This is a genomic window from Streptomyces sp. NPDC007856, assembly GCF_042868225.1.
GTDB lineage: Bacteria > Actinomycetota > Actinomycetes > Streptomycetales > Streptomycetaceae > Streptomyces.
Genome location: NZ_JBIAEC010000006.1, coordinates 381752 through 438688 on the forward strand (window position 1 = coordinate 381752; position 56937 = coordinate 438688).

Sequence of the window (56937 nt, forward strand, 5' to 3'; positions counted from 1 at the left end):
CTCCGGGCTGCTGTGGTTCGGGTTCTACATGGTCGTCCTGAACTGGGGCGAGCAGCAGGTGGACGCCGGTACCGCCGCCCTCGTCGTGAACGTCGGCCCGCTGCTGATCGCCCTGCTCGGCGCGCGGCTGCTCGGTGATCCGATGCCGCCCCGGCTGCTGGCCGGGATGGCCGTGTCGTTCGCGGGCGCGGTGACCGTGGGGCTGTCGATGTCGGGCGGCGGCCGCAACTCCGTGCTCGGCGTGGTGCTGTGCCTGCTCGCCGCCGTCGCGTACGCCTCCGGTGTCGTCGCGCAGAAGCCGGCCCTGGGGCAGGCGAGTGCCCTGCAGGTGACGACGTTCGGGTGTCTGGTCGGGGCGGTGGCGTGTCTGCCGTTCGCCGGGCAGCTGGCGCACGAGATGGCCCATGCGCCCGCGTCGGCGACCCTGAACATGGTCTACCTGGGCGTGTTCCCGACCGCCCTGGCCTTCACCACCTGGGCCTACGCCCTGGCCCGCACGACCGCCAGCCGGATGGGCGTGACGACGTACGCCGTGCCCGCGCTGGTGGTGCTGATGTCGTGGCTGGTGCTCGGCGAGGTGCCGGGCGTGCTCACGCTGGGCGGCGGTGTGCTGTGTCTCGCGGGTGTGGCGGTGTCGCGGTCCCGCGCCCGTGGTGGCCGGACGGTGCGGGTCGCGGCCGGTGAGAAGCCGCGACCCGAGAAGGTCACCTGAACCTCAGAACACCACCAGCGCCCGGCCGCCCTTGCCCGCGAGCATGTTCTCGAAGGCGGCCGGGATGCCCTCCAGGGCGATCCGTTCCGTCACCAGCGCCGAGAGGTCCAGGCGGCCTTCGCGTACACGCTCGGCGAGCACCGGCACGTCGCGGGCGGGATCGGTGTTGCCGTAGACGCAGCCGGACAGGGTGCGGCCCCAGTGGAAGAGCTCCAGGGCGTTGAAGGTGACCTCCTGGTCCTTGCCGCCGATGCCGACGACCGTCGTACGGCCGCCCCGGCGGGTGGAGTCCCAGGCCGCGCGGATCGACACCGCGCGGCCCACGCACTCGACGGCGACGTCCACGCCCTGCTTGCCGGTGAGGGCGCGGATCTCACGCGGTGTGTTCTCGGAGGCGAGGACGTAGTCGGTGGCGCCGGCGGCGCGGGCCAGCTCCTCCTTCGCCGGGGAGACGTCCACGGCGATGATCCTGGACGCGCCCGCGATGCGCGCCGACTGAAGGGTGGCCAGGCCGACCCCGCCCGCGCCGAACACGGCCACCGTCTCGCCCGGGCGGACCTTCGCCGAGTGGTGGACGGCGCCGTAGCCGGTGAGGACGGCGCAGCCGAGGAGGGCCGCGTCCACCAGCGGCACGCCCGCCGGGAGGGGCAGTACGCAGGACGCGGCGACGACCGTCTCCTCGGCGAACGCGGCCACGTTGAGGCCGGGATGCAGGTCGGTGCCGTCGGTGGTGCGGGCATAGACGTCGGCGGCGCCGTTCAGGGCGTTGGCGCACAGCCAGACCTCGCCGAGCGCGCAGGCCTGGCAACTGCCGCAGGACGGGGCCCAGTTGAGGACGACGGGGTCGCCCTCGACGACATGGGTGACGTCCTCGCCCACGGCCACGACCGTGCCGGCGCCCTCGTGGCCGAGGACGGCCGGGACCGGGACGCGCATGGTGCCGTTGGACAGGGACAGGTCGGAGTGGCAGACACCGGCGGCGGCAAGGCGGACCCTGACCCGTCCGGGGCCCGGGTCGGGCAGCTCGATGCCGGTGATCTCCAGGGGTGCGCCGATGGCGGGCAGGACGGCGGCTCGTACGGCCATGGCTCGGGTACTTCCTTAGAACTGGAGGGACTTGGTCTGGAGGTACTCGGTGAGTCCGTGCGCGCCGAGTTCGCGGCCGACTCCGGACTGCTTGTAGCCGCCGAAGGGGGCCACGGGGTTGAACCGGCCACCGTTGATGTCCACCTGGCCGGTGTCCATGCGCCGGGCGAAGGCCACCGCCTCGGCCTCGTCGCCCGCCCAGACGGCGCCGGCGAGGCCGTAGACCGTGCCGTTGGCGATGCGCAGGGCGTCCTCCTCGTCGTCGTACCGCAGAATCGACAGGACCGGGCCGAAGATCTCCTCCTGGGCGATGGTCATCTCCGGGGTCACGTCCGCGAAGACCGTGGGGCTGATGAAGTAGCCCTTCTCCTGCGGAAATTCGGGGCCGCCGGCGACCAGGCGGGCGCCCTCGGTGATGCCCTTCTCGATGTAGCCGCGCACCCTCGCCCGCTGCTTGGCGTTGACGACCGGGCCGATGCGGTCGCCGTACTTGGCGGCGGCCGCGGCGGCCAGTTCGACGGCCTCGTCGTACTGGTCGCGGTGGACCAGCATGCGGGTCCAGGCGCTGCAGGTCTGCCCGGAGTTGGACATCACGTTGGCGACGCCGACGTTCACCGCCTTGGCGAGGTCGGCGCTCGGCAGGATGACGTTGGCGGACTTGCCGCCGAGTTCGAGGGCCACCTGTTTGACGGCCGCGCCCGCCACCGCGCCGATCTGCCTGCCGACCGCCGTGGAGCCGGTGAAGGAGACCAGATCCACGCCCGGGTGCTCGGCGAGCGCCTGGCCGGCGACCGGGCCGAGGCCGGTGACCAGATTGAACACACCGGCCGGCACGCCCGCCTCGTGCACCGCCTCGGTGAACAGCTGGGCGGTGAGCGGGGTGTCCTCGGCGGGCTTGAGGACCACCGTGCAGCCCGCGGCGAGCGCCGGGGCGGCCTTGGCGACGATCTGGTGCAGCGGGTAGTTCCAGGGGGTGATCGCGGCGACCACGCCGACCGGCTCGTGCAGGACCGTGGAGTTGCCGACCTTCTCCTCGAAGGAGTGGGTCGCGGCCAGCTCGGCGTAGGAGCCGGCGACGGCGATCGGCACGGCCGCGTGCACGGCCTGGGAGAACTGCAGCGGGGCGCCCAGTTCGGCGGTGACGGTCTCGGCGATCTCGTCCTTGCGGGCCACGAGGACGTCACGGAGGGCGGCGAGGCGCGCGGCGCGCTCGGCCGGCGGCGTAGCGGCCCAGGCGGGCAGGGCGGCGCGGGCCGCGCGTACGGCGGTGTCGACGTCCAGGGCGCCGCCCGCCGGGACCCTGGCGATGACCTGCTCGTCGGCCGGGTTCACGACCTCGATCACATCCGTGCTCTCGGCGGGGCGCCAGGCGCCGTCGATGTACAGGCCGTCGTGTGCCTTCATGCTGCTTCCTCCCGGCGGGTCTGCGTCGTCCGGCACACAAACTAGCGACGTTAGTTTTTTGGCGCCAGCGGTTGCCGGACGTACCCGGACATCATCGCCGGGGCGGCCGGTGCCCACGCGTGCAGGTGGGGCAGCTCACTCGTCCAGGTCGGGCAGCCGGTCGGGGGACGGGCAGATGCGGTCGCCCTGCTGGTCGAAGACGAAGAGATGTGCGAGGTCGACGAGGAGCGGGACCTGCATGCCGTGGTGCAGCCGGAGGTCCGGGGTGGTGCGCACCACCAGGTCGCCGGGGAGCCGGCCCTCCGGGGGCGCGGGCTCGGGCCCGCCCTCTCCCCCGGGTTCGAGCACGACCACCGGCCCGGCGCGCCGCGCTCCGGCCCGTTCCCGCAGCCGGTCCAGTGCGGAGGGGCCTTCCCTGTGCCGCCGTCGCGTCGGCCGGGCGGCGGGGCGCGGGGCCTCCAGTTCGGGTACGACGGCGGGCCGGGAACCGGTGTCGAAGTGGACCAGGATCTCGTGCCCCTGGAACTCCACGTGCTCCACGAGCCCGGTGATCGCCACCTCCCCGGGCCGGGCGGAGCTGTGCTTGGCGATGCGCACCGCCTCCGACCGCAGTCCCACGATCACCTCCCGGCCCTGCTGCACGCGCAGCAACTGGTGGTCCAGGCAGAGCGGTTCGGGCAGCCGCAGGGCCTGTTTGCCCAGGCTGATGGTCATGGCGCCGTCCAGCGGGGCGCGGACCAGGCCGCGCAGCAGGTTGATGCGCGGGGTGCCGATGAAGGCGGCGGTGAAGACGTTGCGGGGCAGGGCGTAGACCTGGCGCGGGGTGCCGACCTGCTGGAGCACGCCGCCGCGCAGTACGGCGACCCGGTCGCCGAGGGACATCGCCTCGGCCTGGTCGTGGGTGACGTACACCGTGGTGACGCCCAGCTCTCGGGTGAGCTGGGATATCTCGGCGCGCAGGTGGTTGCGCAGCTTGGCGTCGAGGTTGGACAGCGGCTCGTCCATCAGGAAGGCGGAAGGGTGGCGCGAGATGGCCCGGCCCATGGCGACCCGCTGCCGCTCGCCGCCGGAGAGCTGGCTCGGGAAGCGGTCGAGCAGTTCCTCGATGCCCAGCATGCGGGCGGTGGCCGAGACGCGGGGAGCGGGATCCGCGCCGGGGTCCTCGATGCGCAGCGGGAAACCGATGTTGTCACGGCTGGTCATGTTCGGATACAGGGCGAAGTTCTGGAAGACCATGGCCATGCCCCGCTCGGAGGGCTGCCAGTGGTTGGCGTACTCGCCGTCGAGCAGCAGCTCGCCCTCGTCGATGTCCTCCAGTCCGGCGATCATCCGCAGCACGGTGGACTTGCCGCAGCCGGACGGGCCGAGCAGGACCAGGAACTCGCCGGGGGCGATGTCCAGCGAGAGCCCGTCGACCACGCGTGGGCCGCGTGCGTAGGACTTGCTCACGTCGTGCAGTTCGATGGCGCGTGTCATGCCTGCCGCCCCCGGGGGCTGTCCGGAGCGCCGCTGCTCCGTGGTCCGAAGACCCCGCGCGGGTCGAACGGGGCCTGTGGGTCACGGAAGTTAACGGAATGTGCCCGGCCGGGGGAAGACATCGCGCGGCCCTGCGTGTCACTTGGTCGCGGTCAGGTGGGCGAGGACCACCACGTTGCTGGTGTAGCCCGTCCGCCGGGTGTAGAGGCCGCCGCAGGTGAGCACGCGCAGTTCGGGGCGCCGGGTCCGGCCGTAGACCTCCTGGTCCGGAAACTCCGCCTTGTCGAAGACCTTCACCTGGTCGACGCTGTAGACGGCGGTACGGCCGTCGGCGCGCCTGACCTCGATGGGTTGGCCGGGTTTGACGAAGGCGAGGGCGGCGAAGACGGCGGGCCCGGTCCTGGTGTCGCGGTGGCCGACGGCGATCGCGGTGCCGGACTCGCCCGGTGTGGGGCCGCCCTCGTACCAGCCGACCAGCTTGGGCCGGTCGACCGGCGGCGTCGCCAACTGCCGCTCCCCGTCCAGCCGGACGGCCGCGACCTGGGCGTCGATCCCCAGCGAGGGGATGCGGAAGGACGTCGGCCGGGACCGGGGCAGCGGACGGGGCGGGGGCGTGGGGCGCCCGTCGGCGCTTGAGACGCCCGGCCCGGCGACCGCCACCCCGTCCGGGTCGCCGGCCTGGCCGGCCCCGCCGTGTCCCCCGCACCGGCTCCCGGTCGTCACCAGGACGGTCACCAGCAGGGCCGTCCTGGTGAGGCGGTAGGCGCGGGTCCGGTACCACGGCCTGCGTCTGCGCCTACGCGGCGCCATGGGGCCGCCGGCGGTTCCGCCGGACGTACACGGCACCGCCGACCGCGGTCAGGCCCACGACGCCCGCGGCGGCCACCGGTGAGTACGCCGCGGCGGTGTCGATCAGGCCGCCGCCGCCCGCGTGCACGCCGCCCCTCGGGTCGTAGTGGTCACCACGCCCCCATGTTGCGTCGTCCCGGTGGTCGTCGGAGATCTGACCGCCCGGTTCGTGTTTCTCCTCGTGTCTCCTGCCATGGCAGCTGACCCGGAAGATCTTCTGCTTGGTGGCGCCGGACACGACCCAGGTGAGCGTGTACTGCCCGTCGGCGAGCCCGATCGTGTCCGTGTGACCGGCGCCGCCGCCGAGTTGGATGGTGCCGGTGGTCGTGGCCGCCGTGGGCAACGGGGGCTGCGCCGTGATGGTGTAGGGGATGGTGGGCAGAGCGTCGAAGTTGATGGCGTCCAGGTAGAACTTGCACACCACCGGGGCGTCCGTCGTGTTGTCGGGGCCCGCCGGGCCCACGGGATGGATCCTGATGTCGCCGTTCTCGCCGGCCTGGGCCGCCGCGGTCGGTGCCACCACCCACGACACAACCGCCGCGGCGAGGGCGGTGAGGACAACAGTGGCGCCCGCACGGGAACCGAAGGCACGTGGTGAGGTCAGGGTGGGCATGCACATTCCTCCGCGTCAGACGATTTTCATACAATCCCTCTTTCATCTGGACTGTGCTTTATGTGTCGCATATCTGACGAACCGACACCCGGCGCGTCGTCAGAGATCGCTCGTGCGGCGCAATGCCGAGCGCGGTGGCCTGCGACGCGCGGTCCGCCCCTCGCCCTCCGTCTCCTCCGGCTTCTCCGGCTTCTCCGGCGACCGCAGCGCCACCCCTGCGGACAGCAGCAGCAACGCCCCCAGCAGCACGAACGGCGCCGCGACCCCCGCCAGGCCCGCGACCAGGCCCGCCGCGGCCGGCGCGGCCACCTGGCCGAGCCGGTTGCCGGTCAGGCGCAGTGCGAGCGCCGTGGAGCGGGCCTCCGCCGGCGCCGCCTGCACCACCGTCGTCATCGACAGCGGCTGGCCCACCCCCAGACAGAAGCCCAAGAGCGTGAGCATCAGACCGAGCACCCACACCGGCACCGGCACCGCGACTCCCGCGCACAGCACCGCCGCCAGGAAGCAGGTCAGGGTGAGCAGCGCGGGGCGGCCCAGCAGCCGGAGCAGCGGGGTGAGCACCAGGCGGCAGGCGATCGTGGCGCCCGCGCGCAGGCTGAGCAGGACGCCGACCGCCGAAGGGGCGATGGCCCGGTGCTCGCCGACCACCGGGAGATACGCGGTGAGGATGTCCGTCGCGGACAGGACGGAGAGGCTGATCAGCATGCCCGCGGGTACTCCACGGGCGCGCAGGATGCGGCCCACCGGCACGCGGTCTCCCTGCCGCGCACCGGACTTGACGGCCGTACGGTCCTCGATGCGCCACAGCGAGGTGAAGGCGACGGCCGCGCCCGCGCCCGCCACGACCAGGGCGAGCGCGCTGCTGTGCGCCATGGCGGGGCCGCCGATCATGGCGCCGGCGGCGACGGGGCCGATGAGCTGGCCGAGGGAGGCGCCGATGGTGAAGTGCCCGAAGTTGCGGTCCCGTTCGGGCGGCGCGGACTGGCGGGCGACGAGCGACTGGGCGCCGATGACGAAGCAGAGGTGGCCGAGGCCCATCACCCCGCTCCACAGAGCCATCGCCCAGAGGGAGCCGGCCAGTCCGCTCAGCGCGCAGCCGCCGGAGATCAGGACCACGCCCGCCGGCAGCAGGGGTGCGCAGCGGCCGTGGTCGGTGCGCCGGCCGAGCGGTACGGCGGCGAAGAGGGGCAACAGGGCGTAGACGCCCGCGATGACGCCGACCGCCCGCTCGTCGGCGCCCAGCGCGAGGGCCCGGTAGGAGACGGCGGGCCGGGCCATCGACACCGCCCCCTGCGCGAAGCCGAAGGCGAGGACGAGGCGGAGCAGCCAGCCGCGGTTCCCACGGGGCGCCATGGAAAGTCCCTTTCCGGAGAGTCAGATGATGCCGAAGAGGATTCCTGCCCCGAGCACCACCAGACGATCGCGAACATGAGCATCGCCGCGGTGGGGGCGAGGCCGGTGACGCCGTCGATGACGTAGTCGCCCAGCTTGGCACCCTTGCCCACGAACACGCAGAAGAGCGCGGGTGTGAGCACGAGCGCCGCGATCGAGGCGACATCTTCTTCAGCATGATCAGGACCAGGAAGGTCGTGATCATGGCGAAGCCGAGGATGGTGAGCATATGAGTGGATACCTAACGTTCGCCCTTGAACATCCCACCTGGGGGTCGGCGGTGCGATGACGTTAGGTCCCGTCGGTCGGCGTCAACAAGATGTTGACGTGTGGGCAATAAGCGCGAAAGTCCAGGTCACAGGCTTGCGGTGAGCTGGACGGGGACGCCGTTGAGGACCGCGTTGCCGGAGAGCGGGTCGAGCAGGCTGCCGTCGAGGAGCTGGTTGACGTTGACTCCGGGGGTGGTGGTGGCGTGGCCGAGGCGGGTGCCGGGGCGGTCGTGGCCCCAGCCGTGCGGCAGGCTCACCACCCCGGGCCGTACGGCGTCGGTGACCTCGGCCGGCGCCACCACCTCTCCCCCGGCGCCCTTCACGCGTACGTCCGCCCCGTCCCGGACGCCGAGGCGGGCCGCGTCCTCGGGGTGAATGTGCAGGGTGCAGCGGTTGGAGCCGCCGGTGAGGGCGGGCACGTTGTGCATCCAGCTGTTGTTGGAGCGAAGGTGGCGGCGGCCGACGAGGACGAGGCCCTCGGGGCGCTCGCGCAGGGCCTGACGCAGCCGCGGCAGGTCGGCGGCGATCGGCTCGGGCAGCAACTCCACCTTGCCGCTGCGGGTCTTCAGCGGCTGCGGCAGGCGCGGGCGCAGTGGGCCGAGGTCGATGCCGTGCGGGTGGGCGAGCAGCCTGTCCAGGGTCAGCCCGTCGGGCCGTACGCCGAAGCCGTCGCCGTACGGGCCGAGGCGGAGCATCAGGTCCAGCCGGCGCTCGGGGCCGGTCTCGCCGGTGAGTTCGGCGGCGAGCTCCTTGGGGTCGCGGCCGTACACCGGCGAGTGCTTCTCCTGTACGGCCTTGCCGAGGGTCTGGTCGACGACCATGGCGTCGACGGCGGCCGGGTCGGCACCGTGCATGCCGGTGGCCGCGAGGATCAGCCGGGCGAGGATCTCGCTCTCGGCCATACGGCCGGGCTCCAGCGGGACGGCGGGGCGGCTGTAGCGGACCTGGTTGCGCACGGCGAGGGTGTTGAAGGCGAAGTCGTGGTGCGGGCTCTGGGAGGGCGGGGGCGGGGGCAGCACGACGTCGGCGTGGCGGGAGGTCTCGTTCAGGTACGGGTCGACGCTGACCATGAAGTCCAGGGAGTCCAGGGCCTTGTCGAGGCGGTCGCCGTCGGGCGCGGACAGCACCGGGTTGGCGGCCACGACGATCAGGGCGCGGATCGGTTCGCCCTCGTCGGTGCCGGTGTCGATCTCCTCGGCGAGCGCGGAGAGCGGCAACTCGCCCTTGGCCTCGGCGAGTTTGCGCACCCGGGAGTGCCAGCGGCCGAGCGCGAAGCCGCGGCCGGGGCCCGCCGGGCGGGGCGTCCTGTCCGTGGCGGCCTGCGGGAAGAGGGCGCCGCCGGGCCGGTCCAGGTTGCCGGTGAGGATGTTGAGGACGTCCACCAGCCAGCTGGCCAGGGTGCCGTGCGGGACGGTGCAGCTGCCGATGCGGGCGTAGACGGCGGCGGTGGGGGCGGCGGCGAGTTCGCGGGCGAGGGTGCGGATGGTCCGCGCGTCGACGTCACAGGCCTCCGCCACAGCTTCGGGGGTGAAGTCCTTTACTGCTTCCCGGAGTTCGTCGAGGCCCTGGACGTGCGGGGCGAGGTCGGCGAGGTCGACCAGGTCCTCCGCGAAGAGGGTCTGCGCCATCGCCGCGAGCAGCAGGGCGTCGGTGCCGGGGCGGACCGCCAGGTGCCGGTCGGCGAGCTTCGCGGTGCGGGTGCGGCGCGGGTCCACCACGGTGAGGTGTCCGCCGCGGGCCCTGAGCGCCTTGAGCTTGCCGGGGAAGTCGGGGGCGGTGCACAGACTCCCGTTGGACTCCAGTGGGTTGGCGCCGATGAGCAGCAGATGGTCGGTGTGGTCCAGATCCGGTACGGGGATGGCGTTCGCGTCGCCGAAGAGCAGCCCGCTGGAGACGTGCTTGGGCATCTGGTCGACCGTGGAGGCGGTGAACAGGCTGCGGGTGCGCAGGCCGGCGAGAAGGACCTGCGGGTAGAGGGCGCCGGCCACGGTGTGCACGTTGGGGTTGCCCAGGACCACGGCGACGGAGTCCGGGCCGCGGCCCTCCACGACCGGCCGGAGCCCGGCGGCGACCGCGTCGAAGGCCTCCTCCCAGGTGGCCTCGCGCAGTTCGCCGTCCTTGCGCACGAGCGGGGTGCGCAGCCGGTCGGGGTCGGAGTCGACGGCCCCGAAGGACGCACCCTTGGGGCAGATGAACCCGTTGCTGAAGACGTCCTCGCGGTCACCGCGGGCGCCGGTGACACGGGTGCCCTCGATGGTGAGGGTCAGCCCGCAGGTGGCCTCGCACAGGGGGCAGATTCGCAGGGCGGTGCGGGGCACGGGTCCTCCCGGGGGTCGGCGGCGGTGCCTGGTGAGCGCGGCACGGCCCGGAGCGAGCATACCGACCGGTACGCATGGAGGGGAGGTCTCTTCCCGTGAACGATGGCGGGGAACGTCAGTCGAGTACGCGCGCCAGATACGCCCGCAGCAGCTCCCGGGTCTCCGTGATGATCGCCTCGTCGCCGTCCGGGTCGGTCCGGAAGGCCAGCTGGACGAGGGCGTCCGCGCTCTCCACGGCGACCAGGAAGACCCGGCGCAGGTCGTCGTCGGGGGTGCGGCCCAGGTAGCCGGAGAGCAGGTCGGTGAGGCGGTCGGCGACGCGGGTGTTGGGCTCGGAGTGCCGGGCGCCGACGGGTATCTGGTTGCCGAAGTCGACCAGGGAGAAGCCGGGCGCGGTGCGCTTCATGGCCAGGTACTCGTCGAGGACCGCGTCCATCGCGACCCGCCAGTCTCCCCGATGCCCGGCTGCGCTCGCGCGGGAGGCACCCCCACCGCCCGCCTTCCTCAGCCGCTCGGTGACCCGCTCGGTGTACCGCTCCAGGTTGCGCTGGGCGAGGGCGTCGGCCATCTGCCGCTTGTTGCCGAAGAACCGGTAGACCGAGCCGATGGGCACACCGGCGCGCAGGGCGACCGCGCGGGTGCTCAGGGCGTCGTAGCCGACCTCGTCGAGGAGTTCGGCGCAGGCGTCGAGGATCCTGGTCAGCCGTTCGGCACTGCGCCGCTGGACCGGCGCGCGGCGGAGCGATGTCGCGTGGGGCACGGACTTCATGATGCCTCTCCGCCGGGGCCGGGTGAACCTTGCCCTCCAGTACGGAGAAGAGTGGCCGGTGCACTCAGTTCCCGGCGGCCGGGGTCGCCGTGCCGGTCGAGGGCCGGGCCGGCGCCGTCTCCGCCTCCGACACCGTAATGTCGGCGGTGCTCTGGACCGGCTTGCCGTGCACGGCCCACACGGTGCCGTCGTCGGCGTACAGCCGGGCGGTGACGTGGTGGGTGCCGTGCGGGACGAGACCGTCGGGCAGGTGGTACTCGTGGGAGCCCAGCCGGGTGATCCGGTGGCCGTCGACGAAGAGGTACACGAGCCCGCGCCCGGGGACCGCCGTGGTGCCGGCGCCGGGTGCGGAGCAGCGGAAGTGGTGGAACGTCAGCCGGACGTCCCAGCCGCCGACGGAGTCCGGGGTGACCTCGACACCGACCTGCGGCGCGTTCTTCTTGGCGACCTCGCGCAGATGCCGGCCGGTGGAGTCGGTGTCGTCCAGGACCTTGCCGACCGGCGAGGGCGAGACCGTGCCGCCGTGGGGGTGCCCGGTCGTGCAGGCCGCCGTGCCGAGCGGCAGCAGGACGGCCGCCGCGAGCGCGGCGAGCGTCCTGCGGGTCCACGACGTCCTCGGCATGCCCCGGAGAGTAGAGCAGGCCTCCGGTCTCCCGAATCCGCCTCAAGTCTGGTTCTGCCCGCTCCGCGAGGTCCCCCTGGGGGAGTAGGCGCGGCCGGGTCCGGACGCACTCGCGGTCGGCGTCGGGGCGGAGTCACTGCGGGTGCCATTCGAAGAGCAGGATGCTCGCGTCGTCCCGCAGTCGGTTGCGCTGGTGGTCGAGGAGGGCGTGGATGAGCAATCGCAGCACCTCTGCCGGGCGTTGCCCGGCGGCGGAGGAGCGGATGATGAAGTCGGTGAACCGGTCGAGGCCGAACCCCACTCCGTTCGCGTCGCGTGCCTCCACGACCCCGTCGGTGTAGAGCAGGACGTGGTCGCCCGGTTCCAGTGTCGTCTCGCGGACCTGCCGGGCCGCCGGAGCGAGCTCGCCGGCCAGGCCGATCGGGGGCTGCGGGGGGCTGTCGAGCGCGCCGTGGACCACCCGCTCGGAACGGATCAGCAGCGGCGGGGGGTGACCGCAGTTGACCCAGCGCAGCACCCCGGTGATCGCATCGAGCCGGCACCGCACCCCGGTGCAGAAATGGTCGGGCAGCCACTGGGCGAGCGCCCGGTCCACGGAACCGACGACGTCGGCCAGGTCGCCACCGCCGCGGCGGGTGTTCCGCGCCGCCGCCATGGCGACCGACGTGGTCAGGCCGAAGGCCAGGTCGTGCCCCATGGCGTCGAGGATCATGGTGTGCAGCACGTTCTTGACCACCGAGTGGTCGAAGGCGTCGCCGGCGATGTCGTAGGCCGGTTCCAGGACCGCCGTCGAGACACACCTCCTGCTGCCGATGGTGCGGGGTGGCAGGAAGGCCCGCAGCATCTCGGCGGGCAATCCCATGGTCGCGGTGCGGATGCGGGCGGCGAGCCAGTCGCTGTAGGCGCGCTTGGAGGTGATCAGCATGGCCAACAGATGGGCGAGCATCCTGCTGCGGCGCATGCGTGCCTCGTCCGGCGAGGCGGTCCGCACCGCCAGCACGCCCAGCCGCTCCGCGCCGTCGACCAGAGGCATCCAGATGATCACGCCGTCGTCGGTGTCGGCCACCCGCGGGGAGAGGGTGCGGTACGCCCAGCCGGCCGACGAGTCGGCCACCGACAGCGGCTCCAGGGCCTCGTCCAGCGGGATGAACTGCCGTTGTTGCAGGTCGACGAGGTAGATCAGCGCGCTGTCCAGGCCGAGAGCCGAAGCGCACCGGTGCGCCAGGGCGGGCAGTTCGACCGGCAGGGCCGTCTGCGCCTCGACGATCAGCTCCTCCAGCCGACTCTCGTCGACGGCGGCGTCGGAGCCGACGGGCGCGTGCGGTGGGTCCGACACGGGATCACCCCTTCCGCGCCCAGTCTCACACCGCTCCCGCCCCCTCTCACGTCAGGGACGGTCCGGCCGGAACAGGGGTCTTTCCGCGTGCGCCCGCTCGCCGGCGGAGTACGGCGGCCCTCTTGCGCCCGCCCTCGCGTATTCCTACGGTGATACATAGGAATAAGGAGCGCGATCAACAGCGCGATCAGGAGCGCAAGGGAGCGATCATGAGCGATGGGGGTGCCTCCCGCGCGAGCGTGTTCGAGCGTGGGGAAGCGCGCAAGGCCGCTGCGGGACTGTCGTATCTGACCGGATTCGGCAACGAACACGCCTCGGAGGCGGTGCCGGGCGCACTGCCCGAGGGCCGCAACTCACCGCAGCGGGCCCCGCTCGGGCTGTACGCGGAGCAGCTGAGCGGTACGGCGTTCACCGAGCCGCGGGCGCACAACCGCCGCTCCTGGCTCTACCGCATCCGCCCCTCGGCCGCGCACCCGGCGTTCACCCGCACCGGCAACGGCACGATCCGCACGGCCCCCTTCACCGAGACCGTGCCCGACCCCAACCGGCTGCGCTGGAACCCGCTGCCCGAGCCGCCGGCCGGCACCGACTTCCTCGCCGGACTGTGGACGCTCGGCGGCAACGGCGACGCCACCCAGCGCGCCGGCATGGCCGTGCACCTGTACCACGCCGACACCTCGATGGAGCGCGTCTTCTCCGACGCCGACGGCGAGCTGCTGATCGTGCCGGAGCACGGCGGACTGCTCCTGCACACCGAGTTCGGCCGGCTCGCTGTGGAACCCGCACATGTGGCGCTGATTCCCCGTGGGGTGCGCTTCCGTGTGGAGCTGCTGGATGATTCCGCGCGGGGTTATGTGTGCGAGAACTACGGCGCACCGTTCCAGCTGCCCGACCTCGGCCCGATCGGCGCCAATGGCCTCGCCCACGCCCGGGACTTCCGGGCACCGGTGGCGGCGTACGAGGACGTGGCCGGCCCGGTGGAGGTGGTGAACAAGTTCTGCGGCAACCTGTGGACGGCCACCTACGACCACTCGCCGCTCGATGTGGTCGCCTGGCATGGCAACCATGTGCCGTACGTCTATGACCTGCGCCGTTTCAATGTGATCGGCACCATCTCCTACGACCACCCGGACCCCTCCATCTTCACGGTCCTGACGTCCCCGTCGGACACCCCGGGCCTGGCCGGCGTCGATTTCGTCGTCTTCGCCCCGCGCTGGCTGGTGGGCGAGGACACCTTCCGGCCGCCGTACTTCCACCGGAACGTGATGAGCGAGTACATGGGCCTGATCGAGGGCGCGTACGACGCCAAGGCGGAGGGCTTCGTGCCCGGCGGCGGCTCGCTGCACAACATGATGTCGGCGCACGGCCCGGACCGGGAGACCTTCGACAGGGCCAGCGCGGCCGAGCTGAAGCCGCAGAAGATCGACGACGGTCTGGCCTTCATGTTCGAGACCCGCTGGCCGGTGACCCTCACCCCGCACGCGGCCGGCGCCGACCACCTCCAGCAGCGCTACGACGACGTGTGGCAGGGGCTCCAGCGCCATTTCCGCGGATGACGCCTCTGTTGCGCCTGACGTTCATCGACAGGTACGGATAGCCGCGTGACCTCCTTCGCCCCGGATTCGATCGTCCTGAACCGCAAGCTGCCGCTGTGGTACCAGGTGTCGCAGTCGCTGCGCGCCTCGATACTCGGCCGCTCCCCCGAGGACCCGCTGCGGCTGCCCACGGAGGAACAGCTGGCGGAGCACTACGGCGTGAGCGTGCTGACCATGCGGCAGGCGCTGAAGGAGCTGGAGGACGAGGGACTGATCAGCCGCCACCGGCGGCGCGGCACGTTCATCGAGCCCGACGTGCGGCGGGGCGCGCCCGTCCGGCTGCTGGGCTCGGTGGACGCGATCGTGGCCCAGCAGTCCGGGATGACGACGGAACTGCTGGACCACGGCATGACACCGGTGCCGGCCGGTGTCACCGAGTACTTCCCGGGCCTCGCGCAGGTGATGACGTACCACCGCCTCCGCAGCGACGAGAAGACCGGCGAGCCGACCAACCACGCCGTCAACCATGTACGCCCCGAACTCGCCGCGCGCATCGACCTGGAGGACCTGGTCCGCTGGCCGATGACAAAGGTGCTGCGGGACGTGGTCGGGGCGGACATCAGCCGCATCACGGACACCGTTGAGGCACGGCTCGCGGACCCGGAGACGGCGCGGCTGCTGCAGGTGCCGCTGCTCAGTCCGATCCTGCACTACACGGGGGTGACATATGACAGCGGCGGGCGGGTGCTGGACGTGGCGGTGATTCAGTATCGGGGGGACCGGTTCTCGTTCACGGTCACCCTGGATGCAACCTGATACCGGGTCGGGGACAGGCCGTACCATGCCCTGCGTGACGCACGACGACGCTCCGCTGCTGGCGGACCTCATGCCGTGGTCCGTCGCACCGCTGCGGCCCGGCCGCACCTGGCCGACGGCACCCGATCCCGGCTCCCTGAAGGCCCGCTGGGAGGCCCTGCTCAAGGCCGAGGGACCGGATCGCGAGGCCCTCTTCGAGCCGACCCGGGCCCGCACGCCGAACTCCGCGGTGGGCCAGCTCCCCGGCCAGTCCACCGGCACCGGGCGGCTGGCCCGCGCCGAGGGCCCCTGCGCCGAGCCGGTTCGCGTCCTGGCGGCGCCCTTCGACGAACAGTGGCTGATCCCCGACCACCGGCTGATCGACGCCGCGCGCCCGGAGTTGTGGCGGGTGGCGGACGCGCACCAGGTCTTCACGGTGGAGAGCGGAGACGAGAACGTCCCGCTCCTGGTGACCTCCCTGCTGCCCACCCTGCGCACGGGCCGCGTCCGTCCCCTGTACCGCCGACCCGGCGGCACGGAACCGAACCTCGCGTCAGGCCTCACGGCCCACCTCGCCGACCGCCTGGGCGAGCCCCCCACTCCGGTCGATGTCCTGTCCTGGATCCTGGCGGCCACCACTGGCGACCTGACCGTCCCGCTCACGGACGACCCGGACCTGTGGTCGACCGGCGTCGAACTGGGCCGCCGCATGCTGTGGCTGATGCGCCGCGACGGCGAACGCCCCAAACTGCCGGGCGGCCGCCGCCCCTACGTCCGCGCGCCCCTGCCGGTCCGGCCCCTCACCGTGCACTACGACCAGGACGAGGAGACCCTCCACGTCGACGAGGGCCGCATCTCCCCCGTCCCACCGGAGGCCTGGGACTACGAGGTGGCCGGGGCCCGGGTCCTGGAGTCCTGGTTCACCACCCGCACGACACCGGCCGAACCCGGCACCCTGGCGGCGATCCGCCCGGCCGGCTGGCCGCAGACCTGGACGTCGGAACTGCTCGAACTGATCACGGTCCTGTCCCTGCTGGCCGAACTGCGGCCGCGGCGGGCCGAGTTGAAGCTGACGACCTCGATCACGGCAACCGACCTCCGGGAGGCGGGCATCATCCCGGTACCGGAGGCGTCCCGCCGCCCCGCCTCGGTCCTGGACCATCACGAGGAGGGCCCGGGAGGCCAGTTCGCCCTGATCTAGCGGTGCCCCAGAGCGGCTTCCAGACGGGCATCATGCGCTGGATCTCGATCTGGGCGAGGGGACTGACGACAGAGGTCGGGCGGGGATCCGTGCGCCTGTACGGCCAGGGTGGCCGGTGCCCGGGCTGCTGACAAACCCGCCGGTCACGGGCCATGATCCGGGCATGGAACAGCCCACGGATCAGCAGCCCCTGCCCCTGGACGGCATCACCGTCGTCGCCGTCGAACAAGCCGTGTCCGCGCCCTTCGCGACCCGGCAACTCGCCGACCTGGGAGCCAGGGTCATCAAGGTGGAGCGGGTCGACGGCGGCGACTTCGCGCGCGGGTACGACACCGCGGCCCGCGGTCTCGCCTCGCACTTCGTGTGGTGCAACCGCGGCAAGGAGTCCCTCGCGCTGGACCTGAAGGACCCACGCGGCCTGGAGGCCGTACGGCGGCTGATCGCGGACGCGGACGTCTTCGTGCAGAACCTCGCCCACGGGGCGGCGGCCCGGCTCGGCCTGGACGCGGCCACGCTGTGTGCGGCGCATCCGCGGCTGATCGCCGTGGACATCTCGGGGTACGGCTCCTTCGGCCCGTACGCGGACAAGCGGGCGTACGACATGCTCGTGCAGTGCGAGGCGGGGCTCGTGTCGGTGACCGGGACGCCGGAGCAGCCGGTGAAGGCGGGCGTCCCGGCGGCGGACATCGCGGCGGCCATGTACGCGTTCTCGGGCGTCCTGGCGGCTCTCGTCCGGCGCGGCACCACCGGGCGGGGCGGGCCGGTGGAGGTCTCGATGCTGGAGGCGCTCGCCGAGTGGCTGGGGCATCCGCTGCACCATGCGATGCACGGGGGTGAGCCCCCGGCGCGCACCGGCCTGGCGCACGCCGTCATCGCGCCGTACGACGCCTATTCGACGGCGGACGGCGGACGCGTGCTGTTGTCGGTGCAGAACGACCGGGAGTGGCGACGGCTGGCCGAACAGGTCATAGGGCGCCCGGAATTGGGGACGGACCCGGCATACGCGACGAACGCGTCACGGGTGGCGAACCGGGAGAAGACGGACGAACTGGTGGCACGGGCCCTCGGCGTACTGGACGCCGAGGAGGCCCTGGCCCGGCTGGAGAAGGCGGGCCTCGCCTGCGCCCGGCTGCGTGATCTGCATGAACTGGCCGGGCATCCGCAGCTGGCGGCCCGGGAGCGGTGGCGGGAGGTGGGGTCGCCGGTCGGACCGCTGAAGGCGCTGCTGCCTCCGATCACACTGCCGGGCGGGGACGAGGCACGGATGGGTGATGTGCCCGCGCTGGGCCAGCACACCGGGGCGCTGCTGCGTGCCGTGGGGATGACGGACGACGAGATCGCGGCGATGCGCCGGGACGGTGTGGCGGCCTGAGCGCGCGGCGCGCTCAGTGCCGGTGGCCGCCGAACAGCGAACGGCGCAGTCGACGCAGCGGGGCGAAGAGCGAGACCCGGCTCACCCGGGCACCCCGGCCCGTACGCTCGTGCGTGGTGTCACGCGCCGTCAGCTCACGCATCAGCGAGGTCGCCTCGACCGTCTCCCGCTGCGGTATGGCGGGACCCGCCAGCACCGACAGATGGCGGTCGAGGCGCGAACTGGTCGCGCTGCTGCCGCAGGTGATCGCAGGGACCCTGGCCCTGCTGCGCACTGTTATCTGCTCCATGTCACTCCCCACCCGTACGAGTCCACCCGGCCCGGGCAGAGTAACCCTATCGCCCCGGAGAGGCACGCGTGTATCGCGCCCACAGGATTCACCTTCCCTGCAAGGGTGTTGACCATCCCTCTTTGACTACTCTCCGAATCCGACCGATTTCAGGGTGAGTTGGACAATGGGCTGGCTGGTGGGTTGCGCTGAGCCGCCGTCAGGCTCGACGGTCACCGCGAGTGACGTCGAGGAGGTGTCGAGACCTTTCGCGACCAAGGGCGTGTCGGCCGCGAAGAGCCCGAGGGAGCGCGGTTGCGTGCGGGGGCGCATGAGCCAGAGCTGACGGACACGGCCGGCGGGCGGGCTGCCGTATCCGCTGAGGGTGACGACAGCTTCTCCCTCCGAGGCGGAAGCGATCACTCCGAACGCCCGGCCCTGTGCGTCCTTGCTGGTGGTGGCGCGGGCGTCGGGCGCGGCCAGAACGTGGGCGATCTCACGTCCCCGGGCCCGCTCCGCGTCCAGCCGGTCCTGGGTTCGCTGGGCCTGCACGGCGAAGAGCGAGGCGACGACGAGGGCCGTCGCCGCGGTGGCCGTGGCGAACGGCACGAACAGGGGGCGCGTGCGGGGCGTACGGGTGTGTCCCGGCGGGGGCTGGGTGCCCCAGACGTGCGGCGGCAGCTGGGGCGTGCGCTCCCGGACCGGTGCCTTGGCCTGCTCCTGCGGGATCGTCTGTACGGCGGCCAGTACCCGCTCGCGCAGGGCGGGGGGCGCGTGGGCGGCCGTGGACCAGGCGAGGCGCACCGCGTCCTCGGCCAGCTCCCGCACCTCGGCAGTACAGCGGTCGCACCCTTGCAGGTGTTTCTCGAACCGGCGCCGCTCGCCCGGCTCGAGGGCGTCGAGGGCGTAGGGCGCGGCGAGGGAGTGCAGATCCTCGCGGCGCAGCAGCTTGCCGAGGAAGCTCACGCGGCACCTCCCAGGCACTCGCGGAGCCGGGTGAGCCCGTCGCGCATCCGCGTCTTGACCGTGCCGAGCGGCAGCGAGAGCCGCTCGGCCACCTCACGGTAGGTGTAGCCGTCGTAGTAGGCGAGGGTCACGGACTGGCGTTGCAGGTCCGTGAGCCGGCGCAGACAGCGGCGCACCCACTCGCGCTCCATGCCGGCCTCGACCTCCTCGGCGACCTGGTCGAAGGCGGGCTCCCCGGCCCGCAGGGCCTCCCGCTGCTCGCGTTCGCCGGCCGCGCGTGCGCTGCGCACCCGGTCGACGGCACGGCGGTGGGCGAGGGTGAGGATCCAGGACAGCGCGCTGCCCCGGCCGGGGTCGTAGCGGGCGGCCGAGCGCCATGTCTCCAACAGCACCTCCTGGGCGACCTCCTCGGACTGGGCGGGGTCGCGCACCACCCGTCGTACGAGTCCGTACACCGGCCCGGACACCAGTGCGTAAAGATCCTCGAACGCCCGCTGGTCGCCGCCCGCGACGAGCACCAGCAGCTCGTCCGCCCGCATGCGGGCCCCCTCTCCGTGGCCACAGCCGGCCCTACCGCGCACTCCACGCATCCGCACGACCGCACACCTCCCGCGGGAGATACGGATCGGCGGACCGAAAACGCGGGTCGGAGCGTGCCCAATGTTTTCCGCGGATTTTCGCCGTCCGACCAATCCGATCCGCGGGCCCGCTCCGAAGACCCGTCCGTCAAAGGCAAGTCGGCACTGAGGACGGACGGCATGACACCTCTCTTCTCCAGGGGGCCCTTCGCAAGGAGCGGCACGGGACGCACGGGCCTGGCCGCGCTCCTGTGCGGTGCGCTGGCAGCCGGAGGGCTCGCGGCGGCCGGCGCCGCCGCGCTGGAACCCGGGGCGGCCTCCGCCTCCTCCCACCGTGAGGCCCCGCTGATCTCGGGGACCCCGCAGTACGACAACACCGACCTGTACGCGTTCGTCAGCCCGGACAAGCCCGACACGACGACGATCGTGGCGAACTGGATCCCGTTCGAGGAGCCGGCGGGCGGGCCGAACTTCTACACGTTCGCCGACGACGCGCAGTACGACATCCACATCGACAACAACGGCGACGCCCAGGGCGAGTTGGTGTTCCGCTACACCTTCAAGACCCATACGAAGAACGGGAACACGTTCCTGTACAACACGGGCCCGGTCACCAGCCTGGCCGACCCCGACCTCAACATCACACAGACGTACGACATCGATCTGATCCGGCTGAAGAACCAGCACGTGGTGTCGGACACCAAGCTCGCGGACGATGTGCCGGTGGCGCCGTCGGACGTCGGCAAGGCGTCCATGCCGGACTACGGCAAGCTGCGTGCGCAGGCCGTGTACAAGACGGCGGGCGGTGCCGCGACGTTCGCCGGGCAGGCGGACGACCCGTTCTTCGCTGACCTGCGCGTCTTCGACCTGCTGTACGGCGGCAACCTCGGCGAGGTCGGCCGGGACACCCTGAAGGGCTACAACGTCAACACCATCGCCCTGCAGGTGCCGAACGACCTGATCCGCGAGTCGGCCGGGCAGCCGATCGTCGGCATCTGGTCCACCACGCAGCGCCGCAACGCGCAGGGGTACTACACACAGGTCTCGCGTCTGGGCAACCCGCTGGTCAACGAGGTGGTGAACCCGCAGAAGGACAAGGACAGGTTCAACGCCTCCCAGCCCTGGTACGACGCCCAGTTCCTGAAGAACGTCACCAACCCCGAACTGCCCAAGCTCATCGAGTCGATCTACAAGATCAAGGCGCCCAGTGAGCCGCGCAACGACCTGGTCGACGTCTTCCTGAAGGGCGTGAAGGGCCTCAACCAGCCGCCGAACGTGCGCCCTGCGGAGGAACTGCGCCTGAACACCTCCATCAAGCCGGCCATGCACCCCAAGCGACTCGGCGTGCTCGACGGCGACAACGCGGGCTTCCCGAACGGGCGCCGGCTCACCGACGACGTGATCGACGAGGCGTTGCAGGTCGTCGAGGGCGAACTGGTCGGCTCGAAGAACGACTTGGGCGACGCGGTGGACAAGAACGACAAGGGCTTCGAGAAGTACTTCCCGTACGTCGCCGAGCCCACCTCCGGTTCGCGCGGCCCGCTCGCCAAAGGCACCACGGCAGGCACGGACGTCCGAAGCCAGCTGGGCGACGCCCTGCAACCGGCCGGGTCCTCCGGCGGCTCCGGCAACACGGTGCTGATCGCCGCGTCGGCGGCCTCGGGCGCAGCCGGAATCCTGCTCCTCGGCACGGCCGTCGGCTGGTGGCGCCGACGCATACGCCGCCCGTACTGACCCGCACCCCAGACCGGCGCGGCCCGTATCTTCCCCTCCCCCACGACGGGCCGCGCCTTCCACACGACCGACGCACGCAGGAGACGGCATGGGCCCGCGCAGACAGGACGACGGCATGGACGGGCGGAAGGGCGCCACCGGGCGGAACGCCGGCGCAGACCAGGACGGTGACGCAGAGCGGAGGGCTAGCGGCGGGCGTCAGGACTGCGCCGGCCAAGAGGACAACGCCCGCCAAGAGGCGAGCAGCGGGCGGACGGGCAACGCCACGCAGGAAGCAAGCAGCGAGCGTCAGGACAGCGCCGGCCAAGAGGACAACGCCGACCAAGAGGCGAGCGGCGGGGGTCAGGACGGCGCCGGGTCGATGGTGAGCGCCGGCTACGGTGATGTGCCGAAGGGCGCCGACCAGAGCTGCTCCGACGCCGAACGGGTGCAGGTCGGTTCCGAAGCGACTCCGGCCCCCGGGGCCGATCAGCGTGTGGCCGCCGTGCGGCGGTTTGCCGCTGCCGGGCGGCGTTGGCGGGCCGCCCGGCTCATTGGCTGTGCGGCGCTGTTGGCCGTGGCGGTGACCGGTGGGGCCGTGGCGCTCGGGGACAATCGGACGCCCGTCACCGTGCCGGTCGCCTCGACCGCCATGGATCCCGGGGTGCTCAGCGGCGGTGGCCTGGACGCGAGCATCGCGGCGCTTCAGGCGCATCTGCGGACCCAGCCCAAGGACTCCGGCGGCTGGGCGACGCTGGGGCTGGCGTACGTCGAGCAGGCGCGGACCAAGGGGGACCCCGCGCGCTATCCGCAGGCGGACAAGGCACTGGGGCGGTCCCTCGCCCTGGTGCCGGACAACGATCAGGCGCTGGCCGGCCGCGCCGCCCTCGCCGCCGCCCGGCACGACTTCAAGGACGCCCTGACCTACGCGGACCAGGCCCTGCGGCAGAACCCGTACAGCGAACGCGCGCTGTCCTTGCGTATCGACGCCCTGGTCGAACTCGGCCGGTACGCCGAGGCCTCGACGGCCGCCGGGACCGCCGACGCCCGCAAGCCGGGTGTGCCGGTCTTCACCCGGTACGCGTATGTGCACGAACTGCAGGGTGACGTGGTGACCGCACGCCGGGTCCTCAAGCAGGCGCTGGCGGGCGCCACCTCCCCGGGCGACATCGCGTACGTGTCCGCCCAGCTCGGTCAACTCGCCTGGAACCAAGGCGACTACAGGACCGCGCTCACCTACTACTCCCGTGCCCTCGCCGCCGACGACACCTACCTGCCCGCGCTGGAGGGCCGGGCGCGGGCCCAGGCGGCTAGCGGGGACCGCGCGGCGGCGATCAAGGGGATGGAGACCGTGGTGTCCCGGTATCCGCTGCCCGGTCCGCTCGTCGAACTGGGCGAGCTGTACCAGGCGCGCGGCGCGGCCGGCGACCGGGCCAGGGCAAGGCAGCAGTACGCGCTCGTGGACGCCTGGATCGCGCTGGCCCGGGCCAACGGCGTCAACGCCGATCTCGACACCGCGCTGGCCGCCGCCGACCACGGCGACAAGGCGGCCGCCCTGCGGGCGGCTCGCGCCGAATGGGCGCGCCGGCACACCGTGCACACCGCGGACGCGCTGGCCTGGGCGCTGCATGTGAACGGCCGGGACGCCGAGGCGCTGCCGTACGCCCGCCGGGCCACCGCCACCGGTTACCGCAACGCCGCCTTCCTGTACCACCGCGGCATGATCGAGCTGGCCACGGGCCACCGAACGGCCGGCCGCGCCTCCCTCACCTCGGCCCTGCGCCTGAACCCCGGCTTCTCCCCGCTCGGCGCGGCCGAGGCCCGCAAAGCCCTGGAGGCCACGCGGTGAAGCGACGCCTGCCCTTCCTCCTCCTCGCCGGGTGCGCGCTCGCGCTGCTGCCGGCCGGCCCGGCGAGCGCGCACCCGCTCGGGAACTTCACCGTCAACCGCTACGACGGCCTGGTCGCCGCCCCCGGACAGCTCCGCGTCGACCACGTCGAGGACCTCGCCGAGATCCCGGCGACCCAGGCCGGGCCCGACCTCCAGCGGTTGGGCACGGCCGAATGGGCCCGGCAGCGGTGTGCGCGGGCCGCCGAGGGCAGCAGGCTCACGGTCGACGGCCGTACGGCCCCGCTGACCGCCGTCGGCGCCACGGCACGGCTGCGTCCCGGTCAGGCCGGGCTGCACACCCTGCGCGTGGAGTGCCGGCTGACCGCCCCGCTCCCCCGCGGCGCCACCGTGACCGTCGGCTTCCACAGCGCGGGTGCCACCGGCGGACCCGGCTGGCGGGAGGTCACCGCGCGCGGCGACCGGATGACGCTCACCTCGACCGACGTGCCGAAGACATCCGTCTCGCACGAACTGACCACGTATCCGAAGGACTTGCTGTCCTCTCCGGCGGACACCACCGCCGCCTCCGTGCGCCTGCGTCCCGGCGGCCCGGCCCTCGCCGAGGAGCGGCAGGCGGAACCGGGTGCCGCGATCCTGCCGCGGGGCGCCGACCGCTGGACCCAAGCGCTGGACGACCTCGTGGCCCGGCACGACCTCACCGTCGGCTTCGCCGCGCTCGCGCTGTTCGTCGCGGTCGTCCTCGGCGCGCTGCACGCGCTCGCGCCGGGTCACGGCAAGACCCTGATGGCCGCGGCGGCGGCGGCCCGTGGGGGCCGGGCGAGGCTTCGGGACGTGCTGCCGCTGGCCGCCTCGGTCACCGTCACCCACACCCTCGGGGTGGTCGCCCTGGGCCTGCTCGTCACCGCCGGTTCCGCCGCCACGCCGTCGGTGATCGCCTGGCTGGGCATCGCGGGAGGGGCACTGGTCCTGGTGGCCGGTGTGGGCCTCGTACGAAGGGTGTGGTCCGCCCGCCACCTTCACCCCACGCACCATGTGGGGCACACCCATGGGGGACACGCCCACAGCCACACCCACACCCACACCCACACCCACACCCACACCCATGAAGGCCACACCCACACCCACGGCGGTCACACCCACACCCACCCCACCGCCCCCACCCTCCGCGGCACCCTCCTGCTCGGTTTCGCGGGTGGACTGGTGCCCAGTCCCTCCGCCGTGGTGGTCCTGGTCGGTGCCGCCGCGCTCGGGAAGGCCTGGTTCGGGCTGCTGCTCGTCGTGGCCTACGGCGCCGGGCTCGCGCTGACCCTCACCGCGGCCGGGTTCGCCGTGGTGCGGCTGGGCTCGGGGATGAGCCGGGTGCTGGAGCGGCGTCCGCGCTGGACCAGCCATCCGGTGGCCGCGCTCGTGCGCCGCTCCGTACCGCTCGCGTCGGCCCTGGTCGTCATGGCTCTGGGCGCCGGATTGGTGCTCAAGGGGGCCGCATCCGCGCTCGGCTGAGCTAACTTGGGGTGAAATCACGCGTCGGGGAGAAATCACGCGACTTGCCTTGGGGGCGCCGTGTCCGAAGAGCCGGGCCGCGAACGTGTGATCGCGGGCCGCTACCGACTGCTGTCCACGCTGGGCGAGGGCGGCATGGGCACCGTGTGGCGCGCCCGGGACGAGGTGCTGCACCGCGAGGTGGCCGTCAAGGAGGTGCGGGCCCCGGCCGGGCTGCCGGCCTCCGACGTGGAGCGGATGTACGCGCGCCTGGAACGGGAAGCGTGGGCGGCGGCCCGGGTCGCGGGCCGCAACGTGGTCACGGTGTACGACGTGGCCATGGAGGGCGGCCGGCCGTGGATCGTGATGGAGCTGGTGCGCGGGCTGTCGCTCGCCGACCAGCTGGAGGCGGAGGGTCCGCTGTCGCCGCAGCGGGCCGCGCACATCGGCGCCGAGGTGCTGTCCGCGCTGCGCGCCGCGCACGCCGCAGGGGTGCTGCACCGGGACGTGAAGCCGGCCAATGTGCTGCTCGCCAACGACGGCCGGGTGGTGCTGACGGACTTCGGGATCGCCTCGGTCGAGGGCAGCTCGGCGCTGACCATGACCGGCGAGGTAATCGGCTCGCCCGAATTCCTGGCCCCGGAGCAGGCGTTGGGGCGGACGCCGGGCCCGGAGTCGGATCTGTGGTCGCTGGGGGTGCTGCTGTACGCGGCGGTGGAGGGCGTCTCGCCGTTCCAGTACGACACCCCGATCAGCACCCTGCGCGCCGTGGTGGACGAGGAGTTGCCGCCGCCGCACCGGGCCGGTCCGCTCACCCGGGTCATCGAGGGGCTGCTGCGCAAGGACCCCGCCGAGCGGCTGGACGCCGAGCGGGCGGAACACGAGCTGCGGATCGTCGCGGCCGGGGGTGCCCCTTCCGGAGGAGGTGCGCTCCGGGCGGCCACGATGCCGGTGCCGCCGTACGCCACCCCGACGGTCGCGGCCCCGCACCGACCGCCCTCCCCGACCCCGCCGCTGCCCCTGCCCGGCACCACGGCACCCACGGCGTCCGACGAGCCGCGGCGCAACCGGCGGGCGGGCGCGGTGCTGGTGGCGGGCCTGCTCCTGGTCGCGCTGGCGCTGGCGGGGCTGACGTACGCGCTGCTGAACCGTGACAACGGCGGTGGCAGGGGAAACGCGGGCGGCGACACCCGGACGAGCGGTGGCGCGCGGACGCCGACGGCGCATGGCACCACGCAGCCGGGCACGACCGCGCCGCCGTCGGCGAGCAGCAGCACGTCGGCGAGCACCCAGCCCGCGCAGTCCGTGCAGGTCACCGTGGCCGGCGCGAACACGACGTACTCCGGGAGCTGCCCGCCGCCGGACGCGCGGACGCCCACCTTCACGGCGACGTTCACGGTGGGGCGGCTGCCCGCGCAGGTGGAGTACCGGTGGGTGACGACACGCGGATCGGTGTCCGACCCCGGATGGCACACGCTGTCGTTCCCGGACGGCGGCGGGAAGAGCCGGCAGGTGCAGGTGACGCTGACGGTGTACCACGGCAGCGGGACGACCGAGGACCGGATCGGCGTGAAGGTGCGCGCTCCCGTGCAGACCACGTCGAACGGGGTCCCGTTCTCGGTGAACTGTACGACGGCCACGGCGACGGAGACCCCGTCGGGCGGGGCCTCCGCTTCCGCGTCGGGCTCACCGGGGAGTTCACCCTGAGGGGTGAGCCCGTTCGGGTCACGCGTTGTTCGAGAACACCGGGAGATAGCCGCCGGAGTGGCCGGCCGCGGTGGGGTGGTACGACTCGCTGATGTCGAGCCAGTTGACGCTGTGCAGCCAGGAGTCGCCGGAGCAGATCTCGTGGGTGGAGAAGGCGGTGCGGACGTCGCCGAAGACGAAGCCGTGGGCCTGGGCGCGCTTCTGGATGGCGGCGTCGATGTAGTCGGCCGCGCCGTTGATCGCGGACCGCTTGGTGTCGGAGAGTCCGAGGCAGGTCTGGCCCAGCAAGTAGAAGCGGGGGTAGCTGAGCACGACCACCCGGGCGGCCGGTGCCTTGGCGCTGATCGCGTTGTAGACGGTGTCCAGCTTGCCGGGGAGCGTGGAGTCGACGTACGCCTCGGCGGTGGCGATCCGGGACAGGCAGGCGCTGTCGGACTGGATCACACAGGTCGTCATGACGTCGGAGAATCCGGCGTCGTTGCCGCCGATGGTGATGGACACCAGTGAGGTGGCGGAGTTCAGGGAGCCGAGCTGGCCCGCCATCACGTCGTCCGTCGTGGCGCCCGAGCAGGCGTTGAAGGCGAACGAGGACGGGCTGTGGGCGGCGTTCCACAGGTACGGGTACGCCTTCGTGCTGCGGTCGCAGGAGCCACTGGAGCTGATGTAGCTGCCCGCGCCGACTCCGGAGGAGTAGGAGTCGCCGAGTGCCACATAGCCACCGGTCGCGGCGGTCGCATGGCCGGCGCCCGTGAGACCGAGGCCGGCGGCGAGGAGGAGCGAGGTAACGAATCCGGTAAGTCGGGAACGTCTCATGGAACCTCCCTTTAGCAGGATCTCTGCCTCAACCGTCGTAGCAACTACGCGTGTTGACGGGAAGTGTCCATGCCAAGACTTTTGCGGCCTCAACAGGATCAACGCGAAACGTTCACTGCTCATCTATTGCATGGACATGCCAGTTCTGCTGACGGTCCGACAACCACCTTCTTGACGGCCCCACATGAACTGCGCCACATTGAAGCCCGGCATCCGGCGCGTCGGGGGGCAAAGTCGCCAATGCAGACCATACGCAACAAGACCTCTTCATTGCCGCTACTCACAGGGGCCGCGACCGCCGTGGCACTGACCGGCGCGCTGCTCGCTCTCATCGACGCGGCCTCTCCGCTGCGCGGCCCGTGCACCCTGCTCTTCCTGCTCGCGGCGCCGGCGGTGGCACTCGCCGCGGCTCTGCGCGGGCTGGATGCCTTCAGTCGTGCACTCTGTGCGCTTGCGGGATCGGTCGTCGTCAACATGCTGGTCGCCCAAGGCATGCTCGCGGTCCACCGCTGGTCGGTGCGCGGCGGGGTGGTCGCGATGACCGTACTGAGCCTGCTGTTTCTGTTGCTGGTCGTGCTCCGGGAACGAATTTCCGGAAAACGCACACAAGACCGAGCAACTCCGGCCAAAGTTGTGTAACGACCAAACCAACAAAACCGTGAGGCAGCCACACAGGGGTTGCCTTTAGGGTTCAATCGTCAATACCGTCGTACATCTCACCCGCACCGGCACGTCGGTACTCGGCACCAGGGGAGGGCTCAGGGGCCGCGGCGTCCACCGGCGCGGGGCGCGGTAGGGGGGTGCCGTGCTCGGTGACCGCAACTGTGACCGAGTCGTGCCGCGCGACCGGCTGCCGTTCTTCTCCGGCGGACCGGCCAGCTTTGCCAGCTCATCGGCGTGCACGGAGATCATTTCACCGCGCCGAAGATGAGAACCCCCCTTTCGAACCGGACACAGAGCCGGGCCGCCCGGGGGTGGGCGGTCCACCGGACGAGAGGGAAAAGACTCATGAGTTCCGTATTGCGCCCGCCGAGTTCGGGGCAAGATCCTTTAATCGCCGCGCACTACCGGCCGATCTCCTCTCACCTCGCGATCACTCCGCCGGTGAGCGTGGTGATTCCCGCCATGAACGAGGCGCAGAATCTGCCCTACGTCTTCAAGACGCTTCCGGACTGGATACACGAAGTCGTCCTGGTGGACGGCAATTCCACGGACGACACCGTCGAAGTGGCCCGGTCCCTGTGGCCGGACGTGAAGGTCGTCGAACAGCGGGGCAAGGGCAAGGGGGATGCCCTGATCACCGGGTTCGAGGCGTGCAGCGGTGACATCATCGTGATGGTCGACGCGGACGGCTCCGCCGACGGCAACGAGATCGTGTCGTACGTCTCCGCGCTGGTCTCCGGCGCCGACTTCGCCAAGGGCTCGCGCTTCGCCAACGGCGGCGGCACCGACGACATGACCTTCATCCGCAAGCTCGGCAACTGGGCGCTGTGCACGGTCGTCAACCGCAAGTTCGGCGCCCGCTACACCGACCTGTGCTACGGCTACAACGCGTTCTGGCGGCACTGCCTCGACAAGATCGACCTCGACTGCACCGGCTTCGAGGTCGAGACGCTGATGAACATCAGAGTGGTCAAGGCCGGCCTGAAGGTACAGGAGATCCCGAGCCACGAGTACCTGCGCATCCACGGCACCAGCAATCTGCGGGCCGTGCGCGACGGTTTCCGCGTGCTCAGGGTCATCCTCGGGGAACGCTCCAACCGACGCGAACTGCGCCGCCAGGAACACCACTCGCCGATGCTCGATACGGTCGGGGGAGAGGTGTCTTGAGAGATCCCGGCATCTCCGTCGTGATCTGCGTGTACACCGAGGACCGCTGGGAGGACATCCTCGCGGCGGTCTCCTCGGTGCGCGCGCAGTCGTACCCGGCGCTGGAGACGCTCCTGGTCGTGGACCACAACCCGGCCCTGAAGGACCGGCTGGAGCGCGAGTACAAGGAGGCCGGCGGCGTCCGGGTGCTGGCCAACGCGGGCCCGCGCGGCCTGTCCGCCGGCCGCAACACCGGCATCGCCGCCTCCCACGGCGAGGTCATCGCCTTCCTGGACGACGACGCCGTGGCCGAACGCGACTGGCTGCGCCGCTTCGCCGAGGGCTACGCCGACCCGCGCGTCATGGCGGTCGGCGGGCGCACGGAGCCCGTCTGGGCCTCGGGCCGGCGGCCGGCCTGGTTCCCGGCGGAGTTCGACTGGGTGGTGGGCTGCACCTACAAGGGGCTGCCGCCGGGCCGGGTCCAGGTCCGCAACGTGCTGGGAGGAAACGCTTCCTTCCGGCGTACGGCGTTCGAGGCGGCGGGCGGCTTCGCCACCGGGATCGGCCGCGACGGCGACCGCCGCCCGCTGGGCTGCGAGGAGACGGAGCTGTGCATCCGCCTCACCCGGGCCCGCCCCGACGCCGTCCTGCTCATCGACGACCGCGCGGTGATCCATCACCGGGTGCCCGAGCCCCGTGAGCACTTCGCCTACTTCCGCACCCGCACCTACGCCGAGGGCCTGTCCAAGGCGCTGGTCGCGAAGAGCGTCGGCGCGGACAAGGGCCTGGAGTCCGAACGCCGGTACACCACCAGGGTGCTGCCCGCGGGGGTCGCTCGTGGCCTGCGGGACGCGCTGCTGGCCCGGCCGGGCGGCGCAGGACGTGCGGGCGCAATCGTCGCCGGGGTGCTGAGCGCCGCCGGCGGCTACGCGCTGGGCAGCCTGCGGGCGCGGCGGGGCGGTACGACGTTCTCGGTGGCGCCGATCGAAGGGGGAACCGGTGAGTGACACGCCCGTACCGATCCTCATGTACCACTCCGTCGCCACCGCCCCCAACGACGCCACCCGTGCCCTGTCGGTCGCGCCGGAGGCGTTCGCGGAGCAGATGGCGCTCATCGGCGACCTGGACCTGACCCCGGTCACCACCGCCGACCTCGCGGCCCGCTGGCGCTCCGGCCGCCCGCTGCCCGCCCGGCCGGTGCTGATCACCTTCGACGACGGCTACGAGGGCGTGCACCGGCACGCGCTGCCCGTCCTCGCCAAGCACGGCTTCCCGGCCACCCTGTTCGTCTCCACCGGCTGGATCAGGGGCGCTCACGACACCGGGGGCGGCCTGGACACCATGCTCGACTGGCGGCAGGTGCGCGAACTGGCCGCCGCCGGCGTCGAGATCGGCGGGCACAGCCACACCCATCCGCAACTCGACCAGCTGGGCGACGCCGTGCTGCGCACGGAGCTGACCCGCTGCACGGAGATCGTCCGGGACGAACTCGGCAGCCGGCCGGTGTCGTTCGCCTACCCCTACGGCCATTCCGACCGCAGGGTCCGCCAAGCCGTGCGCGAGGCGGGGTACGGCCAGGCCCTCGCCGTCGGCAACGGCCTCGCCCGCCGCCGCCAGGGGCCGTACGCCCTCCAGCGGGTCACGGTCCGGCGCTCCACCGGTGTGGAGGAGTTCGAGCGGCTGCTCCACGGCCGGGCCATCGCCCGCACCTTCGCCAGGGACCGCGCCCTCACCAAGGGCTACGCCCTCGTCCGCAGAGCCCGTCAGGTCCGCCGGAAGGCCATCCGTTCCCGTGTCTGACACGACCACCACGACCGAGTCCACGACGACCGGCGCCGAGACATCCCAGAAGTCCGGGCGCCGCCTCAGGCTGCCCGGCACCGGCCGGTCCGCCGGCGGCAGCCCGCTGTTCCGCAACGCCTACGCGCTGATGCTCAACACCGGCATCTCCGCCGTCCTCGGACTCGGCTTCTGGCTGGCCGCGGCACGCTACTACTCCGAGTCGGCGGTCGGGCAGGGCTCTGCCGCCATCGCCGCGATGAAGTTCCTCGCCGGGCTGACCGCGGTGACCCTGACCGGCGCCCTGGCCCGGTTCATCCCGGTGGCCGGCAGACGCACCGGCCGGCTCGTCTTCGGTACGTACGCGGGCAGTTCCCTGCTCGTGGCGCTCGCGGCGGGCGTCTTCCTGCTGACCCTGGACACCTGGGGGCCGTCGTACCGCTTCCTGCACGGGACGGTCAACGGGCTCGGCTTCATCGCGGCCGTCATCGCCTGGAACGTGCTCACCCTGCAGGACGGTGTGCTGACCGGGCTGCGCAGCGCGACCTGGGTGCCGGTGGGCAACACCGTGTTCTCGGCGGTGAAGCTGGCCCTGCTCGTCGCGTTCGCCGTCGCCGTCCCCACCACCGGTGTCTTTGTCTCCTGGGTGGCCGCGATCGCCACCTCGGTGGTGCCGCTGGGCTGGCTGGTGTTCCGCCGGCTGGCGCCCCGGCACGTCAAGACGACCGAGGGACGCGCCGAGCCGCCGACGCTGAAGCAGGTCGGCAGGTTCCTGGCCGGGGACTACACCGGCTCGCTGTTCTCCCTCGCGGTGATCTACCTGGTTCCGGTGCTCGTCGCCTCGCAGGTCAGCTCCGCGGAGAACGCGTACTTCTACATCGCCACCACCATCGGCGGCACGACCGACCTGCTCGCCATCAACATGGGCGCGTCGCTCACGGTCGAGGGCTCGCACGACCCGGCACGGCTGGCCGCCTACACCCGCGCCGCGCTGAAGCGGATGGCCCGGATCATGCTGCCCATCGCGGCCCTGTGGATCACCGGCGCGCCCTGGATCCTCGGCGTGTTCGGCGCGGGCTACGCACAGGCGGCGACCCCGCTGCTGCGCTGGCTCGCGATCGGCTCGGTGCTGCGGGTGGTGATCGAGACCTACTTCGCGATGCTGCGCGCGCGCAGCCGCACCGCCGGACTCGCCTGGCTCCAGGGCCTGTTGTGCGCCCTGACGCTGGGCCTGACCCTGCTGCTCCTGCCCCGGATGGGGCTGACCGGCGCGGGCCTGGCCGAGGCCGCGAGCCTCGCGGTGATCGCCGCGATCGCCGCGCCGAGGCTCTGGAGGACGATCCGTACCGCGGCCGACGCCGTGCCCGACACGGCGGCACCCGACGGGGACCTCGCCGACCTGGGGGCCCGTGAGATCCCGTCGCCCTCACCGGCGCGCCGGCCCGGCCCGGCCTGGGCGCTGGACTCCGACACCCTCGCCCTCGGCATCCACGTCGACTTCGACCATGTGGAACGCCGTCCGGACGTCCGCCCGGGCCCCGGCACCCCGCCCGCCGGTACGCCGCTGCCCGCACTGGGCCTGCCGGTCGAGGAGCGGGAGCCCGGCGGTGAGGCCTCGCTGGGCCCGGCGGAGGCCGAGCTGCTGCGTGAGGCGGCGGCGGACGTCGACGCGCCGTTCACTCAGGAGGAGCTGGAGGCGTCCGTCGGGAGAATCGACTCCGTGGCGGAGATCGACGCGTCCCTCGCGCAGGAGCCCGTACCGGACGAACCCGTGCCCGGCGAACCGCCGGGCCCCGTTCCGCTCCGGCAGCGGCTGCTGCCCACCCGCACCGGTGTCGTCCTCGGCTGTCTGCTGATCGCCGCGCTGCTGCTGTACTGGGTGCCCGCGCTGCGGCTCGGCGAGGCCGACCTGGACCGGATGGGCGGGCTCGGGCTGATCTCGGTGCTGCCGCTGCCGACGCTGGTCGGCGCGGCCCTGCTGGTCATCGTCTTCGCCGCGCTGCTCTGGCTGCGCCGCGAGCACCGGGCGCTGCTGCTGCTCACGCTGCTCGCGACGGTCGTCTCGCTGCACGCGCTGCCGGCGGTGATCGAGACCGAGCCGCGGTTCCCGACGGCCTGGCAGCACCTGGGCTTCATCGACTACATCGACCGCACCGGGTCCGCCGTACCGGACCTGGACGCCCGCTGGAGCTGGCCGGGCTTCTTCGCGGTGGCCGCGTTCGTCGGCCGGGCCTGCGGAGTCAGCGACTTCACCGAGGTCATCCGCTGGTGGCCGACCGCCATCCAGCTCGCCTATCTGGCACCGATGTTCCTGCTCACCCGGTCCCTGCGGGCGAGCTGGCGGGCGAAGTGGACCGGCGTCTGGCTGTTCGTGCTGTGCGGCTGGGTCGGCCAGGACTACTTCTCGCCGCAGGGCTTCACCTATCTGCTGTACCTGATGTTCGTGGCGATCCTGCTGGTCTGGTTCCGCCCGCCGCGGGTGATCTGGACGAAGTTCCGCCCCGGGGAGGCCGAGGTGGAACCCGCCGACCGCCGTCGGCGGGCGGTGCTCCTGCTGGTGCTGATCGGCCTCTACGCGGCGAGCGTACCCGCGCACCAGCTCACCCCGTTCGTCATGCTCGGCGTGCTCGCCGCCCTCGTCCTGCTCGGCCGGTCCGAACTGCGCGGGCTGCCGTTGCTGTTCGCGGTGCTGGTCGCGGTCTGGGTGGGATTCATGGCCGAGCCGTACTGGTCGGGGCACTTCAACGACCTGTTCGGCGGGGTCGGCGGCGTCGGCAGCAATGTCTCGACCTCCGTCTCCGGCCGTATCCAGGGCGGGAACTCCACCCACAAGCTGGTGCTGTACACCCGGGTGCTGCTGGCCGGCTCCGTCATGGCGTTCGCCTGCTGGGGCTGGTGGCGCCGGCGCTTCCACCGCTACCGCGAACGCTCGCTGCTGGTGCTGACCTTCGTGCCGTTCCTGGGCTTCGGCATGCAGTCGTACGGCGGTGAGATGGCGCTGCGCGTCTTCATGTTCGCGGTGCCCGGCGCGGCCCTGCTCGGCGCCCTCGCCCTCTTCCCGCGCACCGGCGTCACCGCGCAGGAACGCGAGAAGGACCGGCTGAGCCTCGCCCCGCTGGCCGCGCTGCTCGCCGGACTGCTGCTGATGGGCGGCTTCCTGGTGGCCCGCTGGGGCAACGAGCCGTTCGAGCGCACCCGGCCCGGCGAGGTCGCGGCCATGAACTGGGTGTACGCCCACGACAAGCCGACACTGCGGCTGCTGTGGCTGACCCAGGACACGGTCAACGACGTGACTCCGGCGATGCCGTGGGGGTCGAAGGACATGGAGCGGGTGAACTATGTGCCGACGCTCGCGCCGACCGACCCGGTGCTGGTGTCCGGCCTGGTCAAGGCGCTCAAGGACGCCGGCCCGAACTCGTATCTGATGATCAACAAGAGTCAGGTGACCTATCTGCAGCTGGACGCGGGCTACTCGGCGGCCTGGGAGCCCCGGCTGATCGAGAACCTGAACGACCGGCAGGAGCTGACGAAGGTCCTGGTCAACGACGATGTCACCGTGTTCGCGCTGCGCAAGCAGCCGGCCGGCGCGGTGCCGAGACCGCACCCGGGGCCGATCGGGCCACAGGTGACCTGGACCCCGTGGTCGGTGGTCGGCGCGCTGGCCGCCGTCATCCTGATCCTGCTGCTGGCCGCCCGGGAGGTGGTACGGGTCGCGGTGCGGCCCGGCGTGCGCCAACTGCGGCTGCTCCAGGGCACGTTCTGGTTCGCGCTGCCCCTGCTGGCGGTGGTGCTGGCCTCGCTGGTGCAGCGGTTCCTGACCATGAAGTGAGGGTGGCTCGGCCGATCAGCGGTCGAACCACTTCACCTCGTACGGCCGCATGTCGAACCGCTTGCCGTCGATCCGGGCGCTGATGGTCCGGTTCTGCGTGTTGACCACGAGGACGGTCCTGTCGCTCGCCAGGACGCGGACATCGGGCACGTCGTCGGCCGCCACGGACACGTTCTCGTACCGCGTCCCCGGCGGGAACGCCTTGGCGAACCTGGACACCAGGCCGTACATGGGCAGGGCCGTGCCGCCGCCCGCGCTGTCGGTGGGCGTCCACAGACAGCCGGCGCAGTCGGTGCCCGTCTTCTCCTCCGGGTTCCAGTAGAAGCCGGACTCCGCGCCGCCCTTGACCATGGCGATCATCCCGGTGGCCTGTACGGCGACGCGGTGCGGCTCGGTCCAGCCCTTGCGGTCGTCGTTGCCGTCGCCGGGCTCCACGTAGTACTCGGCCCACCACAGCGGCAGGCCGTGGGTCTGTCGCCGTACCCAGGAGCTGACCGCCGTCAGCTTGTCGGTGGCGGCGAACTCGTTCGGCAGCATGACGTCGTCGCGGGTGTAGCTGGAGCCGTCGACCACGGTGAAGTCGGCGCCTGCCTTGTGCGCGTTCCAGTAGGAGAAGGCGTCGAGCACCCGCTGGTCCATGGCGCCCCAGGGCCCCTTCAGCGCGGTGGAGGCGTCCTGGTCACGCGGGTCGACGCTGTCCATCACCAGGTAGGGGCCGCCGACCATGATGTCCTTGCCGACCTTCTTCAGCGCCTGGTACACGAGGTTGTACAGCTTCGTGTAGCCCTCGTAGTCCCAGCGGGACTCGGCGTCGTTCCAGAAGCCCTTGAACTCGTTCCAGACGATGAAGTGCTTCACGTCCGGGTAGCGCCGGGCCACGGTGGCGGCGAGGTCGGCGAAGTCCTGGTAGTGGGCGGGGGTGGGCGCCGTCTCCAGGGCGGCCTGGCTCCAGTCCGTGTTGCCGACGCCGGCCTTGCCGCCCTTCATCCAGTCCGGGGAGCAGCACAGCGTGATCACCGGGGTGCCGCCGGAGGCGCGCACGAAGTCGACCCGGCGGTCGAGGGCGCCGAAGTCGTAGTGTCCCTCGACCGGTTCGGGATTGTCCGCGCCCCAGCCCATGATGTGCTGGTTCTGCGCCAGCCCGGCGTCCTGCGCGAGCAGCTTCTGCACACGCGCGGTGGCCGCCCCGGCGCCCTCGTCGGCGCTGTACTGGGTGTGGGTGAAGCCCCAGCCGACGTACGGCTCCGGTTTCGCGCCGGGACCGGCGGGGGTGCCGTGCACCTTGTCGCCGTCACGCGTGGTGCCGGCCGTACTGGGCGCGCCGGACAGCGTGCTGAACAGGGTCACCGCCAGGGCCAGAGCGGCGACGCCCACACCGAGCAGGGCGGTGAGCCGCCACCGCCGAGTATCCGAATCCCACCCATGACGTCCCATCAAGGACAACAGTAACGGCGGAAGCAGCGCCTCGGGCAGGTCTTGGGAACTCCCGGAACAGTGTTGGAACACCCGGAACAAGGGGAGGAAATGCCGTGCGCGGAGGGCAACGGTGGCGGATCATGGCCGCATGTCTGCGAACCCACACGACGCTCTGCCGATCCGGCTCCACGTCGACGACTCCGACTCGCCTGCCGACGTCGTCGACGCGCTGTTCCTCGGCCGCTTCGCGACGGGCGAGCAGCCGTACTCGCACGCGGCGAACATCGACCGCGTCCGCTCCGGCGCGACCCTGCTGCCCGACGGCGCCCGCGTGCTCCGGATCGCCCGCGACGACGACCGCAGCGCCACCCTCGCCGAGGGCGAAGGCTGGACCCTGCTGGTCTCCCGCTGGAACCGCGGCGCGGACGTCACGGTGACCGCGACCAGCGCCGAACTGGCCAAGAACGTCCTCGACCTGGCCACGGAGGGCGCCGCCGACGAGCCCGAACCGCAGCCCGAGAACGTGACGATGGGCTTCTGGTACGTCTCCCCCAGGCGCGGTCCGTACCGCACCACCCGGCAGATCTCCGCGGGCACCTGGGACGAGGTCCGGGCCAATTACACGGCACCCGTGGCGGAGGCCATGGACCGCCTGATGAAGACGACTCCGGAGGACATCGCGGGCCGGCTGCTCCTCCTGCACGGCCCGCCGGGCACCGGCAAGACCTCCGCCCTGCGCACGCTGGCCCGCTCCTGGCGCGACTGGTGCCAGGTGGACTGCGTCCTGGACCCCGAGCGCCTCTTCTCCGACGTCGGCTATCTGATGGACATCGCGATCGGCGAGGAGGACGGCGCCGGCAAGGGCCGCTGGCGGCTCCTGCTGCTGGAGGACTGCGACGAACTGATCCGCGGCGAGGCCAAGCACACGGCGGGGCAGGCCCTGTCCCGGCTGCTGAACCTCACCGACGGCCTGCTCGGCCAGGGCCGCAACGTCCTGGTCGGCGTCACCACCAACGAGGACCTGGAGCGCCTGCACCCGGCCGTGGTCCGCCCGGGCCGCTGCCTGGCCCGTATCGAGGTGGGCAAGCTGACCCACCGGGAGGCGGTGAGCTGGCTCGGCACCGAGGCCACCGGCCGGGAGGACGCCATCGGCCGGGACGGGGCGACGCTGGCCGAGCTGTTCGCGCTGCGCCGGGGCACGGCACCGACCTCGGTGCCGGGGGCGCGGGACGGCGCGGACGCGGGCCTGTACCTGTAGTGCTTTGATGGTGTTGTGACCTTGTTCGTCGGCACCTCCGGGTGGCAGTACAAGGACTGGCGGGACCTCGTCTATCCGGCCGGGGTCCCGGCGCGGCTGTGGCTGGAGGAGTACACGCGCCTGTTCGCCACGGTGGAGATCAACAACGCGTTCTACCGCCTCCCCTCCCGCGAGAACTTCGAGGCGTGGCGGGACCGGGTCCCGGAGGACTTCACGGTCGCGGTCAAGGCCAGCCGCTATCTGACCCACATCAAGCGCCTGAAGGACCCCGAGGAACCGGTCCACCGCCTGATGAGCCATGCGTCGGGCCTCGGCGACCGGCTGGGCCCGGTCCTGCTCCAGCTCCCCCCGACCCTGCGCGCCGACCCCGCGCTCCTGGACGCCTGCCTGGCCTGCTTCCCGTCCGGTACGCGGGTCGCGGTCGAGCCACGTCACGACTCCTGGTGGACACGGGAGGTGCGGGAGGTCCTGTCGGCCCGGGGCGCGGCCCTGTGCTGGGCGGACGTCCTGGCCCGCCCGGTCACCCCGCTGTGGCGGACCACCGACTGGGGCTATGTCCGCTTCCACCAGGGCCGCGCCCAGCCCTGGCCCCGCTACGGCAAACGGTCCCTGGAGACGTGGGTCGACCGCATCGCGACGACGTGGCGGAAGGGGGATGACGTGTACGCGTACTTCAACAACGATCCGGGCGGTGCGGCGGTGCAGGACGCGATGACGTTCGGGCGAACGGCGGGACGGGCGGGGCTGACGGTGACCCGGATCCCGGAGCTCACCAAGCGCTGATCCTCATCCGCGGCCGCCCCCACGCCCTACCCCCCGTAAGCGGCCCGCAGGGCATCCCGCACGGCGGCCAACGCCTCGGACTCCCCCAGCCCCAACCGACGCACCCGCTCCGCGTACGCCTGAGCGGCGAAGGAGGCCTCACGTTCCGCGGCCGAGCCGGCGGCAGCCACGAACGTTCCGTTGCGCCCCCGCGTCTCGATCACCCCGTCGCTCTCCAGCGCCCGGTACGCCTTCGCCACCGTGTTCACCGCGAGGCCCAGGGACTCGGCCAGCCCCCGCACGGTCGGCAGCCGGTATCCCACCGGCAGTGCCCCGGACCGCGCCTGTTCGGAAATCTGCGCCCGTACCTGCTCGTACGGAGGCGCGCTGTCATCGATGCGGATCTTCAGGCTCACGGGCCGATTGTCCCGTACCCGGTGGAAAATGAGAGGCATCCCCGGCACGCCTGCGCCTACCGTGCCTGCCCATGACAGTGATCGTGCGCGACCTGCGCCCCGATGACCGATCCGATGTCGAGGCCTTCACCCGGGTACGGCAGCTCGCCCTGCCCCACATCCTGTGGAGCCCGGACGCCATCCTCCACCACCTCACCCGCACACCGCCCGAGGCCCGGTTCAGATCCCTGGTCGCGGAGGAGGACGGCGAGGTGATCGGCACCGCTCAGGTAGCCCTCGCGCATGACAGCCCGGAGCCGGGTCAGGGGCTGCTCAACATCTATGTGCACCCGGACCGTACGCGGCGCGGCGCGGGCGGGCTGCTCGTCCGCGCGGCCGAGGAGCACCTGGCCGCGCACGGGGCGACGAAGTTGTTCGCCTGGCTCCTCGACGAGCCGGCCAACCGGGCCTTCGCCGAACGGCGCGGCTACGGGCCGGGTCGGTCCGCCCATTTCCTGCGCCTGGATCTGACCCGGGCGGCGCTGCCGCCGCTGCCGGCTCCCCCGCCCGGCATCGAACTGCGCACGGCCGCCGACTTCATGGCCGACCCGCGCCCGTTGTTCGAGCTGGACGCGGAGACGACGGCGGACGAACCGAGCGATGTGGACGCCGAGTTCACCGACTACCAGGCCTGGGTCGAGAGCACTTGGGGGCACCCGCTGCTCAATCGTGAGCTGACCACAGTGGTGCTGGCCGACGGCCGTCCCGCCGCCTTCAGCGTGGCCCACACCGACGGCGCTTCCCGGTACGCCTCGGCCATGACCGGTACCGCCCGGGCGTACCGCGGGCGGGGGCTGGCCAAGCTCGCCAAGGCCCACGCACTGCACCGCGCCCACGCCGCCGGCTGCACGCAGGCGCTCACGGGCAACGACACCGGCAACGGTCCCATGCTCGCGATCAACAAGTGGCTCGGCTACGAGATCTGCGCCACGGAGGTGCGCTATGTCCGTGAACTCGGCTGAACCGACCGCCCGGCTGGACGTCGTCCTGGTCAAGGCGGGCCGCACGAAGATCCGTTACCCGGCCGAGCTGCTCGGCGACGACGGCACCCGCATCGCCGTACGCGCGCCCTGGGCGGGCTCCGGCGTCCGCGACTTCGGCTTCGTGCGCTTCGAGCCGGGCGACGTCTTCACCGAGTACTACTGGCGTGACCGCTGGTACTCGGTGAAGGAGGTGCGCGCCGCCGACGCCACCGTGAAGGGCTGGTACTGCGACATCACCCGGCCGGCGGTCCGCACCGACCATGAACTGGTCGTGGAGGACCTGGACCTGGACCTGTGGCGCTCCGCCGACGGCAGGGACGTACGGCGGCTGGACGAGGACGAGTTCGCGGAGAGCGGCCTGACGGAGTCGGATCCCGAGGCCGCGTCCGCCGCCGTGGCGGCACTCGCCGAACTGGAGACGCTGGCCCGCACCGGCGGCTTCGAGAAGCTGCTGGCGTGACACCCCGGTCAGGGAGGCACCACCTGCCTCAGACCACCGCCACCACCGCGTACCGCTCGTCCTCCACCGCCCTCCCCCACAACAGCTCGTCGTCGGACAGTCGCTCCACGCGTATGTCCGCGGTCAGCGGTGCCAGGAGCGCGGTGAGGCGGGCGGCGGGGATGCCCACGGGGTGCAGGGTGCCCCAGACTCCCTCGACCAACACGAATCGGCCATCGGGGCGCAGGAGGTCCCGCCAGTGCCGCAGGACCCGGGCGGGCTCCGGGAGGGTCCACAGGACATGCCGTACGAGGACGACGTCGAAGCGCTGCTCCCCGACCGGCGGCGCCACGGCCTCCCCGCGCAGGATCACGGTGTCGCGCCCGGCGAGCTTGGCGCGGGCCCGCTCGACCATGGCCGGGGACGCGTCGACGCCCGTCACCCGGTGTCCCTGTTCGGCCGCGAGGAGCGACAGGCTGCCGGTGCCGCAGCCGAGATCGAGGACGTCGGCGGGGCGCTCGGGCAGCCAGGAGCGGAGCCGGTCCGCCCAGGCCGCGCGGATCCCGGGGTCGCGCAGGCCGTGGTCCGGCTCGTCGTCGAAGGCGCCGGCCTCGGCGTCCCAGTCCACTTCCGGGGTACCTGCCGCAACCGCGCCGTCATTCACGTTCGTCATGCCCCAAGAGTGACAGCCGCCACTGACAATCCGGCTCCGATGAGGAACTCTCGCCAAAAGCGTCTACCACCGTGACAACACGGAAACTCGGTAGGCACTGAAGGAGGCAGCCATGCGCCGCGTAACCGTGCAGAAGCCCCTGAAGAAGACGGACAGCCGCCGGATCCACGAAGAGGCGGCGGAACACCCCCCGAAACGTCCCGAGGTGCGCAAGGACATCGCCCGCACCTGGTGGCCCGACGGTTGAGCCCGCCGGGGCCGTCAGTCCAGTCGCTTGCGGTAGTGGATGCGGTCGTAGGGCCCGTCGACACGGCGTTCCACGACCTCGTATCCGTACTTCGGATAGATCTTCCGGTTCTCCCACATCAACGCGTTCGTGTAGAGCCTGATCTCACCGAGGCCCAGTTCACGCGCGCGTGCGTCCACGAAACGCAGCAGCCGCCGTCCCACGCCGGTGCCGCGGGCGCCGGGACGGACGGCGATGCTGTCCAGGAAGAGATGGCCGGCGAACGCCTCGATCACGACCAGTCCGTCGACGGGTGTTCCGGTGACGAACACCTTGCCGGCGGCCACGTTCGCGGCGTGATCCGCCTCCATGGGCTGCGGCACCACTCCGATGCGTTCGATGTAGTGGTGGTAGGCCGCGTCCGTCACGGCCTTGACGGCCGACACGTCCTCGGCGACGGCCGGCCGCACATGCTCCGCGTTCTGTTCGATCACGGACGCACGCTATCCGCCCGAGCGCGCTCCGAGCAGCCCCTGTCGCAAGCCGGAACGGGCCACGGCCGTCAGGAGCCGGCGGCGGACACGTGGTGGGCCAACTCGGCGGCCAGGCGCCGCATGACCGTGTGGTTGGCGCGCCGCATGGTGGTCCGTACGACGGGGGCCAGCAGCCGGTCGGCCAGCGGGGCGCGCGCCCAGGTGTACGTGAACGAGACGCGGCTGCCACCGGCGGGCAGGGGGGCGATGACGTAGGTGCCTTGGGCCTGGCGGCGGCCGGCCGCGCTGACATTGCGTTCGACGATCCGCCGGGGTGGCTCGGCCTCGACGACCTCGATGGTGACGTCGGTCCGCGCGCCGCCCAGCGCGGCGGTGACCGTGGCGCACGATCCGACGCCCCGGCGGGGGCCGCTGTAGCGCCAGTCGGACAGGTAGTGGTCGGTGAATCGCGCGTGGTGGGCCATGACATCGAGGAAGTCGTAGACCTCGTCGGGTGTCTGGGGTACGTCGATCGACACGGTGACCGGCTTCATGTACCACACGGTACATGCCCCCTGTACCAATTGGTACACTCGCGTCGTGGCGAATACGGGCGACTCCCGTCCCGAGGGCGAGGCCGGGCACGGCGCGGACCAGGACCGGCGCGCGCAACTGGTGGACGCGGCCGTCGACCATGTCGCGGAGCACGGCATCGCAGACCTGAGCCTGCGCCGCCTCGGGACCGCGATCGGCGTCAGTCACCGCATGCTGATCCACTACTTCGGCTCCAAGGAACAGCTGCTGGTCGAGATCGTCCGGACGTCGGAGCGGCGCCAGCGCGAGCTGCTGTCCCGGCTCCACCTGGAGCCCGGGCTCCCGCCCGCCGAGGTCGCGCGGCTGCTGTGGCGGCGACTGACGGACCCTCGGCTGGCCGGTCAGGAACGGCTCTTCTTCGAGATCTGCGGGCACGCGCTGCGCGGCCGCCCCGAGGCCGTCCCCGTCCTCGAAGGGTTGGTGAAGGACTGGCTGGAGCCGCTCGTCGCCGCCGAGACCGCCGCGGGGACGGACACCGCCACGGCCCGAAACCGCGCCAGGCTGGGCCTCGCCACCGTCCGGGGCCTGCTGCTGGACCTGCTCGCCACCGGTGACCGCGCCGGCGTCGACGCGGCGATGGAGGAGTTCCTTCGGCTGTACTACGGCCAGGAGTGACGGGGCGGCGTACGCCGTCGACCCGGGCAGAGCCGAGCAGACGATGCCGGTGTGAGAGCGTCAGGTGCCGATCCCCTGTGGATAGCTGAAGAAGTCGGTCGGATCGTACTTCCGCTTCACCCTGACAAGCCGGTCGTAGTTCGCACCGTAGTAAGCCCGCCGCCAGTCCTTCAGCGTCGGATCCGGAAAGTTCTGATACGAATACCCAGGACTCATGTCGCCGAAAATGTCGTGATAGAACTCACGGAGCCAGTGCAGATTGGCGGTCTCGACGCGGTGTGGGTCATAGTCCGCCCAGGAGGTCTCGGCAGCGAAGACGAACACGGCGTTTCGGTGCACGAACGCGGTCGCATCCGGCGGCACCTGGTTGATCTCGCCGCCGAGGGCGAACATCGCGAACCCGGCCCCGTCCTCGTTGCTACTGCCCGGCCAGTCCAGCAGTTTCTCGGCGGCGGCACCGACCTGCTTGTCAGTCAGGAGCGTCCGGGAAGTGAGAACCGCCGACTTGGCGGCGAACTGTTCCACCGGCGTGGTGGCGCTCAGCAGCACGCTCGCCTGACCGGGAGTGACCTCGCGGACGGACGCGCTGTTGCGGGCGCGCTCCTCGGCCGTGCCGATGGCAAGCAGCGGAGCCAGGATGTCGCGCAACTCCTCAAGGGGGCCGTAGTACTGGCCGATGGCGTTGACATTGGCGTTGGCACGGATCTGGTCCCTGGCAAACCCATGGGTCCCGATGCCGACGCGAAGGTGGAACCGCTTGTCGTCCAGGGCGTTCACGGCGATCCGCTGCGCGGTGGCGATCACCGGCACCACGGAGTCCAGGCTCCAGCGCAACTGGTAGACGCCCACGTTGCCCTGGAACTGCTCGTACTGGAACGTAAAGGAGGTGTTGACGCCAAAGTTGTTCCCCGCTCCGCCACGGCAGGCCCAGAACAGGTCGGAATGCGAGTCCGGACCGGCCTCCACCACGCGGCCGTCGGCGAGCACCACGGTCGTCGAGACCAGCCGATCACAGGTCAGACCGAACATTTTGTCGCTGAAGCCGATACCGCCGCCGAGCACCAGTCCGGCCACCCCGACCGTGGGACAGCGGCCGGTCGGCACGAAAATCCCCTGGTTCTCCAGGAGCGGGTGCAGGTCGCCATTGCTGACCCCGGCTCCCACGGTGACCGTACCCGCGTCATGGGTGACCTTGATCGGCCCGTAGGTCCGGGTACGGGAGCGGGCACCCGGCAGCGGGGTGACGGCGATGCCTTTCATCCGGGCCATGTTGAGCAGCAGGCCGTTGGTGCTGGAGTACCCGGCGTAGTTGTGACCCAGCCCGGAGCGGGGCACGGCGGGCAGCCCCACCGCGCGGGCCCAGCGGACCGCGGTGCGGACATCCCTGGTGGTGGCGCACGCGACGATTCCAGCGGGGTGGATCCCGGCGTAGCGGTGGTTGAACGGGAGCGCAAGCGGCGAGTAGTTGGAATCCCTCGGCCGGTAGAGGGTGGAACGCGATGACAACGCGTCGGCCAGCCGCTTCCAGTCCCGAGGGCCGACCCGCTCCACCACCTCGGTCGGTGACGCAGCAACGGGTGGTGCCTGCAAACCCACCATTCCCGTCCCCAAAGCCCCCAGTGTGCCTGCCCGCACCGCACCCCGCCTGTTGATCACAGTGGCTACCCCTCACGAGAAACGCCCCAAAGACGCGATCGCCTCACTGCGAAGTCAACCGACTGCCGACCGGCACAGCCGTACAACAGGGCCCCGCCACAGGCCCGTAACCCTAAAGAGTGCCCGGCATACCGCCGTACGGGCCGCACCACAAGCGCACCACATCCCCCCCTTCCTGAGCCCCCGGTTAGTCCCGCCTTAACGGGACCATAAGGATCTCCTCCATCCGCGTCCGGCAGGCGATTTCGCGGCTTCTCGGGGCTAGCTTCGGATCACCCCCCACGGGTTCCCCATGGGTCCCCCTCCGGGTTCCGCCCCGCAGAAGAACCGTCCGCAGAGGAGTTCCGCATGCCCGCTCGTGCCCGCCGCGCGGCCACGCCCAGCGGGTCGTACACCTTCGAGTACCGGGTGACGGCGCCGCACAAGGGCACCTTCAAGGGCTGTCTCACCAGGCCCGGTTACGACCCCGCCAAGCCGCCGGCCTGGTCCGAGCTGGATCTGGAGCACCCGGTGGCGACGGTCACGGACCCGGTCGCATCGGGCGGCTTCCACACGTTCTCCGGCACGCTTCCCGAGCGGTCCGGCCGGCAGCTGCTGTATGCGATCTGGCAGCGCTCGGACAGCCCGGAGGCGTTCTGCTCCTGCTCGGACGTGGACTTCGGCGGCGCCGGCGCGGGCAGCACGGGCAGCGGCCCTGCTCCGACGGCGTCCGCGCCCTCCGACCGGCAGATCGCGGCCGGTGCCGACAAGTCGACGATGCGGCACCACGGTCAGGGCGGTGACGAGACGACCGTCCCCGCACAGCAGCCCTCCGGCGCGCCCAACGCGCCCAAGGCCGCCGGTACTTCGAGCGACCTCGTGGAGGCGCTGTTCCTGTCGGTGCGGCGGCGCGCGGCGGGTGGCGCCCACCGCCGGTGAGTTCCGGGGCCTGTCCGGCGGCTCAGGCCGGACAGGCTTCGGCGGCACGTCAGCTGAAGGCCGACGCGCAGGTGGTGGCGGTGGCGTGGGACGGGTCGAGCGCGTTGGCCACCTCGTGGAAGGCGATGCGGTCGAACAGGCCGATGGCGACGTGCTCGGAGAGGTCGAGCGGGCACAGGTTCTGGAGCAGGACGTTGTGGACGTCGGAGCCGCTCAGGTACTGGCTCTGCCAGGGGGTGGCCACCTCGTCGTACTTGGTGGCGATGACGGTGTAGTGCACTCCCGGGACGGTGTCGCCGTCCGCGTTGAGCTCGGTGAGGAAGTCGGAGCCGGGGACCTGGTCGGCGAGGCCGGGGGTGGTGGCCTTGATCAGGTCCGAGGCGCCGGGGAAGTACGGCAGCAGGTTGGTGAGGCCGCTCAGGGTGGCGCCGTGGTTGTCGGGGGCGAGGCCGACGAGGGCGTTCACCTTGGCGGATCCACCGAGGAACCTCAGGTAGTAGCGGGGCATCAGGCCGCCCTGGGAGTGTCCGACGAGGTCGGCCTTGGCGGCTCCGGTCGCGGCGAGCACCCTGTCCACGAAGGCCGACAGCTGTTCGGCCGACTTGTCGATGGGGCCGAGGCCGTAGAAGAGGGGGACGCCGGTCAGTTGGCCGTAGTCGAGGGAGTAGACGCAGTATCCGCGGTCCTTCAGGTAGGGCGCGAGGGAGAGCCAGTTGTCGACCGAGTTGCCCAGGGTGCCGTGCACCAGGACGACCGGGCGGGGATGGTCGGCGGAGGGCTTGCAGGAGAAGTCGTTCCAGCCTCCCCCACTCTCGGCTGCGCTCGAGCGGGGGGACCCCCAGGAGGGGGCGGTGTCGGCGGCAGCGGCGGTGGCGGCGGGAACGGTGGCGACGGCGGCGGTGAGGAGCAGCGCGGCGAGGGGTCTGAGCACTCGCTTCCAGGGCAGCATCGTGTGATCTCCTTGCGGCTCAAGGGAGGTGGGGGCCTTACCCTGTGATCCGGATCACGAGGATGCTGTTCATTCGTCAAGTTACGGGCGAGTAGCACACGTGTGAAGTTACGCGTCAGTAAAAACTTCCAGTGATAACCAGTGCGCCGCCGAAGGCTGACGGATCATCACCAGGCAGGCCTCACCGGACCATAGGGAGCGATCCGCGCCAAACGCTCCCCCAACACGCGCACTTCAGCCTCGCCCAGCAGTTCGGCCCATCCCCCCACGACCTCGGCCGCCGCCGCCTCCGCCGCCCGGGTGCAGGCCCAGCCCCGCCCGAGCACGACCAGCCGGGCCCGCGCGTCCTGCGGATGCGGCCGCCGCTCCGCGTATCCCTTCCGCACGAGTCCGCTGCGCGACTCGGACGGTCAGGGGTGTCCGGGGTTGGGGAGTGGCCCACGCCGGCCACTCCCCAACCCGCCGCAACGGCGCTGTACCCGGACGCCGTGGTCCGGCGGTGCCCGGCAACGCAGCACCCGGGCGGTGCCGACAACACGGGCACCGCTTCTCGGGTACTTGCGATCAGCGCCGCTTCCGGCGCGTGGGGGCGCCCCCCGCAGTCGAGAAGGCCCTCAACCCCGCGCAACCCAGCGGAGCGGCTCCGCAGCAAGGAGCTGTGCGCCTGGCGCGGGGAGATTCCGGCCGGCACCAAGGCGACCGCGCACACCGTCAACCGCGAGGAGATCTTCCATCTGCTCGTGGGCGAACTGCTGATCACCCTCGACGGCCGCACCGACCGCATCGGCGCGGGCGGCACGGTGATCATCAATCCCGGCGCCACCCTGGCCGGGGAGAACCCGACCGATCACACCGCGCTGTCCTGGGTCACCACCTCCGTCGGCCTGCAGGCGGAGCCGGCCGACGGCACCCGCATCACGCCGCCCTGGGCCAATTGACCGACGAGGAGCCGCCGCCACGCCCCAGCGCCCCCGGCATCACCGCCCTGGGCCCGAACTTGGCCCGTGCGCGGTCCGCGACCTCCTCGATCCGGCGGACCCGCTCGTCCACGGGGTCGAAGGTGAGCTGGTGGGAGGCCTGGTCGGCCGGGGCCAGGCCCTCCACGCGCAGGGCGAGCGCGCGGACCCGGGCGCGCTGCAGGCCGAGCGCCTCGTACATGCCGTAGGCCGCCCTGGTCAGGGCCGCCGAGTGCGCGGTCGGCTCCTTCAAGGTGCGGCTGCGGGTGGTCGACGACCGGTCGGCGTAGCGCACGGTGAGGGTCAGGGTGCGGCAGACCTTCCGCACCGCGCGCAGCCGGGCGCCCAGCTCCTCGGCGGCGGACAGCAGCGCCCTGCGGTGCCGACCGGGGTCCAGCTCGTCGAGGTCGAAGGCGCGTTCCGTGGCCAGCGACCGCGAGACGGCGTTGGGCACGACCCGCCCCCGGTCGATGCCGCTCGCCTTCTCGTGCAGCTCACGGCCGGCCTTCGCGCCGATCAGCCGCTGGAGCGTGGACAGCGGCGCACCGGCGACCAGGCCCAGGGTGTCCAGGCCGTACTCGCTCAGGGTGCGGGCGGTCGCCGCGCCGACGCCGGGCAGCGCGGACACGGGCCGCTCGGCGAGGAACTCCGCGATGCCGTCCGGATCCTCGGGCACGACACACGTCACCCCGGGCCGGGCGTCGCGCAGCGCCACACGGGCCAGCATCGGGCCGGGACCGGCGCCGATCACACAGTCGACACCGTGCAACGCGAGGGCCCGCACCCGGATCACCGAGGCCAGCTCCACCGCGCTGCGCCCGAAGTACCGTTCGGCACCGCGCAGATCGGCCAGCGCCCCGTCCGGCGGCAGCGCCTCCACGACCGGGGTGAAGTCCTCCAGCAACCCGAGCAGCCCCGGCAGGGCCTCCTCGTGCATCGGCGGCAGCTGGAAACGTACGCAGAGAATGGTCATCCCGCACTCCCCGGACTCTGGTGCCACAACTTCCCTACCGCAGCAGGCCCTTGTGCGGCCTCCTGCCCCGCGGGCCGCAGATCGGCCCACGGATGCATCTGGTATCCGGTCGGCAGCTGGATCCGCCGTCCACCGGTCGGATCGCCGCCCGCGCCCTCGGCCACGGGCTCCGCGAGCCGCGCCGCCACCTCGTCGAGACCGCCCTCGGCACGCAGCTCGACCAGTTCGGCGAGGTTCCAGGCGGCGGACCCCACCACACTCAGACTGCGCGGACCGCGCCGCTGCACCACTCCCCGCACCAGCAGCAGCCACGAGTGGAAGACGGTGTGGGCGCACGCGTCGTGCGAGTCGTCGAAGAACGCCAGGTCGACCAGCCCCGTGCCGTCGTCCAGCGTGGAGAAGATGACCCGCTTGCCGGAGCGGATCGGCGGGGTCTGGGTGGCCGCCTTGGCGCCCGCGACCAGCACGGTCTCACCGTGCCGCGCCTCGCGCAGCTGCCGCGCGGAGACCACGCCCAGCTCCCTGAGGAACTCCCGGTGGTCGTCCATCAGATTGCGCGAGGCGTCCATGGACAGCACACCCAGCTCGGCGCTGAGCCGTTCCGCCGACGTCAGATCCGGCAGCCCCGCCGGCGCGGTCTTCCGCCCGCCCGCCAGCGGCAGCTGTCCGCCTCCACCGCCCCGGGCACCCCGGTGCAGCTCGGTCAGATGCAGTTGCAGATCGCGCCGGTTGGCACCGAAGGCGTCCAACGCCCCCACCTGGGCGAGCCTCTGCGCCAGCGGCCGGCTCGGCCGCGCCCGCTCCCAGAAGTCCACCAGGGAGGAGTACGGCTGCCCGTCCGCGATCCTTTTCGCCTCGGCCTCGCTGATGCCGTGCACATCGGAGAGGGCGAGTCGCAGCCCCCACACCCCCGACTCGGACACCAGTTCGATCCGATGGGCGACCCCGGACCCATTGACGTCCAACGGCAGGATCGGCACCCCGCGCCGCCGCGCGTCCGCCAGCAGCAGCCGCTTCGGATACATCCCGGGGTCGTGTGTGAGCAGCCCGGCGTAGAAGGCGGCCGGATGATGGGCCTTCAGCCAGGCCGACTGGTACGTCGGCACGGCGAAGGCGACCGCATGCGCCTTGCAGAATCCATAGGACCCGAAGGCCTCCACGATCTCCCAGGTCCGCCGAATCGTTTCCGCTCCATACCCCCGAGCCGCCGCCTGCTGCGCGAACCACACCTTGATCCGCCCCTGCGACTCCGGATCGGACAACCCCCGCCGCACCCGGTCGGCCTCACCACGCCCACACCCGGTCATGATCGCGACGATGTCGATGACCTGCTCATGAAAGACAACGACGCCGTACGTCCCCCGCAAGGGCCCTTCCAGGTCCGGATGCGGATAGCGCACCGGCGCCCGCCCGTGCCGCGCCTCGATGAAGGGCCGCACCATGTCGGCGGCGACGGGCCCGGGCCGGAACAGCGAAATGTCGACAACCAGATCATGAAAGGTACTCGGCTGCAGCCGCCCCACCAGATCCCGCTGCCCGGGCGACTCGATCTGGAAGCACCCCAGCGTCTCGGTGGACCGAATCAGCCGATAGGTCTCCGGATCCCCCGCCGGCACCGCGTCCAGGTCGATCCGCTCCCCCGTCACCCGCTCCACCTCGGCGACCGCGTGCGCCATGGCCGACTGCATCCGCACGCCCAGCACATCGAGCTTGAGCAGCCCGAGGTCCTCCACGTCCTCCTTGTCGAACTGCGACATCGGCAGCCCCTCACCGCTGGTCGGCACCACCGGCGTACGGGCGAGAAGCGAGGCGTCGGACAGCAGCACCCCGCACGGATGCATGGCGACCCCGCGCGGCAGGGCATCGAGCGCCTCGACGAGCTCCCACAGCCTGCCGTACCGCTCCCCTTCCCGCTGAAGCTCCCGCGCGAGCCGCTTCAGCTCGGGCAGCTCCTCCAGCGCGGCGCGCGCGTCCCGGGCCCGGATGTGCGGAAAGGACTTGGCCACCCGATCGATCTCACCCGGATCCATGGACAGGGCGGCACCCACATCCCGGATGGCATGCCGCACCCGATAGGTCTCCGGCATGGACACGGTCGCCACCCGCTCGGTACCGAACCGGTCGATGATCGCCCGGTAGACCTCCAGCCGCCGGGCGGACTCCACATCGATGTCGATATCGGGCAGCACCACACGCTCCTTGGAGAGGAAGCGCTCCATCAGCAACCCGTGCTCGACCGGATCGGCGTGCGCGATACCCAGCAGATGATTGACGAGGGAGCCCGCACCGGAACCACGAGCGGCCACCCGGATCCCCATCTCCCGCACGTCGTCGACCACCTGAGCAACCGTCAGAAAATAAGAGGCAAAGCCATGGTGGGCGATGATGTCCAGCTCATGGTGCATGCGCTCCCAGTACGCGCGCCGGCCGCCGTACCCGAGCCGCACCATCCCGGCCACCGCCCGCGAGGCAAGGGCTCGCTGGGCGGAGCGCCGCCCGGCACCCACCAGATGCGCCTCGGGAAAGTGAACGGTCCCGATACCGAGATCCGCCTCGGGATCGACCCGGCACTCGGCGGCCGTGGCCAGGGTCTGCTCCAGCAGCCGATGTGCGGTGTCCTGCCGATACCCGGCGGCCTCCACCACCCGCTCGGCGACATGCAGCATGGTCTGCGCGTCCTTCAGCCAGGCCTCGCCGGAGTCCAGCTCCCCGCGCGGGTCGATCGGCACCAGCCGCCGCGCGGCATCCAGCACATCGGCAACGGGCCCCGCGCCGGGATCGGCATACCGGACGGCGTTGCTGAGCACCGGCCGGACCCCCTGCTCGGCGGCGAACCCGACGGTACGGGCGGCCAGCCGCAGCGAGCCGGGCCCCGTACCCGTACGCCCATGCCACACAGCCTCCAGCCGCAGCGCATCGCCGTAGACCTCACGCCACGCCCCGAGAAGCTCCGCGGCCCGGTCGGGACGCCCCGCGGCGAGGGCGCGCCCCACGTCCGACCCCGGACCGAGCAGCACGGTCAGGCCGTCGCCATGGTTGTCCGGCCAGGGCAGCAGAGGCAGCCCCTCTCCCCCGTGCGCCGCCGTGACGATCCGGCACAGATCGGCCCATCCCCGGGCCCCGTCCCGGGCAAGAAAGGTCACCCGAGGAGCCGACTCGTCCACGAAGGCCCCACCCCGCACCGGCACCTTCCGCCGCGCACGCCGCACGGCCTCGGCCTCGCCCACCGCCAGATCCACCCCGAAGACCGGCCGCACCCCCACCCCGGCGCAGGCCTTGGCGAAGCGCACCGCCCCCGCGACGGTGTCACGATCGGTGAGCGCGAGCACGTCCATCCCCCGCTCCGAGGCACGCTCGGCCAGCCGCTCCGGATGGGATGCCCCGTACCTCAGGGAGAACCCGGAGACGGTGTGCAGATGCGCGAAGCCCGGCACACGCACCTCCCGCACTCGTGAGCCCCGAACAGCTCTCGAACATCAGTTCCCAACTTCCACCCCCACCATACCCTCATTCTCGAACGCGTGTACGATATCCATCAGACAGCATCCCACCTGCACAAACGCCACAAAAGAACGGTGAGGACATGACACAACCACCCGCAGCCCACCCACCCGGTGCGGCAGGCACGACAAAGCCGCAGAGGAGAGCGCACGCAAGAAGCCCCCGCACACCACAGGGCATGCGGGGGCCGACGGGAGCGGAGCGTCAGGGCAGCGTGACCCCGTAGTAGCTCAACGCCTCGGTCACCGGCTGGAAGAACGTCGTACCACCGGAGGTGCAGTCACCACTGCCCCCGGACGTCAGCCCGTACGCCACGGTCCCCGCGTACAGCGGACCACCGCTGTCGCCGCCCTCGGCGCACACCGTGGTCTGGATCAGCCCGTAGACGATGTCCCCGTTGCCGTAGTTGACGGTGGCGTTCAGCGCGGTGACCCGCCCGCTGTGCGTACCGGTGGTGGAACCCCGCCGGTACACGGTCGTGCCCACCGACGGCGTGGCCGCGCTCGTGATGGACTGGCTGCCCACCGAACTCGGGTGCGAGATCGAGGAGTTGGTGTACCGCACCAGCGCGAAGTCATTGCCCGGGAAGCTGTAGCCGACATTGGTGCCGAGCACCGTGGTGTGGCTGGAGTTGCTGTACCAGGTGGAGGCCACCTGGCCGCAGTGACCTGCGGTGAGGAAGTAGTACGTGCTGCCGCTGTGCACGTTGAAGCCGAGCGAGCAGCGGTACTGACCGCCGTAGATGGCGTCGCCGCCGGTAATCAGCTTGTTGAACCTGCCGGGGGTGTGCTTGATGGTGAGCGCGCCCGCGTCGGCGCCGGCCTGCCGCTCGATCTTGGCGATCTCGGCCTTGGACACCGTGCTGTCGACGGTGACGACGACGCGGTTGGTCTTGCTGTCCACCGCCCAGGCCGTACCGGGTATGTCGGCCTTGAGGACGGCCGAGTCGGCCTTGGTGAGCTGGGCGGCGCTGAACGTGTGGGCGTCATTCGCGTTTGCCGTGGGGGCGGCGAACGCGGCCGCGGCCAGGAAGCCGGTGGCCACGGCGATCAGCCGGGTCCGTCTAGCGGTGCCGCTGCCGGAAGTGGTGCGCTTGATCCTCACTTTTCGTTCCCTCCCAGGGGAAGTCGGGGGCCCGCGTGGGGTCGGGGCCCGTGAGGCGCAGCCAGGAGGGGGGCGCCGGATTCCGCACACGCGTACCCCCTGACAAGCGCTGAGGGGGAGTATTCGGCCGAACGACCGGTCGCCACAAGAGTGCCTTTCGGCCGTTGGCTTTTAAACCATCTTTACGCGAACGTCCCCTGACACCGGCTCAGCGCACGCTCAGCGCACCCTCACCGCCCGCTCACCACCCGTTCCCCCGCCTCGACCGCCACATCCAGCGTGTTGCCGGGCGGCGGGAAGGGGCAGATGAAGTGGTCGGCCAAGGCGCACGGCGGGAGTTGGGCGCGGTTGAAGTCGACGGTCGTGCGCCCCTCGGCGTCGGGCGCGGCCGGGTAGAGGAAGCGGAACCGGAAACTGGTGTCGCCGCTGGTGGCGTCGGCGAACACCGCCCACAGCAGCCCGTCGCCCTGCTGGGCGACCCGCAGCGTCAGCTCCTGCCCGTCCAGGGTGAAGGCGAGTTCACCGGCGAGGGCGAGTCCCCGCTCGCGCCCGTCCGCGTTGCCGACCCGCACGGTGCGGGTGTCGTCGTACCGCGTGAACCGCCCCGGCACCGACCAGCGGTCGTCGTACGGGGTGGCCTCGATGCCCTCGAAGGCGCGGCGGGCGGCGGAACCGGGGTCGTAGACCCGCACCCCCCACACACCCTCGCGCACCAGCACGACCAGCCGCTTCTCCCCCAGCGCGACGCGCGCCTCCGCCACCGGCCCGAGGTCGGCGGCGAGCCGTACCTCACCCGCGAACGGCCGCCCGTCCACCCTCAGTCCGGCGGCTTCCACGGCGGTGAGCACCACGCCCTCCCCATCGGCCACCCAGGTCCCGGGAATGTCCGGAAGTCGCCCTTCCGGATGGTCCTCGACCCAGTGCGTGGCGGTCAGCGCGAGCGGCCCGTAGGGCGCGGAGACCTTCTCGACCCGCTGCTCGTGCCACAGCTTCCACGCATCGGCTGCGTCCGTCGTCATGCCGTCGTTCCTTTCATCTGCGATCAGCCTTCCCGTGCCGGGTGTGCCGGCCCGAGATGGGAGCGGAGGGTGGCGCCCTGGTATTCCGTGCGGAACACGCCAGCTCGACGTACGGCACCGAAGCGGTCCGGCAGATCGACGGCGGCGGCGGCGAGATGCAGCGGCCCACGGCCGTACGAGGCGCCCATGTCTCACAGCACCTTCGCCAGGAACGCCCGCGTCCGCTCGTGCCGCGGCCGGTCCAGCACCTCGCCCGGCGGCCCCTGTTCGACGATCCTGCCGTCGGCCATGAACACCACCGTGTCGGCGACGCCCTCCACCGCCTCCTTGCGGGGCCGTTTCAACGCGGACACCGGGGCCTCGACGACGTTGTCGAGGACCGTGAGGTGGGGAAAGAGGTGGAAGTTCTGGAAGACGAACCCGATCCGGGTGCGCTGTCGCAGCACCTCGCGCTCGGGCAGTTCGTACAGCTTGTCCCCGGCGCGCCGGTACCCCATCAGCGAGCCGTCGACGCTGATCTCGCCCCGGTCCACCTTCTCCAGATGGTTGATGGTGCGCAGCAGCGTGGACTTGCCGGAGCCGGAGGGGCCGAGCACGACCGTCACCTCACCGGCGTGCACCTGGAGATCGATGCCCTTGAGGACGTCGAGCGGGCCGAAGCTCTTGTGCACCGACCTGATGTCGACCATGACGCTCATCGCGCGGGTTCCCTTTCGAGTGAGGTGCTCAGGAAGGCCAGCGCCGCCCGGGCGGTGGCGTCGTTCTGCCGGAACGCGGCCCCGCCGGTGCGCGGCCGGGTGAAGGCGCCGGGGGTACGGGCGTCGGTGTACGGGCCGAGCGCGAAGCGCCGGGGATGCGGTCGCCCGGCGCCGTCGAGGATCCGGCCGTCGCCGGGGTCGACGCGGAGCAGTCCGTCGGGCGTCTCGGCGGCGCCGTCGGTGTGCAGTGCGCGCAGCAGGCGGTCGCGGGCCCGGCCGACGGTGGGCTCGGGCAGCCGGGCCTCGACCAGCGCCCGGGCCTCGACGACGAAGCCCGGCACGGTGGGACTCGTGGCACGGAACACCCCGTCCGCGGCGGTGACGGACATGTCGGCGCCGACGAACCTGAGCAGGCCGGCCCGGGACAGCGCGAGCATCTGCCGCAGCCGGGGGCCGGGCGGCCCGGACGCCAGGTAGCTGAAGAATCCGTGCCACCACGGGCCGATGTTCCCGAGGCGGACGAGCTGCCCGTAGACGGAGAGCAGCCCGAGGAAGACGCCGAGGTCCGCGCTGTACGACGGATCATGACGGCGTCTCAGGTCCGCCTCGACATACCGCCGCAGGCCCTCCTGGAAGTCCTCGTGCGAGGCATGGCGCACCCCGTCCAGCGGATGATCGAGCGCGGTGAGGTCGAGCCGGTCGGCCGGATCGGGCACGGCGGCGGCGACCAGCGCCTGCACCTCGGCGGCGTCGCTCGCGGCCGCGTACTTCTCCTCGAAGTCGGCCCAGGCCATCGCCGTACGCTCGGCGTGGGCGGTGAAGAGGCGGTGATAGTGGGCGAAGCCCAGCTCCTTCTCCACCAGCGGCCACACATCGCGCCGGAAGTCGAGGCCGCCGGGACGGGCCTGCAGGGCCTCGACCTGGGCCGGGCCGAGGAAGCGGGGCAGCGGGGGCCGGTCGCCGGTCCAGTCGTAGCCGATCTTCGCGTGGTACGGCACTCCGCGCCGCGAGCCGACGTGGAGCACCGGCTCCCGCCCCGAGGGAAGGTAGGTGTCGCCCTGGTACCGCCCGCCGCGCCCCTCGGTGAGCAGCACCATCAGGTCGACGAAGGCCAGCCCGAAACCGCGGACGAGAACGGGTTCGCCGGGCCTCAGCGGGGACAGGTCGCTGTCGGCGGTGAAGTCGGGCGGCAGGTGCACCAGGTCGTGCTCGCGGGCGTACGCGGCCAACTTCGCCTGATCACCGTCGAGTTGGGCGTCCAGATGGCCGATGGCGAGGATCACCAGGTCGGCGGCAAGGGGACGCGGATCGCCCTCCAGCCACACCTGCTGGCGGCCCTCGCGCGGGCCGCTGATCCGCAGGGCGCGCCGGGGATGGTGCCGCACGGTGATGCCCGCGGGCAGCTCGGCCCGGGCTCGCTCGTACACCCAGCGCAGATAGCGGCCCTGGAGCTGCCGGTCGGCGAAGGTGCCGCCGTCGAGGCCTGCCCACTCGTGCAGGGTGGGGCCCTCGCGCACCGGTCCTTCCATGGTCACCGTCTCGTCGGTGAACATGGTGACGTCCTCGGCGTGCGAGTTCATCCACAGCAGCGGGGACTGCTCCTGCCGCCAGATACGGCCGCCACCCGGCGGATGCGGGTCGACCAGATGGATGTCGAGGCCCCGGCCGGCGTACAGCTCGGGGGCGTTGGCGGCGATGCGCTCCAGCAGTCCGGTCCCCCGCGGCCCGGCTCCCACGATCACCAGCTGCGGCCTCATCGGGCGTGCTCCGTGCCACGCGCGTAGTACTTCTCGATGTAGTGCTGTCCCAGGCCGAGAGCCGAGGTGACGACCGCGTACCAGAGGGTCGCGACCATCAGCAGCGGGATGACCTGGTAGGTCCGGTGGTAGATCAACTGGGCGGAGAACAGCAGGTCGTCGACGGCTATGACGCTGACGATCGAGGTGCCCTTGAGGGTGCCGACGAGCATGTTGCCGGCGGGCGGCACGATGGCGCGCATGGCCTGCGGCAGCACGATCCGCCACCAGCGCCGCGACCGGCTCAGGCCCAGCGCCTGGGCGGCCTCGATCTGCCCGCGGTCGACGGAGAGGATGCCGGCCCGGACGACCTCGGCGGCGAAGGCGGCCTCGTGCAGGGTGAGTCCGACGATCGCGACGGCGACCGGGGTGAGCAGGTTGACGGTCTTCACGCCGAACACCTGTGGGTACAGCGCCCCGATGTTGAACCACAGCAGCAGCTGCACCAGGATCGGGATCGAGCGGAACAGCCACACGTAGCCCCAACCGACCGCGCGCAGCACGGGGTTGGCGGAGAGCCGGAAGGCGGCGAGCAGGGTGCCCAGCGCGAAGCCGAGGACCATCACGACCGCGGTGAGCCACAGCGTGAGCCAGAGCCCGCGCAGAATGGAGCCGGTGGTGAAGTAGTCGGCGACGACGTCCCATTGGAACGCCTTGTTGCGCAGGACGGAGTTGACGGCGAGGGCGAGCAGCACGAGGACGACGACGGCTGCCGCCCACTGGCCGTACCGGCGCTGCGGGACGATCCGCGGGACGTCCGCGGGCTCGGGAATGCCCGGGGCGGCGGGGGGTTTGGCGAGGGTGTCGGATGACATGCGAAGGCTCCGTGACGCGAAGAGACGTCAGAACACGGGTGATGCCTTCACACGGACGCGCCGTGCGGCGCGGGTACGGCCGAGCCCCTCAGCAGGGCCGTCCACCGAGAGTACGTG

The 56937-nt window shown here is 71.8% G+C and carries 49 protein-coding genes and 4 pseudogenes (1 of these 53 running past the window's edge); 22 read left to right on the plus strand and 31 right to left on the minus strand.

The window, feature by feature from the left end:
* Positions 1–712 carry the 3' portion of a DMT family transporter gene (locus ACFYOH_RS17660; RefSeq protein ID WP_388626622.1) on the plus strand. The gene continues 224 nt to the left of window position 1, outside the view, so only the last 712 of its 936 coding nucleotides appear in the window; its start codon lies beyond the left edge, outside the window; it ends in the stop codon at positions 710–712.
* Positions 713–715: 3 nt separating this feature from the next.
* Here ACFYOH_RS17660 and ACFYOH_RS17665 read toward each other — a convergent pair whose 3' ends face one another.
* From ACFYOH_RS17665 to ACFYOH_RS17715, 11 genes and pseudogenes are all read right to left on the minus strand, one after another.
* Positions 716–1798, minus strand: a complete 1083-nt coding sequence (locus ACFYOH_RS17665; protein ID WP_388626497.1) for a Zn-dependent alcohol dehydrogenase — start codon at positions 1796–1798, stop codon at positions 716–718.
* A 15-nt stretch (positions 1799–1813) separates the two neighbouring features.
* Positions 1814–3202, minus strand: a complete 1389-nt coding sequence (locus ACFYOH_RS17670) for an aldehyde dehydrogenase family protein (RefSeq protein ID WP_388626499.1) — start codon at positions 3200–3202, stop codon at positions 1814–1816.
* A 135-nt stretch (positions 3203–3337) separates the two neighbouring features.
* Complete coding sequence (locus ACFYOH_RS17675; RefSeq protein WP_388626501.1) at positions 3338–4678, minus strand: ABC transporter ATP-binding protein; 1341 nt, start codon at positions 4676–4678, stop codon at positions 3338–3340.
* A gap of 138 nt (positions 4679–4816) precedes the next feature.
* Positions 4817–5488, minus strand: coding sequence for a class F sortase (locus tag ACFYOH_RS17680; RefSeq protein ID WP_388626503.1), 672 nt, complete (start codon positions 5486–5488; stop codon positions 4817–4819).
* Positions 5475–6140, minus strand: a complete 666-nt coding sequence (locus ACFYOH_RS17685; RefSeq protein WP_388626504.1) for a hypothetical protein — start codon at positions 6138–6140, stop codon at positions 5475–5477. Before ACFYOH_RS17685 ends, ACFYOH_RS17680 begins: the two co-directional genes overlap by 14 nt.
* 99 nt (positions 6141–6239) lie before the next feature.
* A complete protein-coding gene (locus ACFYOH_RS17690; RefSeq protein ID WP_388626505.1) occupies positions 6240–7493 on the minus strand; it encodes an MFS transporter in 1254 nt (417 codons plus the stop codon).
* A gap of 56 nt (positions 7494–7549) precedes the next feature.
* A pseudogene (locus ACFYOH_RS17695) lies at positions 7550–7761 on the minus strand (citrate:proton symporter); the annotation flags it as partial.
* A gap of 126 nt (positions 7762–7887) precedes the next feature.
* Positions 7888–10119, minus strand: coding sequence for a molybdopterin oxidoreductase family protein (locus ACFYOH_RS17700; protein ID WP_388626507.1), 2232 nt, complete (start codon positions 10117–10119; stop codon positions 7888–7890).
* Between the two features lie 115 nt (positions 10120–10234).
* Positions 10235–10888 carry a TetR family transcriptional regulator gene (locus ACFYOH_RS17705; RefSeq protein WP_388626508.1) on the minus strand — a complete coding sequence of 218 codons (654 nt, stop codon included), beginning with the start codon at positions 10886–10888 and terminating at the stop codon, positions 10235–10237.
* Positions 10889–10952: 64 nt separating this feature from the next.
* Positions 10953–11510 carry a hypothetical protein gene (locus ACFYOH_RS17710; protein WP_388626510.1) on the minus strand — a complete coding sequence of 186 codons (558 nt, stop codon included), beginning with the start codon at positions 11508–11510 and terminating at the stop codon, positions 10953–10955.
* Positions 11511–11643: 133 nt separating this feature from the next.
* Positions 11644–12846 carry a PP2C family protein-serine/threonine phosphatase gene (locus ACFYOH_RS17715; RefSeq protein WP_388626512.1) on the minus strand — a complete coding sequence of 401 codons (1203 nt, stop codon included), beginning with the start codon at positions 12844–12846 and terminating at the stop codon, positions 11644–11646.
* A gap of 209 nt (positions 12847–13055) precedes the next feature.
* Between ACFYOH_RS17715 and hmgA the strand changes: the two genes are divergently transcribed.
* From hmgA to ACFYOH_RS17735, 4 genes are all read left to right on the plus strand, one after another.
* Complete coding sequence (hmgA, locus tag ACFYOH_RS17720) at positions 13056–14402, plus strand: homogentisate 1,2-dioxygenase (protein WP_388626513.1); 1347 nt, start codon at positions 13056–13058, stop codon at positions 14400–14402.
* A 45-nt stretch (positions 14403–14447) separates the two neighbouring features.
* On the plus strand, positions 14448–15197 hold the full coding sequence (locus tag ACFYOH_RS17725; protein WP_388626515.1) for a GntR family transcriptional regulator: 750 nt from the start codon (positions 14448–14450) through the stop codon (positions 15195–15197).
* A gap of 25 nt (positions 15198–15222) precedes the next feature.
* Entirely contained in the window at positions 15223–16377 is a 1155-nt protein-coding gene (locus ACFYOH_RS17730) for a type ISP restriction/modification enzyme (protein ID WP_388626516.1), read from the plus strand.
* Positions 16378–16540: 163 nt separating this feature from the next.
* Entirely contained in the window at positions 16541–17749 is a 1209-nt protein-coding gene (locus ACFYOH_RS17735) for a CaiB/BaiF CoA transferase family protein (RefSeq protein WP_388626517.1), read from the plus strand.
* A 13-nt stretch (positions 17750–17762) separates the two neighbouring features.
* Here ACFYOH_RS17735 and ACFYOH_RS17740 read toward each other — a convergent pair whose 3' ends face one another.
* The 3 genes from ACFYOH_RS17740 to ACFYOH_RS17750 all read right to left on the minus strand — a co-directional run bounded on the left by ACFYOH_RS17740 (position 17763) and on the right by ACFYOH_RS17750 (position 19522).
* Complete coding sequence (locus ACFYOH_RS17740; RefSeq protein WP_330340950.1) at positions 17763–18038, minus strand: hypothetical protein; 276 nt, start codon at positions 18036–18038, stop codon at positions 17763–17765.
* A gap of 126 nt (positions 18039–18164) precedes the next feature.
* A complete protein-coding gene (locus ACFYOH_RS17745; protein WP_388626519.1) occupies positions 18165–18983 on the minus strand; it encodes an anti-sigma factor domain-containing protein in 819 nt (272 codons plus the stop codon).
* Complete coding sequence (locus ACFYOH_RS17750) at positions 18980–19522, minus strand: sigma-70 family RNA polymerase sigma factor (RefSeq protein WP_388626520.1); 543 nt, start codon at positions 19520–19522, stop codon at positions 18980–18982. Before ACFYOH_RS17750 ends, ACFYOH_RS17745 begins: the two co-directional genes overlap by 4 nt.
* 219 nt (positions 19523–19741) lie before the next feature.
* Here ACFYOH_RS17750 and ACFYOH_RS17755 point away from each other — a divergent pair, with 219 nt between their 5' ends.
* The 4 genes from ACFYOH_RS17755 (at position 19742) to ACFYOH_RS17770 (ending at position 26311) form a co-directional block, all read left to right on the plus strand.
* A complete protein-coding gene (locus ACFYOH_RS17755; RefSeq protein ID WP_388626521.1) occupies positions 19742–21295 on the plus strand; it encodes a DUF4331 domain-containing protein in 1554 nt (517 codons plus the stop codon).
* A gap of 88 nt (positions 21296–21383) precedes the next feature.
* On the plus strand, positions 21384–23123 hold the full coding sequence (locus ACFYOH_RS17760) for a tetratricopeptide repeat protein (protein ID WP_388626523.1): 1740 nt from the start codon (positions 21384–21386) through the stop codon (positions 23121–23123).
* Positions 23120–24625, plus strand: a complete 1506-nt coding sequence (locus tag ACFYOH_RS17765; protein WP_388626524.1) for a nickel transporter — start codon at positions 23120–23122, stop codon at positions 24623–24625. The genes ACFYOH_RS17760 and ACFYOH_RS17765 overlap by 4 nt, the downstream gene beginning before the upstream one ends.
* A 60-nt stretch (positions 24626–24685) precedes the next feature.
* Complete coding sequence (locus ACFYOH_RS17770; protein WP_388626525.1) at positions 24686–26311, plus strand: serine/threonine-protein kinase; 1626 nt, start codon at positions 24686–24688, stop codon at positions 26309–26311.
* Between the two features lie 18 nt (positions 26312–26329).
* Here the strand turns inward: ACFYOH_RS17770 and ACFYOH_RS17775 are convergent, their stop codons facing one another.
* The gene (locus ACFYOH_RS17775) at positions 26330–27124 is read right to left on the minus strand and encodes an SGNH/GDSL hydrolase family protein (RefSeq protein ID WP_388626527.1); all 795 of its coding nucleotides are present in this window, start codon (positions 27122–27124) and stop codon (positions 26330–26332) included.
* A 300-nt stretch (positions 27125–27424) separates the two neighbouring features.
* Here ACFYOH_RS17775 and ACFYOH_RS17780 point away from each other — a divergent pair, with 300 nt between their 5' ends.
* The 5 genes from ACFYOH_RS17780 (at position 27425) to ACFYOH_RS17800 (ending at position 34541) form a co-directional block, all read left to right on the plus strand.
* On the plus strand, positions 27425–27763 hold the full coding sequence (locus tag ACFYOH_RS17780) for a hypothetical protein (RefSeq protein WP_388626529.1): 339 nt from the start codon (positions 27425–27427) through the stop codon (positions 27761–27763).
* A gap of 369 nt (positions 27764–28132) precedes the next feature.
* A complete protein-coding gene (locus ACFYOH_RS17785; RefSeq protein WP_388626530.1) occupies positions 28133–28954 on the plus strand; it encodes a glycosyltransferase family 2 protein in 822 nt (273 codons plus the stop codon).
* On the plus strand, positions 28951–29940 hold the full coding sequence (locus ACFYOH_RS17790; RefSeq protein ID WP_388626531.1) for a glycosyltransferase: 990 nt from the start codon (positions 28951–28953) through the stop codon (positions 29938–29940). The genes ACFYOH_RS17785 and ACFYOH_RS17790 overlap by 4 nt, the downstream gene beginning before the upstream one ends.
* On the plus strand, positions 29933–30733 hold the full coding sequence (locus ACFYOH_RS17795) for a polysaccharide deacetylase family protein (RefSeq protein WP_388626533.1): 801 nt from the start codon (positions 29933–29935) through the stop codon (positions 30731–30733). The genes ACFYOH_RS17790 and ACFYOH_RS17795 overlap by 8 nt, the downstream gene beginning before the upstream one ends.
* Positions 30726–34541: a polysaccharide biosynthesis C-terminal domain-containing protein gene (locus ACFYOH_RS17800; RefSeq protein WP_388626535.1), complete on the plus strand. Its 3816-nt coding sequence runs from the start codon at positions 30726–30728 to the stop codon at positions 34539–34541. The genes ACFYOH_RS17795 and ACFYOH_RS17800 overlap by 8 nt, the downstream gene beginning before the upstream one ends.
* A 15-nt stretch (positions 34542–34556) precedes the next feature.
* Here ACFYOH_RS17800 and ACFYOH_RS17805 read toward each other — a convergent pair whose 3' ends face one another.
* Positions 34557–35975 carry a xylan 1,4-beta-xylosidase gene (locus ACFYOH_RS17805; protein WP_388626536.1) on the minus strand — a complete coding sequence of 473 codons (1419 nt, stop codon included), beginning with the start codon at positions 35973–35975 and terminating at the stop codon, positions 34557–34559.
* Between the two features lie 130 nt (positions 35976–36105).
* On the opposite strand from ACFYOH_RS17805, the gene ACFYOH_RS17810 reads away from it, so the two are divergent.
* Positions 36106–37215 (plus strand): DUF5925 domain-containing protein, encoded by a 1110-nt coding sequence (locus ACFYOH_RS17810; RefSeq protein ID WP_388626537.1) that lies wholly within the window; start codon positions 36106–36108, stop codon positions 37213–37215.
* A 15-nt stretch (positions 37216–37230) separates the two neighbouring features.
* Positions 37231–37998, plus strand: a complete 768-nt coding sequence (locus ACFYOH_RS17815; protein WP_388626538.1) for a DUF72 domain-containing protein — start codon at positions 37231–37233, stop codon at positions 37996–37998.
* A 26-nt stretch (positions 37999–38024) separates the two neighbouring features.
* Here ACFYOH_RS17815 and ACFYOH_RS17820 read toward each other — a convergent pair whose 3' ends face one another.
* Positions 38025–38393, minus strand: a complete 369-nt coding sequence (locus tag ACFYOH_RS17820) for a GntR family transcriptional regulator (protein ID WP_388626540.1) — start codon at positions 38391–38393, stop codon at positions 38025–38027.
* Positions 38394–38464: 71 nt separating this feature from the next.
* On the opposite strand from ACFYOH_RS17820, the gene ACFYOH_RS17825 reads away from it, so the two are divergent.
* Both ACFYOH_RS17825 and ACFYOH_RS17830 read left to right on the plus strand, forming a co-directional pair.
* Positions 38465–39394 (plus strand): GNAT family N-acetyltransferase, encoded by a 930-nt coding sequence (locus tag ACFYOH_RS17825; protein WP_388626542.1) that lies wholly within the window; start codon positions 38465–38467, stop codon positions 39392–39394.
* A complete protein-coding gene (locus ACFYOH_RS17830) occupies positions 39375–39875 on the plus strand; it encodes a DUF402 domain-containing protein (RefSeq protein ID WP_388626544.1) in 501 nt (166 codons plus the stop codon). The genes ACFYOH_RS17825 and ACFYOH_RS17830 overlap by 20 nt, the downstream gene beginning before the upstream one ends.
* Before the next feature lie 28 nt (positions 39876–39903).
* Here ACFYOH_RS17830 and ACFYOH_RS17835 read toward each other — a convergent pair whose 3' ends face one another.
* Positions 39904–40527: a class I SAM-dependent methyltransferase gene (locus ACFYOH_RS17835; RefSeq protein WP_388626546.1), complete on the minus strand. Its 624-nt coding sequence runs from the start codon at positions 40525–40527 to the stop codon at positions 39904–39906.
* Positions 40528–40639: 112 nt separating this feature from the next.
* On the opposite strand from ACFYOH_RS17835, the gene ACFYOH_RS17840 reads away from it, so the two are divergent.
* A complete protein-coding gene (locus tag ACFYOH_RS17840) occupies positions 40640–40774 on the plus strand; it encodes a hypothetical protein (RefSeq protein WP_388626548.1) in 135 nt (44 codons plus the stop codon).
* A 14-nt stretch (positions 40775–40788) separates the two neighbouring features.
* Here the strand turns inward: ACFYOH_RS17840 and ACFYOH_RS17845 are convergent, their stop codons facing one another.
* Both ACFYOH_RS17845 and ACFYOH_RS17850 read right to left on the minus strand, forming a co-directional pair.
* On the minus strand, positions 40789–41247 hold the full coding sequence (locus ACFYOH_RS17845; RefSeq protein ID WP_388626550.1) for a GNAT family N-acetyltransferase: 459 nt from the start codon (positions 41245–41247) through the stop codon (positions 40789–40791).
* Positions 41248–41315: 68 nt separating this feature from the next.
* Complete coding sequence (locus tag ACFYOH_RS17850) at positions 41316–41780, minus strand: SRPBCC family protein (protein WP_388626551.1); 465 nt, start codon at positions 41778–41780, stop codon at positions 41316–41318.
* A 46-nt stretch (positions 41781–41826) separates the two neighbouring features.
* Between ACFYOH_RS17850 and ACFYOH_RS17855 the strand changes: the two genes are divergently transcribed.
* On the plus strand, positions 41827–42435 hold the full coding sequence (locus tag ACFYOH_RS17855; RefSeq protein WP_388626553.1) for a TetR/AcrR family transcriptional regulator: 609 nt from the start codon (positions 41827–41829) through the stop codon (positions 42433–42435).
* 60 nt (positions 42436–42495) lie between these two features.
* Here the strand turns inward: ACFYOH_RS17855 and ACFYOH_RS17860 are convergent, their stop codons facing one another.
* On the minus strand, positions 42496–44034 hold the full coding sequence (locus tag ACFYOH_RS17860) for an FAD-binding oxidoreductase (RefSeq protein WP_388626555.1): 1539 nt from the start codon (positions 44032–44034) through the stop codon (positions 42496–42498).
* A gap of 411 nt (positions 44035–44445) precedes the next feature.
* On the opposite strand from ACFYOH_RS17860, the pseudogene ACFYOH_RS17865 reads away from it, so the two are divergent.
* Positions 44446–45009: pseudogene (locus tag ACFYOH_RS17865) on the plus strand (lytic polysaccharide monooxygenase); the annotation flags it as partial.
* A gap of 49 nt (positions 45010–45058) precedes the next feature.
* Here ACFYOH_RS17865 and ACFYOH_RS17870 read toward each other — a convergent pair.
* Both ACFYOH_RS17870 and ACFYOH_RS17875 read right to left on the minus strand, forming a co-directional pair.
* Positions 45059–45958, minus strand: coding sequence for an esterase/lipase family protein (locus tag ACFYOH_RS17870; RefSeq protein WP_388626557.1), 900 nt, complete (start codon positions 45956–45958; stop codon positions 45059–45061).
* A gap of 167 nt (positions 45959–46125) precedes the next feature.
* Positions 46126–46347, minus strand: a pseudogene (locus ACFYOH_RS17875) (MarR family transcriptional regulator); the annotation flags it as partial.
* Between the two features lie 258 nt (positions 46348–46605).
* Between ACFYOH_RS17875 and ACFYOH_RS17880 the strand changes: the two are divergent.
* A pseudogene (locus ACFYOH_RS17880) lies at positions 46606–46896 on the plus strand (cupin domain-containing protein); the annotation flags it as partial.
* On the opposite strand, the gene ACFYOH_RS17885 reads toward ACFYOH_RS17880, so the two are convergent.
* From ACFYOH_RS17885 to ACFYOH_RS17920, 8 genes are all read right to left on the minus strand, one after another.
* Positions 46874–47887 (minus strand): hypothetical protein, encoded by a 1014-nt coding sequence (locus tag ACFYOH_RS17885; protein ID WP_388626558.1) that lies wholly within the window; start codon positions 47885–47887, stop codon positions 46874–46876. The pseudogene ACFYOH_RS17880 and the gene ACFYOH_RS17885 overlap by 23 nt on opposite strands.
* Positions 47884–51321, minus strand: a complete 3438-nt coding sequence (locus tag ACFYOH_RS17890; RefSeq protein WP_388626560.1) for a DNA polymerase III subunit alpha — start codon at positions 51319–51321, stop codon at positions 47884–47886. Before ACFYOH_RS17890 ends, ACFYOH_RS17885 begins: the two co-directional genes overlap by 4 nt.
* Positions 51322–51592: 271 nt before the next feature.
* Complete coding sequence (locus ACFYOH_RS17895; RefSeq protein ID WP_388626562.1) at positions 51593–52492, minus strand: S1 family peptidase; 900 nt, start codon at positions 52490–52492, stop codon at positions 51593–51595.
* A gap of 230 nt (positions 52493–52722) precedes the next feature.
* On the minus strand, positions 52723–53511 hold the full coding sequence (locus ACFYOH_RS17900) for a DUF1684 domain-containing protein (protein WP_388626563.1): 789 nt from the start codon (positions 53509–53511) through the stop codon (positions 52723–52725).
* Positions 53512–53534: 23 nt separating this feature from the next.
* A complete protein-coding gene (locus ACFYOH_RS17905) occupies positions 53535–53699 on the minus strand; it encodes a hypothetical protein (RefSeq protein ID WP_388626564.1) in 165 nt (54 codons plus the stop codon).
* A 3-nt stretch (positions 53700–53702) separates the two neighbouring features.
* Entirely contained in the window at positions 53703–54209 is a 507-nt protein-coding gene (locus ACFYOH_RS17910; RefSeq protein WP_388626566.1) for an ATP-binding cassette domain-containing protein, read from the minus strand.
* Entirely contained in the window at positions 54206–55966 is a 1761-nt protein-coding gene (locus tag ACFYOH_RS17915) for an FAD/NAD(P)-binding protein (RefSeq protein ID WP_388626568.1), read from the minus strand. Before ACFYOH_RS17915 ends, ACFYOH_RS17910 begins: the two co-directional genes overlap by 4 nt.
* Entirely contained in the window at positions 55963–56820 is an 858-nt protein-coding gene (locus ACFYOH_RS17920; RefSeq protein WP_388626570.1) for an amino acid ABC transporter permease, read from the minus strand. The genes ACFYOH_RS17915 and ACFYOH_RS17920 overlap by 4 nt, the downstream gene beginning before the upstream one ends.
* Positions 56821–56937 lie beyond the last annotated feature (117 nt).

Coding starts and splice junctions, on each gene's coding strand:
- ACFYOH_RS17665 (WP_388626497.1), bottom strand. CDS start 1,798: ATGGCCGTACGAGCCGCCGTCCTGCCCGCCATCGGCGCACCCCTGGAG.
- ACFYOH_RS17670 (WP_388626499.1), bottom strand. CDS start 3,202: ATGAAGGCACACGACGGCCTGTACATCGACGGCGCCTGGCGCCCCGCC.
- ACFYOH_RS17675 (WP_388626501.1), bottom strand. CDS start 4,678: ATGACACGCGCCATCGAACTGCACGACGTGAGCAAGTCCTACGCACGC.
- ACFYOH_RS17680 (WP_388626503.1), bottom strand. CDS start 5,488: ATGGCGCCGCGTAGGCGCAGACGCAGGCCGTGGTACCGGACCCGCGCC.
- ACFYOH_RS17685 (WP_388626504.1), bottom strand. CDS start 6,140: ATGCCCACCCTGACCTCACCACGTGCCTTCGGTTCCCGTGCGGGCGCC.
- ACFYOH_RS17690 (WP_388626505.1), bottom strand. CDS start 7,493: ATGGCGCCCCGTGGGAACCGCGGCTGGCTGCTCCGCCTCGTCCTCGCC.
- ACFYOH_RS17705 (WP_388626508.1), bottom strand. CDS start 10,888: ATGAAGTCCGTGCCCCACGCGACATCGCTCCGCCGCGCGCCGGTCCAG.
- ACFYOH_RS17710 (WP_388626510.1), bottom strand. CDS start 11,510: ATGCCGAGGACGTCGTGGACCCGCAGGACGCTCGCCGCGCTCGCGGCG.
- hmgA (WP_388626513.1), top strand. CDS start 13,056: ATGAGCGATGGGGGTGCCTCCCGCGCGAGCGTGTTCGAGCGTGGGGAA.
- ACFYOH_RS17730 (WP_388626516.1), top strand. CDS start 15,223: ATGCCCTGCGTGACGCACGACGACGCTCCGCTGCTGGCGGACCTCATG.
- ACFYOH_RS17735 (WP_388626517.1), top strand. CDS start 16,541: ATGGAACAGCCCACGGATCAGCAGCCCCTGCCCCTGGACGGCATCACC.
- ACFYOH_RS17740 (WP_330340950.1), bottom strand. CDS start 18,038: ATGGAGCAGATAACAGTGCGCAGCAGGGCCAGGGTCCCTGCGATCACC.
- ACFYOH_RS17750 (WP_388626520.1), bottom strand. CDS start 19,522: ATGCGGGCGGACGAGCTGCTGGTGCTCGTCGCGGGCGGCGACCAGCGG.
- ACFYOH_RS17755 (WP_388626521.1), top strand. CDS start 19,742: ATGACACCTCTCTTCTCCAGGGGGCCCTTCGCAAGGAGCGGCACGGGA.
- ACFYOH_RS17760 (WP_388626523.1), top strand. CDS start 21,384: ATGGGCCCGCGCAGACAGGACGACGGCATGGACGGGCGGAAGGGCGCC.
- ACFYOH_RS17775 (WP_388626527.1), bottom strand. CDS start 27,124: ATGAGACGTTCCCGACTTACCGGATTCGTTACCTCGCTCCTCCTCGCC.
- ACFYOH_RS17785 (WP_388626530.1), top strand. CDS start 28,133: ATGAGTTCCGTATTGCGCCCGCCGAGTTCGGGGCAAGATCCTTTAATC.
- ACFYOH_RS17805 (WP_388626536.1), bottom strand. CDS start 35,975: ATGGGACGTCATGGGTGGGATTCGGATACTCGGCGGTGGCGGCTCACC.
- ACFYOH_RS17810 (WP_388626537.1), top strand. CDS start 36,106: ATGTCTGCGAACCCACACGACGCTCTGCCGATCCGGCTCCACGTCGAC.
- ACFYOH_RS17825 (WP_388626542.1), top strand. CDS start 38,465: ATGACAGTGATCGTGCGCGACCTGCGCCCCGATGACCGATCCGATGTC.
- ACFYOH_RS17830 (WP_388626544.1), top strand. CDS start 39,375: ATGTCCGTGAACTCGGCTGAACCGACCGCCCGGCTGGACGTCGTCCTG.
- ACFYOH_RS17835 (WP_388626546.1), bottom strand. CDS start 40,527: ATGACGAACGTGAATGACGGCGCGGTTGCGGCAGGTACCCCGGAAGTG.
- ACFYOH_RS17840 (WP_388626548.1), top strand. CDS start 40,640: ATGCGCCGCGTAACCGTGCAGAAGCCCCTGAAGAAGACGGACAGCCGC.
- ACFYOH_RS17850 (WP_388626551.1), bottom strand. CDS start 41,780: ATGAAGCCGGTCACCGTGTCGATCGACGTACCCCAGACACCCGACGAG.
- ACFYOH_RS17860 (WP_388626555.1), bottom strand. CDS start 44,034: ATGGTGGGTTTGCAGGCACCACCCGTTGCTGCGTCACCGACCGAGGTG.
- ACFYOH_RS17870 (WP_388626557.1), bottom strand. CDS start 45,958: ATGCTGCCCTGGAAGCGAGTGCTCAGACCCCTCGCCGCGCTGCTCCTC.
- ACFYOH_RS17885 (WP_388626558.1), bottom strand. CDS start 47,887: ATGACCATTCTCTGCGTACGTTTCCAGCTGCCGCCGATGCACGAGGAG.
- ACFYOH_RS17900 (WP_388626563.1), bottom strand. CDS start 53,511: ATGACGACGGACGCAGCCGATGCGTGGAAGCTGTGGCACGAGCAGCGG.
- ACFYOH_RS17905 (WP_388626564.1), bottom strand. CDS start 53,699: ATGGGCGCCTCGTACGGCCGTGGGCCGCTGCATCTCGCCGCCGCCGCC.
- ACFYOH_RS17910 (WP_388626566.1), bottom strand. CDS start 54,209: ATGAGCGTCATGGTCGACATCAGGTCGGTGCACAAGAGCTTCGGCCCG.
- ACFYOH_RS17915 (WP_388626568.1), bottom strand. CDS start 55,966: ATGAGGCCGCAGCTGGTGATCGTGGGAGCCGGGCCGCGGGGGACCGGA.
- ACFYOH_RS17920 (WP_388626570.1), bottom strand. CDS start 56,820: ATGTCATCCGACACCCTCGCCAAACCCCCCGCCGCCCCGGGCATTCCC.